52 protein-coding genes and 1 tRNA gene (1 of these 53 only partly in view) are annotated in these 57,671 nt (G+C 34.4%); 35 read left to right on the forward strand and 18 right to left on the reverse strand.

The window, feature by feature from the left end; translation table 11 throughout:
* The first annotated feature begins 82 nt into the window (after positions 1-82).
* Positions 83-340: a SemiSWEET transporter gene (locus VUJ46_RS19900; protein WP_326982419.1), complete on the forward strand. Its 258-nt coding sequence runs from the start codon at positions 83-85 to the stop codon at positions 338-340.
* A 73-nt stretch (positions 341-413) separates the two neighbouring features.
* Here VUJ46_RS19900 and VUJ46_RS19905 read toward each other — a convergent pair whose 3' ends face one another.
* The 3 genes from VUJ46_RS19905 to VUJ46_RS19915 form a co-directional block, all read right to left on the reverse strand.
* Positions 414-857 (reverse strand): META domain-containing protein, encoded by a 444-nt coding sequence (locus VUJ46_RS19905; protein WP_326982420.1) that lies wholly within the window; start codon positions 855-857, stop codon positions 414-416.
* A gap of 24 nt (positions 858-881) precedes the next feature.
* Positions 882-1,277: a hypothetical protein gene (locus VUJ46_RS19910; RefSeq protein ID WP_326982421.1), complete on the reverse strand. Its 396-nt coding sequence runs from the start codon at positions 1,275-1,277 to the stop codon at positions 882-884.
* 316 nt (positions 1,278-1,593) lie between these two features.
* On the reverse strand, positions 1,594-2,463 hold the full coding sequence (locus VUJ46_RS19915; protein ID WP_326982422.1) for a hypothetical protein: 870 nt from the start codon (positions 2,461-2,463) through the stop codon (positions 1,594-1,596).
* A gap of 361 nt (positions 2,464-2,824) precedes the next feature.
* Between VUJ46_RS19915 and VUJ46_RS19920 the strand changes: the two genes are divergently transcribed.
* The 4 genes from VUJ46_RS19920 (at position 2,825) to VUJ46_RS19935 (ending at position 9,170) form a co-directional block, all read left to right on the forward strand.
* On the forward strand, positions 2,825-3,214 hold the full coding sequence (locus tag VUJ46_RS19920; protein ID WP_326982423.1) for a hypothetical protein: 390 nt from the start codon (positions 2,825-2,827) through the stop codon (positions 3,212-3,214).
* A 153-nt stretch (positions 3,215-3,367) separates the two neighbouring features.
* The gene (locus VUJ46_RS19925) at positions 3,368-4,450 is read left to right on the forward strand and encodes an efflux RND transporter periplasmic adaptor subunit (protein ID WP_326985113.1); all 1,083 of its coding nucleotides are present in this window, start codon (positions 3,368-3,370) and stop codon (positions 4,448-4,450) included.
* A gap of 93 nt (positions 4,451-4,543) precedes the next feature.
* The gene (locus tag VUJ46_RS19930; protein ID WP_326982424.1) at positions 4,544-7,738 is read left to right on the forward strand and encodes an efflux RND transporter permease subunit; all 3,195 of its coding nucleotides are present in this window, start codon (positions 4,544-4,546) and stop codon (positions 7,736-7,738) included.
* A complete protein-coding gene (locus tag VUJ46_RS19935) occupies positions 7,725-9,170 on the forward strand; it encodes a TolC family protein (protein WP_326982425.1) in 1,446 nt (481 codons plus the stop codon). Before VUJ46_RS19930 ends, VUJ46_RS19935 begins: the two co-directional genes overlap by 14 nt.
* Positions 9,171-9,297: 127 nt before the next feature.
* On the opposite strand, the gene VUJ46_RS19940 is transcribed toward VUJ46_RS19935, so the two are convergent.
* Both VUJ46_RS19940 and VUJ46_RS19945 read right to left on the reverse strand, forming a co-directional pair.
* Positions 9,298-10,149, reverse strand: a complete 852-nt coding sequence (locus tag VUJ46_RS19940) for a GLPGLI family protein (RefSeq protein ID WP_326982426.1) — start codon at positions 10,147-10,149, stop codon at positions 9,298-9,300.
* Between the two features lie 116 nt (positions 10,150-10,265).
* Positions 10,266-10,499, reverse strand: coding sequence for a hypothetical protein (locus VUJ46_RS19945; RefSeq protein WP_326982427.1), 234 nt, complete (start codon positions 10,497-10,499; stop codon positions 10,266-10,268).
* Between the two features lie 392 nt (positions 10,500-10,891).
* Here VUJ46_RS19945 and VUJ46_RS19950 point away from each other — a divergent pair, with 392 nt between their 5' ends.
* The 3 genes from VUJ46_RS19950 to VUJ46_RS19960 all read left to right on the forward strand — a co-directional run bounded on the left by VUJ46_RS19950 (position 10,892) and on the right by VUJ46_RS19960 (position 15,032).
* Positions 10,892-12,520, forward strand: a complete 1,629-nt coding sequence (locus VUJ46_RS19950) for a helix-turn-helix domain-containing protein (protein ID WP_326982428.1) — start codon at positions 10,892-10,894, stop codon at positions 12,518-12,520.
* Positions 12,521-12,638: 118 nt separating this feature from the next.
* Positions 12,639-14,171 (forward strand): M20/M25/M40 family metallo-hydrolase, encoded by a 1,533-nt coding sequence (locus tag VUJ46_RS19955; protein WP_326982429.1) that lies wholly within the window; start codon positions 12,639-12,641, stop codon positions 14,169-14,171.
* Between the two features lie 156 nt (positions 14,172-14,327).
* Complete coding sequence (locus tag VUJ46_RS19960; RefSeq protein WP_326982430.1) at positions 14,328-15,032, forward strand: hypothetical protein; 705 nt, start codon at positions 14,328-14,330, stop codon at positions 15,030-15,032.
* Between the two features lie 1,671 nt (positions 15,033-16,703).
* Here the strand turns inward: VUJ46_RS19960 and VUJ46_RS19965 are convergent.
* Positions 16,704-17,759, reverse strand: coding sequence for a PKD domain-containing protein (locus VUJ46_RS19965; RefSeq protein ID WP_326982431.1), 1,056 nt, complete (start codon positions 17,757-17,759; stop codon positions 16,704-16,706).
* A 100-nt stretch (positions 17,760-17,859) separates the two neighbouring features.
* Here VUJ46_RS19965 and VUJ46_RS19970 point away from each other — a divergent pair, with 100 nt between their 5' ends.
* From VUJ46_RS19970 to VUJ46_RS20090, 25 genes are all read left to right on the forward strand, one after another.
* Positions 17,860-18,513 carry a C40 family peptidase gene (locus tag VUJ46_RS19970; protein WP_326982432.1) on the forward strand — a complete coding sequence of 218 codons (654 nt, stop codon included), beginning with the start codon at positions 17,860-17,862 and terminating at the stop codon, positions 18,511-18,513.
* A gap of 3 nt (positions 18,514-18,516) precedes the next feature.
* On the forward strand, positions 18,517-19,452 hold the full coding sequence (locus tag VUJ46_RS19975) for a type VI secretion system baseplate subunit TssG (protein WP_326982433.1): 936 nt from the start codon (positions 18,517-18,519) through the stop codon (positions 19,450-19,452).
* Complete coding sequence (locus tag VUJ46_RS19980) at positions 19,449-20,474, forward strand: TssN family type VI secretion system protein (RefSeq protein WP_326982434.1); 1,026 nt, start codon at positions 19,449-19,451, stop codon at positions 20,472-20,474. The genes VUJ46_RS19975 and VUJ46_RS19980 overlap by 4 nt, the downstream gene beginning before the upstream one ends.
* Positions 20,475-20,787: 313 nt before the next feature.
* Positions 20,788-21,948: a type VI secretion system baseplate subunit TssK gene (gene tssK, locus VUJ46_RS19985; protein ID WP_326982435.1), complete on the forward strand. Its 1,161-nt coding sequence runs from the start codon at positions 20,788-20,790 to the stop codon at positions 21,946-21,948.
* Between the two features lie 24 nt (positions 21,949-21,972).
* Complete coding sequence (gene tssO / locus VUJ46_RS19990; protein WP_326982436.1) at positions 21,973-22,485, forward strand: type VI secretion system TssO; 513 nt, start codon at positions 21,973-21,975, stop codon at positions 22,483-22,485.
* 2 nt (positions 22,486-22,487) lie between these two features.
* A complete protein-coding gene (locus VUJ46_RS19995; protein ID WP_326982437.1) occupies positions 22,488-23,087 on the forward strand; it encodes a hypothetical protein in 600 nt (199 codons plus the stop codon).
* Entirely contained in the window at positions 23,065-23,760 is a 696-nt protein-coding gene (locus VUJ46_RS20000; protein WP_326982438.1) for a hypothetical protein, read from the forward strand. Before VUJ46_RS19995 ends, VUJ46_RS20000 begins: the two co-directional genes overlap by 23 nt.
* An 8-nt stretch (positions 23,761-23,768) precedes the next feature.
* Complete coding sequence (locus tag VUJ46_RS20005; protein ID WP_326982439.1) at positions 23,769-24,197, forward strand: GPW/gp25 family protein; 429 nt, start codon at positions 23,769-23,771, stop codon at positions 24,195-24,197.
* A gap of 4 nt (positions 24,198-24,201) precedes the next feature.
* Entirely contained in the window at positions 24,202-26,022 is a 1,821-nt protein-coding gene (locus VUJ46_RS20010) for a type VI secretion system baseplate subunit TssF (RefSeq protein WP_326982440.1), read from the forward strand.
* Between the two features lie 38 nt (positions 26,023-26,060).
* Entirely contained in the window at positions 26,061-26,510 is a 450-nt protein-coding gene (locus tag VUJ46_RS20015) for a hypothetical protein (RefSeq protein ID WP_326982441.1), read from the forward strand.
* A gap of 17 nt (positions 26,511-26,527) precedes the next feature.
* The gene (locus VUJ46_RS20020; protein ID WP_326982442.1) at positions 26,528-27,910 is read left to right on the forward strand and encodes a DUF5458 family protein; all 1,383 of its coding nucleotides are present in this window, start codon (positions 26,528-26,530) and stop codon (positions 27,908-27,910) included.
* 95 nt (positions 27,911-28,005) lie between these two features.
* A complete protein-coding gene (tssD, locus tag VUJ46_RS20025; RefSeq protein WP_326982443.1) occupies positions 28,006-28,392 on the forward strand; it encodes a type VI secretion system tube protein TssD in 387 nt (128 codons plus the stop codon).
* Positions 28,393-28,508: 116 nt separating this feature from the next.
* Positions 28,509-28,895 (forward strand): type VI secretion system tube protein TssD, encoded by a 387-nt coding sequence (gene tssD, locus VUJ46_RS20030; protein WP_326982444.1) that lies wholly within the window; start codon positions 28,509-28,511, stop codon positions 28,893-28,895.
* A 137-nt stretch (positions 28,896-29,032) separates the two neighbouring features.
* Positions 29,033-29,422, forward strand: a complete 390-nt coding sequence (gene tssD, locus VUJ46_RS20035; RefSeq protein WP_326982445.1) for a type VI secretion system tube protein TssD — start codon at positions 29,033-29,035, stop codon at positions 29,420-29,422.
* Between the two features lie 55 nt (positions 29,423-29,477).
* Positions 29,478-31,487 (forward strand): type VI secretion system Vgr family protein, encoded by a 2,010-nt coding sequence (locus VUJ46_RS20040; RefSeq protein WP_326982446.1) that lies wholly within the window; start codon positions 29,478-29,480, stop codon positions 31,485-31,487.
* Positions 31,488-31,496: 9 nt separating this feature from the next.
* The gene (locus VUJ46_RS20045) at positions 31,497-32,600 is read left to right on the forward strand and encodes a hypothetical protein (RefSeq protein ID WP_326982447.1); all 1,104 of its coding nucleotides are present in this window, start codon (positions 31,497-31,499) and stop codon (positions 32,598-32,600) included.
* 731 nt (positions 32,601-33,331) lie between these two features.
* Entirely contained in the window at positions 33,332-34,675 is a 1,344-nt protein-coding gene (locus VUJ46_RS20050) for a hypothetical protein (protein ID WP_326982448.1), read from the forward strand.
* A gap of 17 nt (positions 34,676-34,692) precedes the next feature.
* Positions 34,693-35,328 carry a hypothetical protein gene (locus VUJ46_RS20055; RefSeq protein WP_326982449.1) on the forward strand — a complete coding sequence of 212 codons (636 nt, stop codon included), beginning with the start codon at positions 34,693-34,695 and terminating at the stop codon, positions 35,326-35,328.
* Positions 35,329-35,358: 30 nt separating this feature from the next.
* Positions 35,359-35,991 (forward strand): hypothetical protein, encoded by a 633-nt coding sequence (locus VUJ46_RS20060; RefSeq protein ID WP_326982450.1) that lies wholly within the window; start codon positions 35,359-35,361, stop codon positions 35,989-35,991.
* A gap of 295 nt (positions 35,992-36,286) precedes the next feature.
* Positions 36,287-37,537 carry a hypothetical protein gene (locus VUJ46_RS20065; protein WP_326982451.1) on the forward strand — a complete coding sequence of 417 codons (1,251 nt, stop codon included), beginning with the start codon at positions 36,287-36,289 and terminating at the stop codon, positions 37,535-37,537.
* 1 nt (position 37,538) lies between these two features.
* Positions 37,539-38,135: a hypothetical protein gene (locus tag VUJ46_RS20070; protein ID WP_326982452.1), complete on the forward strand. Its 597-nt coding sequence runs from the start codon at positions 37,539-37,541 to the stop codon at positions 38,133-38,135.
* 76 nt (positions 38,136-38,211) lie between these two features.
* Positions 38,212-38,745, forward strand: coding sequence for a hypothetical protein (locus VUJ46_RS20075; RefSeq protein ID WP_326982453.1), 534 nt, complete (start codon positions 38,212-38,214; stop codon positions 38,743-38,745).
* Positions 38,732-39,364, forward strand: coding sequence for a hypothetical protein (locus tag VUJ46_RS20080; protein ID WP_326982454.1), 633 nt, complete (start codon positions 38,732-38,734; stop codon positions 39,362-39,364). The genes VUJ46_RS20075 and VUJ46_RS20080 overlap by 14 nt, the downstream gene beginning before the upstream one ends.
* Before the next feature lies 1 nt (position 39,365).
* Complete coding sequence (locus VUJ46_RS20085; RefSeq protein WP_326982455.1) at positions 39,366-39,995, forward strand: hypothetical protein; 630 nt, start codon at positions 39,366-39,368, stop codon at positions 39,993-39,995.
* 1 nt (position 39,996) lies between these two features.
* Positions 39,997-40,680, forward strand: coding sequence for a hypothetical protein (locus tag VUJ46_RS20090; RefSeq protein ID WP_326982456.1), 684 nt, complete (start codon positions 39,997-39,999; stop codon positions 40,678-40,680).
* A 1,225-nt stretch (positions 40,681-41,905) separates the two neighbouring features.
* Here the strand turns inward: VUJ46_RS20090 and VUJ46_RS20095 are convergent.
* The 5 genes from VUJ46_RS20095 to VUJ46_RS20115 form a co-directional block, all read right to left on the reverse strand.
* On the reverse strand, positions 41,906-42,160 hold the full coding sequence (locus tag VUJ46_RS20095; RefSeq protein ID WP_326982457.1) for a hypothetical protein: 255 nt from the start codon (positions 42,158-42,160) through the stop codon (positions 41,906-41,908).
* Between the two features lie 23 nt (positions 42,161-42,183).
* Positions 42,184-42,411 (reverse strand): hypothetical protein, encoded by a 228-nt coding sequence (locus VUJ46_RS20100; RefSeq protein WP_326982458.1) that lies wholly within the window; start codon positions 42,409-42,411, stop codon positions 42,184-42,186.
* Positions 42,412-42,635: 224 nt separating this feature from the next.
* A complete protein-coding gene (locus VUJ46_RS20105) occupies positions 42,636-43,343 on the reverse strand; it encodes a hypothetical protein (protein ID WP_326982459.1) in 708 nt (235 codons plus the stop codon).
* Positions 43,344-43,401: 58 nt separating this feature from the next.
* Positions 43,402-45,612 (reverse strand): peptidase domain-containing ABC transporter, encoded by a 2,211-nt coding sequence (locus VUJ46_RS20110; RefSeq protein ID WP_326982460.1) that lies wholly within the window; start codon positions 45,610-45,612, stop codon positions 43,402-43,404.
* The gene (locus VUJ46_RS20115) at positions 45,602-46,924 is read right to left on the reverse strand and encodes a radical SAM/SPASM domain-containing protein (protein ID WP_326982461.1); all 1,323 of its coding nucleotides are present in this window, start codon (positions 46,922-46,924) and stop codon (positions 45,602-45,604) included. Before VUJ46_RS20115 ends, VUJ46_RS20110 begins: the two co-directional genes overlap by 11 nt.
* A 293-nt stretch (positions 46,925-47,217) precedes the next feature.
* On the opposite strand from VUJ46_RS20115, the gene VUJ46_RS20120 reads away from it, so the two are divergent.
* Positions 47,218-48,558, forward strand: coding sequence for an IS5 family transposase (locus VUJ46_RS20120; protein WP_326981209.1), 1,341 nt, complete (start codon positions 47,218-47,220; stop codon positions 48,556-48,558).
* Here the strand turns inward: VUJ46_RS20120 and VUJ46_RS20125 are convergent.
* From VUJ46_RS20125 to VUJ46_RS20145, 5 genes are all read right to left on the reverse strand, one after another.
* Positions 48,517-48,717, reverse strand: a complete 201-nt coding sequence (locus tag VUJ46_RS20125; RefSeq protein WP_326982462.1) for a hypothetical protein — start codon at positions 48,715-48,717, stop codon at positions 48,517-48,519. The two genes, VUJ46_RS20120 and VUJ46_RS20125, sit on opposite strands and share 42 nt — an antisense overlap.
* Positions 48,718-49,041: 324 nt before the next feature.
* The gene (locus VUJ46_RS20130; protein ID WP_326982463.1) at positions 49,042-51,135 is read right to left on the reverse strand and encodes an outer membrane beta-barrel protein; all 2,094 of its coding nucleotides are present in this window, start codon (positions 51,133-51,135) and stop codon (positions 49,042-49,044) included.
* Between the two features lie 526 nt (positions 51,136-51,661).
* The gene (locus VUJ46_RS20135) at positions 51,662-52,456 is read right to left on the reverse strand and encodes a DUF2490 domain-containing protein (RefSeq protein WP_326982464.1); all 795 of its coding nucleotides are present in this window, start codon (positions 52,454-52,456) and stop codon (positions 51,662-51,664) included.
* Between the two features lie 790 nt (positions 52,457-53,246).
* A tRNA-Ser gene (locus tag VUJ46_RS20140) sits at positions 53,247-53,333 on the reverse strand.
* 58 nt (positions 53,334-53,391) lie between these two features.
* Positions 53,392-54,408 carry an asparaginase gene (locus VUJ46_RS20145; protein ID WP_326982465.1) on the reverse strand — a complete coding sequence of 339 codons (1,017 nt, stop codon included), beginning with the start codon at positions 54,406-54,408 and terminating at the stop codon, positions 53,392-53,394.
* Positions 54,409-54,561: 153 nt separating this feature from the next.
* Between VUJ46_RS20145 and VUJ46_RS20150 the strand changes: the two genes are divergently transcribed.
* Entirely contained in the window at positions 54,562-55,239 is a 678-nt protein-coding gene (locus tag VUJ46_RS20150) for a TrmH family RNA methyltransferase (protein WP_326982466.1), read from the forward strand.
* Between the two features lie 217 nt (positions 55,240-55,456).
* Here VUJ46_RS20150 and VUJ46_RS20155 read toward each other — a convergent pair whose 3' ends face one another.
* Entirely contained in the window at positions 55,457-56,905 is a 1,449-nt protein-coding gene (locus VUJ46_RS20155) for an IS1182 family transposase (protein WP_326980898.1), read from the reverse strand.
* A 118-nt stretch (positions 56,906-57,023) separates the two neighbouring features.
* Positions 57,024-57,671 carry the 3' portion of an RsmE family RNA methyltransferase gene (locus VUJ46_RS20160; RefSeq protein WP_326982467.1) on the reverse strand. The gene runs 48 nt beyond the window's last position, so 648 of the gene's 696 nt are visible here — the last part of the coding sequence; its start codon lies off the right edge, out of view; the stop codon is at positions 57,024-57,026.

Genomic DNA, 57,671 nt, shown 5'->3' on the forward strand with positions numbered 1-57,671 from the left:
ATAAAAAGTATGCCGCCATAGCCGCTACTGAACCGAGGAGCTAAAGGACTGATGATGAATTCTACCACAAAAATAAAAGATTATGGATGAGAATATCTTAGGAATTATTGCCGGAATACTTACCTCTGTTGCAATGTTGCCGCAGCTCATTAAGGTTGTTAAAGAAAAAAATGCGGAGGATCTCTCGTGGGTTATGCTCATTGTTCTTATCTCTGGTTTATCTCTTTGGGTTTGGTACGGTTTTTTAAAAGATGAACTTCCTATTATCCTTTCCAACTCTTTTGCGGTGATCTTAAACATAACTTTACTGAGTTGCTGTTTGATGTTCGGGAAAAAGTAAACCTCATTTTAAGAATAAAAAAACGCCTTACCTCGTAAGACGTTTTTAAAGCTATTTTTATAAATCGTATTGTTTATTGGCTTTCAAATTTCGCTAGCGGAGCCATTCGGGCTTTATTCAGACTCAGCGTTTTTCCACTTACTGAATAATTGTCAGCAGCCAGCAAAGCATCTAAAAATGCTCTTTCTGTCGGAAGATCATCGCAGGCAATCATGGTAGACATTCCTTGATTAAATTTAATACGCATCATTTCAGGTTTTATCTCAAAAGTACCGCCCACACCATTGCATCCACCATGCCCTTCGTATCTCATATCTGCTTTGTTCAGTTTGAAAAAAGGTCTGGCCTTAGGATTTTTAAGCACAATAGGTTTTCCGTTGAGCTCTGTGAGTGTCCAGACTTTTTCTGTGATGTCATTATTCACATCAATGGGAGCCTGAGAAGGTTTGCTCATACAGGATGACACAAAAACAATCATCAAAATAAAGGAACTTAAAGAATAACAAAGGTTTTTCATATCTGTTTCGTTTAATTTGTTCTTTTAATAGGAAGCCATTTTTGTGGCAGACTTGTCTTTCCCGTTTTCTTTATAGCTAAAGAGCACCATGTCATAATTTTTCTTCAAAAATGTAATATTTCCCCGAATATTTGAATATTGGTATTCTGCATTGGAAGCAGTATAGTCAGGAAATCCGTCACTTTTTTGTAGGTCATAGGTCTTGCCGTCAAGATGTACAACTGCGGTGTTTTGAGTATGATTGATACTGACTTCAATCTTTTCGCCGTTGTTGTCTGTATAGACATTTTTTACAATGTCATCATGAGTTACAGAATCATTTGTGTCCGTAAGTATTTCTGCTTCTTTCGGTGAATTTTTACACGCTGCGAGGGAGAGTGCGAAAAGCCCTAAAAGGAGGGGTTGTAATAATGTTTTCATAGTGATAAGTGATATGGTGATTCATAAAATATTTGATATTAATGAGTTATAAAAATACAACTTTTTTTATTAATAAATGTTAATTTTATATAAAATAACTGATTACCAGTGTTTTGTATTTTACTCTCTTTCTTTAACGAATTCTGGATTATGAGATGAAAACAGAGGATGTCCTAAAAGTCAGACATCCTTTTTGAGAATTTAATATTTGCATATACCTCCTGTACAGGGCTACGAAAAAAATGGATAAAATTAAAGGCTGCCCAAGCTTTTAGGACAGCCTCTTTAATTGATAGTGTATAGAATGTTTTACTTTTTATGGGGCAGTAATCTGTTCTATGGTAAAGAATGCTTTTGTTGTGTTACATGTTCCCGCAGGACAAGTAGTCACACTTCCTGCGCTCGTTGGAGATGAAGATCCCATCATATAATACAATTTATAAAAAGTTTTGTCGGTAGGGCTATTGGTAGTCCATGAGTAAAGACGCTGTTCTGGCATTCCTGCCGCATACGTTTCGGGATCACCCCAATAGGGATTGGTAGAGCTTGTCTGTATTCTTGCGCCGGTGGTAGCATCAATTAAACTTGAAGATGATGTTGCATTGTCTCCCGCCCAGGCATTTGGCGGTAGCCTCAGCTGGTTCTGTTGATAACCTCCGGCTCCACTCCACAGATAATGCCCATTAGAAATAATTTCTACATTGGAAGCAGTGTTATTCCTAATTTGTAAATTAACTTGTGAAAAAGCCGAATTTGTAGGGATAAAAGTTCGTACGGAAAACTTGCCGTCAGGCGTTGTAATTTGTAAGGCATATCCTGCTCTTCCGTTATCTGTTGTAGCTACCAAAGGTCCCATGACCGCTATGCTTTCTAAATGGGCGAGATTGGTATTCCCTCCGCTAGTTCCGGATGAGGTATTGAATACTCTCCATTCTGTACCGTTCCAGAAATAATATCCTGGATTTAAGGCGGGTCCCGTATTATAAACAAGAAGACCGGTTGCATTGGGATTTCCACTAAGCTGCATCGTTGCAGATGTGAGAGAAATTCTCGGACCTAAAATTCCCTTATTTGGTGAACTCACGTCCAGAATAGACGATGGATCTGGGTTAGCAATATTAATACCCACTTGTGCGTTGGAGAAAGATACAGCTAATAAAAATGCTGCCATGAGTGAATTTTTCATAGTTCTTTAAGTTTTGCATGGTGTTAGGCTTTTTAAAGCTTTAAGTTTTTGGTCTGAATTAAACCTTTCGATCTAATTTTGTTAAAGATATAAAAAAAATAGATGTGAAAGAAGTGTCATGCTATTAAATTAATCTTAATTTAAATTTGAATAATGAAGAAGAATCATGTTAAAATTTTTAATAAATTATATTATTTAACTGGAATATCATAAAATGATGAATATTGAATAATTTACAGTTTTACGGTGTTTTTTTGGGAATTATGTACCGGTAAGCATTTTAGCTAATTTAAAGAAGCGTTAAATTTTGTTAATCCCCTATGATTGTATATCAATCAAAATGTACATTTGTTCCTTCAAAATGAGAACGTATATCACCTATTTTTTGACAGCACTTTTTCTGCTTTTCGTAGTGGAAAGTAAGATCAATGTCAAAACTTTGCGAAATGACTACACCAGTCATACGTCTCACATGCCTAAAAGAACCAATCGTTTAAATCAAACGTGCGAAAAATTGTCTATTCAGCAAATTCAGGATGATGCAGGAAGTGCTTATTCCATTGAATTTAATGAAGAAGACTTTCAGCTTTCAGATACTTTGCAGACCATCATTGCTTTTGCAAGTATTTTCAGTTTGGTTTATATTTTCGGTTTAGAAACAAAAAAACAGTTGAAACCTGCCATATATGGCTTTCTATCACAATTTTCTACTGTTAAAAGATTCATTCTGATTCGTTCTATCAGAATTTAAAAACTCATTTTCCCGTTAGATTTTCTGCTCTTTATGTTGAGCGGGGAATGTTATGCGTTGTGTTTGCCGGTAATCATCACAACGTAAGATCCCTTGTTACCACCTTTCCGATTTAAAAAAATAACGATTTAAATATAAAACTCTAAAATTATGATGAAAAGAGCTGTCTCAAGCATTATGCTAAGCGCCCTCTTATTGGTTGTTAGTTGTAACAACAAGAAAGAAGAAAAAGAAGAAGCAACGATATATCCGGTAACCAACCCTGTGAAAATGGATACGGTTATTGATAAAGAATTTGTAGCTCAGATCCGTTCTGTAAAGAACATCGAAGTTCGTGCACAGGAAAAAGGTTTTTTAGAAAAAATCTATGTGGATGAAGGTCAGTACGTACATCAGGGGCAGACCCTGTTCAGAATTATGCCCCAGCTGTACCAGGCAGAATTATTAAAAGCCAAAGCTGAAGTGGAGCAGGCTACAATTGAATTAAAAAATGCAAGTACCTTAGCCAACAACAATATTGTTTCTAAAAATGAAAGAGCAATGGCAAAGGCTAAACTAGATGCCGCTAACGCAGAAGCGAAACTGGCGCAGATCCATTTATCTTTCACAGATATCAAGGCTCCGTTTTCTGGGATTATCAACAGATTGCCTTTGAGATTAGGAAGCCTTGTGGATGAAGGCGATTTGCTGACTTCACTTTCTGATAATACGAATATGTACACCTATTTCAATGTTTCGGAACCTGAATATATTAATTATCAGACGAATGTCGCTTCACGTGGGAGCCAAAACGTTAATTTAATTATGGCAAATGGAGATGTTTTCCCTCAAAGTGGAGAAATTCAGACCATTACAGGAGAATTTGATAATGAAACGGGAAATATTGCATTCAGAGCAAAATTTCCGAATCCCGATAAACTCCTGAGAAACGGACAGACAGGTAAGATCAGAATGACATTACCGCTTAAAAATGCTTTAATTATTCCTCAAAAAGCGACCTACGAAATTCAGGATCAGAAATATGTTTTTGTAGTGGATAACAAAGGCGTGGTCAAATCTAAAAATATTAAGATCGCCTATGAACTTCCTGATGTGTATGTGGTAGGCTCTGGCTTGGCAACAGGTGATAAGGTTTTACTGGAAGGTGTTCAGAAGGTAAAAGACGATCAAAAGGTTCAGACAAAATTCCAGGATCCTAAGAAAGTTCTTAAATCATTGAAATTAAAAGCAGAGTAGAAATTAATGATCATTGATAAAGGATAAATGATGCCGACGCTTTGTCTATCATCTTTTCGTCTGTTATCTATTTTCTAAAAAATATAAAATTACATGTTTAAGAAATTCATTCGCAGACCTGTTCTGTCTATCGTAATCTCTTTGATTATCGTATTTATGGGTGTTTTGTCTTTGGTAAAACTTCCCGTAACACAGTTCCCGTCCATTTCTCCGCCTAAGGTAAATATTACTGCGGATTATCCTGGTGCCAACAACGAATTGCTGATCAAATCCGTAGTTATTCCGTTGGAAAGAGGATTAAATGGAGTACCGGGAATGAAATATATGACCTCTGATGCCGGAAATGACGGTGAGGCCTCTATTCAGGTTGTTTTCGATTTAGGAACCGATCCTAATGTAGCTGCGGTCAACGTACAAAACCGTGTTTCGTCCGTGGTTAATAAACTTCCGCCCCTGGTGGTCCGTGAAGGGGTGAAAATTACCAGGGAAGAGCCTAATATGTTGATGTACATTAACTTGTATAGCGATGACCCTAAGGCAGACCAGAAATTCCTGTTCAACTATGCGGATATTAATGTAATGTCTGAATTGAGAAGGGTGAGCGGTGTCGGTTTTGCAGACATTCTGGGAACAAGAGAATACGCCATGCGTATCTGGCTGAAACCTGACAGATTAACAGCTTACAGCATTTCAGCAGATGAAGTGATGGAGGCACTTAATGAGCAGAGTTTGGAAGCATCTCCTGGTAAAACGGGAGAAAGTTCAGGAAAACGTTCGCAGTCATTTGAGTATATTTTGAAATATCCCGGACGTTTCAATAATGAAAAGGATTACGGAAATATTATCCTTAAAGCTAAGCCGGACGGGGAATTTATCCGGTTAAAAGATGTGGCTGATATTGAGTTTGGTTCCTCAATGTACGATATTTATTCTACATTAAATGGTAAACCTTCCGCAGCAATTACCGTAAAACAGTCTTATGGCTCCAATGCAAGTGATGTTATCAAAAATGTAAAATCTCTGATGGCTGAATTGCAGAAAACGACCTTCCCGAAAGGAATGCACTATGATATTAGTTATGACGTTTCAAGATTCTTGGATGCTTCGATTGAAAAGGTGATTCATACGCTGTTTGAAGCCTTCATTTTGGTGGCAATTGTTGTATTTCTGTTTCTGGGCGACTGGCGTTCAACGCTGATTCCTGCGATCGCCGTTCCGGTGTCGCTGGTGGGTACTTTCGCTGTTATGTCGGCCTTTGGAATTACATTGAATATGATTTCATTATTCGCCCTCGTCATGGCGATTGGGGTCGTCGTCGATGATGCGATTGTGGTTATTGAGGCCGTTCACGCCAAGATGGAAGAAAAAGGATTATCACCTTTAAAGGCAACTGAAGAAGCCATGCACGAGATCAGTGGAGCGATTATCGCGATTACTTTGGTAATGGCATCGGTATTTATTCCAATTGCATTTATGTCTGGTCCGGTTGGGGTTTTCTACCGTCAGTTCTCCATTACAATGGCTTCAGCAATTATCCTTTCTGGGGTTGTGGCTTTAACATTGACGCCTGCTTTATGTGCTTTAATTCTAAAAAATAATCACGGAAAAGTTAAGAGAAGAACGCCAATTACTATTTTTCTGGATAAATTCAATAATTTATTTACGAAAGGGGCTGGGAAGTATGAAAAAATGCTGAATAAAACAGTGAAGAAGAAAACCGTTACGCTTCCGCTTTTACTTGCTTTCTGTGCGTGTACGTTCTTCCTTAGTAATTCACTTCCTTCAGGGTTTATCCCGGCAGAAGATCAGGGGATGATTTATGCGATTATTCAGACGCCTCCGGGATCTACATTAGAAAGAACAAATCAAATCGCTAAAGAATTGCTGAAAGAATCTGAGGGCATCGACGGGGTGCAGTCTGTATCATCACTTGCGGGATATGAGATCTTGTCGGAAGGTACGGGTTCCAACTCGGGTACCTGTCTTATTAATCTTAAAAGCTGGGAAGACCGTAAAGAATCTGCCGCTGAAATTATTGAAAAGCTTGAAGAAAAAGCGAAGAATATTCCGGGAGCCAATATCGAATTTTTCCAACCCCCGTCTGTTCCCGGTTATGGAGCGGCAGGAGGTTTTGAACTTCGTCTGCTGGATAAGGCGGGAAGTGGAGATTATCATAAAATGGAGCAGGTAAGTAACGATTTTGTGAAAGAACTGAATAAGAGACCTGAACTTGGTTCTGCATTTACCTTTTATTCAGCAAGTTTCCCGCAGTATATGCTAAGAATTGACAACGATCTGGCGGAGCAGAAAGGAGTGACCATCGAAAATGCAATGGATAACCTTTCAACATTAATCGGTTCTAACTACGAAACAAGTTTTATCCGTTTTGACAGACCATATAAGGTAATCGTTCAGGCTGGACCTCAATACCGTGCCTTACCAACAGACCTGTTGAAACTTTTTGTTAAAAATGATAAAGGCGAAATGGTACCCTATTCCGATTTCATGAAGATGGAAAAAGTATATGGCCTATCCGAAATGACGAGACATAATATGTACAATTCTGCTCAGGTAAGCGGTACGCCGGCTCCGGGATATAGTTCAGGACAGGCCATTAAAGCCATTCAGGAGGTTGCCGATAAAACACTTCCGAGAGGTTTTGGGATCGACTGGGCGGGGATCTCTAAAGATGAGGTGAATCGTGGAAATGAGGCGGTCTATATTTTCTTAGTGTGTTTGGGATTTGTGTACTTAATTCTTTCAGCACAGTATGAAAGCTTCATTCTTCCGTTACCGGTAATTCTATCTTTGCCAACGGGGATTTTCGGAGCATTTTTATGTCTGAAACTATTAGGACTGGAAAATAATATCTATGCTCAGGTAGCCATGGTCATGCTGATTGGTCTTTTAGGTAAAAATGCCGTACTGATTGTAGAATTTGCCGTCCAGAAGAAGGCGGAAGAGGGAATTCCGGTAGCTCAGGCTGCGATTGAAGGGGCAGCTATCCGTTTCCGTCCTATTTTGATGACCTCATTTGCATTTATTGCAGGTTTGATTCCTTTGGTGATGGCTACCGGACCGGGAGCAATTGGTAACCGAACGATCGGAACAGCAGCAGCAGGTGGGATGTTAATAGGAACCGTTTTCGGACTGATGATTATTCCCGGATTATATTATATTTTCGGAACGATTGCCGAAAAGTCGAAATTGGCAAGATATGAAGAAGAAAACCCTCTAACAGAACAAACAGAACCTTATCAACACGATGACAAACATGAAGATTTATAATAAACATATAGCAGCCATCGCCTTATCACTTGTTTTAGCAAGTTGTAAGGCGCCAATGGCGACCGTAATAAAAGATGAGGTAAAAGAGAATATACCTCAGAATTTTAATCAGGAAGAACAGCAGGCTGACGCCAATAACAATAGCGGAATGACGCCTTGGCGACAGTTTTTTACCGATCCTGATCTGGTAGCATTAATTGAAACAGCCCTGAAAAATAATCAGGATCTTATGATCACTCTCCAGGAAATTGAAATTGCCAAAAGTGGAGTGGTAGCTAAAAAAGGAAGATTAAGTCCAACTGTTTCTGCAGGTGTAGGAGCGGGAATAAGAAAAGCAGGTCGATACACCAGTGAAGGAGCCGGAGATGCTTCCACAGAAATGGAACCTGGAAAACCTGTTCCTGATAATTTAGGAAACTTTGAGGGGGGGCTGATGACCAACTGGGAAATCGACATCTGGAAAAAACTCAGAAATGAGAAGGATGCGGCTGTGGCTCATTATCTTTCAACAGTCGAGGGCAAGAACTTTGTTCTTTCGAGCTTAATTGCTGAGGTAGCTGATAATTATTATGAATTATTATCGCTCGATAATCAATTAGGTATTATTCAGAAATATATTGAGCTTCAGAAAAAAGCGTTGGAAATATCAAAAATTCAGAAAGAAGCAGCGGCGGCTACGGAATTGGCGGTAAAAAAGTTTGAAGCGGAACTGGCTAAATCAAAAGCTTCAGAATATACCATCCGTCAGCAGATTACGGAAAAGGAAAATCAGATCAATGCGCTGTTGGGAAGATATCCGCAACCGATTGTGAGACCTAAAGAAACCTTTATGTCGACCATTCCGCAAACGGTATATACCGGAATTCCTTCACAACTGTTGTCGAACCGCCCTGATATTAAGCAGGCCGAACTGGAACTTCAGGCCGCAAAACTGGATGTGCAGGCTGCGAGAAAAGAGTTTTATCCTACCCTGGAAATTTCAGCGACTTTAGGCTTAGAAGCCTTTAAACCTTCTTATCTGGTCAAAATGCCGGAATCCATTGCTTATAATCTGGTAGGTGAATTGGCGGGACCTCTGATTAACAAAAGTGCAATTAAAGCTAATTTTCAGACGGCGGATGCCAAACAGATCCAGGCATTGTATGAATATGATAAAACGATTCTGAATGCTTATCTGGATGTGGCTAATTTAATGTCGAAAGTGAAAAACATCGATCAGTATTATCAGTTAAAGTCTGATGAAAATAAAGCATTAGACCAATCAATAGATATTGCCAACCAATTATTCCGAAATTCAAGAGCAGATTATCTGGAAGTATTAATGAACCAGAGAGATGCCCTGGATGCGAAAATGGAATTGGTGGAAGCCAAAGAAAAACAACTGAGTACGGTTGTTGATATTTATAAAAGTTTAGGAGGAGGCTGGAAGTAGAGGAACTTTTAAATCGTTATTTTTTTTAAAACGGGGTTCAGATCATTTGATCTGAACCCTCTTTTTGACATGAAAAGGCTCGCTGAGTTTAGCGTTTTTTTTAGTATTATCATAAAGTGATTGAGTGTTAAAGACAGTTTGAAACCAATTCTATAGGAGTTTTCAAGTATTTAAGAATTTCCCATTCTTTTTTATTGTAGGATTCTTTTACTTCTTTACTGTTGACATCTTTTCCGTTGATGACGTATGTGGTTTGTGTGGTATTTAGATTTTCAAAAATAACGGAAGGCTGCTTATTATATTTTTTCCAGAATATATCCCATTGCTTAGGTGAGATCTTCATGGGCTGATCATAGGAAAAATTTCTTTTTTCAATATTATTTTTCTCCTTTATAATCCCTTTTATTTCAAATTGATAAGTGTTTTCAGAATCGGTTATTCTTAAGATCAATCCGGGAAGACCATGGAACTTATAGGGCCCGTCACTGATCGGGAGGTCGGTGCTGTACCAGGCTATCCATTTTCGGCCTCCGAATTCTGTTCTCGCCATATGTGTTTTATATCCTAAAATTGTGACCGGGGGAGAATCGAGAAGTTCCCAGTTCTGCCTGCAGGAGCCATAGTCTGTTGAGAAAATACTGGTGAAGAATCGCTCTTCTACTATCATCGTATTTTCCGGTCTGTCTTTAATGATCAGTGAACGGAATTTTGCATCCGTATGTCCATCTCCTATTTTCAATCCCATCGCCTTGTTGGAAAAATAATCATTAACCATTTTAGTATGAGCAGAGTCTCTTCTGAAATTTTCGTAGGACTGAAAATAAGAACTTCCGGCTTCATCGATGATTAGAGAACAGTATTCTTTATAGTCTGAAGGGGAGCCCGAATTTTTCCAGCTCATCTCATAGAATATCTTATAGGACTGAGAAAATATCCCGCAGCTGATGAAAAGCATGATAAAAGAATAAGTGGACTTCATTACCATTTTATTAAAATTAAAACAGGGCCCAGATCTGCATACTGAGCCCCTTGACATGAAAATGCTAAATGAGTTTTAGCGGTTATTAGTTGTTTTTATTAAGAAGTATTTAGGTGTTATTTTTTTATTCTCCAGTGGGTACCATTTTTAACGGGAGGATCTTCGTAGTCCTCATTTATCTGTGTATTTATAGCATTCACTACTGTAGAATCCGTATTTTTTGCCAAATCATTGGTGTCTATTTTCTTATATTGTTCCTGAACCGTCATATCAGGGTCATCATCCTGTCTGCAGGATTGCAATGTTCCGATCTGAACAACGATTATTACTAAAGAGATAAGCTTCTTCATATCATTTCTGAATTAAAGGTTATCCCGGCCGGGTGTTAGTTTTTAGAATTCCTGAGTCGAATTTATAAGCTTAAAACAGGTAAAAAAAGGAATAGTGGTCACGATTCTGAAATTAAGACGTCGTAATTCGTGAATTAGGACATGTTTAATATGTTGTAATTCAGTTGTTTAATTATTTTATTGAGAAATAATTAAATATGATTAATAATTCAATATTGTTTGATAACGATTGATGGATTTTGTGTATTTTTGGTTAAAGGTTTTCGCCATTTTAATAAAGGCCAGTGATAAAAAAACTACTTTTAATAACATTCATTGTATTTTTTAAACTTTTTTTTGCTCAAAAGGAAACTTTTAGTGAATATTATAGAATAAGAAAAAATTATGAAAATATGGAAGAAGGAAATTCTAAAGCGTTTCCCTTCATTAAGTTGTATATTCATAAAGCTCAATCTGAAAAAAAATATGACAAGCTGGTACAGGGCTATAAAGACGGAATTTTCTTTTCATCCCTGAATCCTGAAAAATTAAAATATGCCGACAGCATGATCTATGCTGCTAAATTATCACGGAATCCAGATTTAATCAGCGCTGCCTATATCGACAAAGGAGTGATATATTATTATCATTATAAAAAATTTCAACAGGCCCTTAATGAGTATCTTAAGGCGTATGAATATTCAAAAAACAGCGAAAATGAATTTCTGAAATATCAGAATCTCTACCATATAGGGGTTGTTAAAAGTTATCTGGGGCATTATGAAGAGGCTGCCGGGATTTTTAGAGACTGCATAGCCTATTATCGTTCAAAAATCGATTCAAAGCTTCATCCGAACGAAATTTATAATAATAAAAAAGGTTATTTCAACAGTCTGCATCAGCTGGTGGTTTGTTATCGTAATGTAAGCCGTTTAGACACTGCGGACATTATGCTACGGAATGGACTTGGGGAGATTGGTCTTTCTGCGGATTATAGGCAGGAAAAAGGATATTTTCAGCTGAACAAGGGGATTTTAGAGTACAAAAAAAATAAATATAAGGAGGCAGTCGGATATCTAAGCAGTGCTTTGGAATCTCTTCAGGAAAGTGGAGATTTTGCATGGCTTTCTGTAAATTATTTTTATATTGGGAAGAGCTTTTGGGCACTGAATAATCATCAGGAGGCCATTCATAACTTCGAAAAAGTAGATTCAGTTTTTCGGAAAAATCAATTTATACTTCCGGAGCTCAGAGAAAATTATGAGCTATTGATTAATCATTATAAGAAAGAAAAAGACAGGGATCAGCAACTGTACTACACCAGCCAGCTGCTGAAAGCAGACAGCATTATTTCAAAGGATTTTATTTACCTTTCGTCAAAAATTCATAAAGAGTATGACACAAAAACACTTCTTGATGAAAAAAATGATTTGGAGAAAAAAAACTCTTGGGGAGCAGCCCTTATTATTATTTTAATAGCATTGGCGATCGGTCTTATGGTTCTGTTGATCCTGCGACACAAAAAGGAGAAGGATATTCAGCAAAAATACAATATGCTGGAAGAAAAACTTCGAAAGGAACAGCTTTATAGCCATGAAAACCCTATTCCTCAAAAAGAAGATACTGAAGAAAAGAAAAATGCTCTTGATGAAACCATTGTTGAAGAACTGCTTAAAAAGCTGAAGATTTTCGAGGATAAGAAAAAATTTACCCAGCAGGGGCTCACCCTTCATAAACTGTCGGGACAGTTGGGAACCAATTCGAAATATCTTTCTCAAGTTATTAATGACTGTAAAGGAACCAATTTTAATAAATACCTCAGCGAACTGAGAATCAATTATATCACTAAGCTTTTATTTGAGAATAAAGAATATCTTAAATACAATATAGAAACGCTTGCGAAAGAATGCGGTATGGCCTCCCGTCAGAATTTTTCTGACCTTTTTACGGAAATAAACGGCATCCGGCCAACGGATTTTATTAGAAAAAGAAAACAAGAGCTGGATAATGGGAACAGTTTTTCGAAACTGAAGTCTGTTTAGTTTTTTGGTGGTCGAGCAGTACATCCGGTTTTGCAGGATCTGAAGACTTGGATAATATAAAACCAATTTTCTTCTTTATATTTGTTAATAATCAAATGATTACCCAAATCCCGTCATTATGAAAAAGTTTTTATTTATTCTCGTAGGCTTACTTATTATTCTGATCATATTTCTTCTAATCAGAACATTCACCTATCCTTTTAAGAAAATACATACGGAAAATTCTGACGGTTGGAAATTTGTCCGAAATGATGCGGCTGTGAAGAGGCTGGCGGATGGAATTAAAATCCCTACCATTTCCACCGGTGAGTTGGGGGAGTTTGATTATTCCCCTTTTGATCGGTTTAAAGACTATCTCAAAGATACATATCCTCTCGTGTATGAGAATACCGAAGTCGTGGAGATTAATACCTACGGATTGGTGTTCAGGTTAAAAGGTAGTGAGCCTGCACTTCAGCCTATTTTATTTCTTTCGCATATGGATGTGGTGCCTCCCGGTGATGCAGATGTTAAAAATGAGGATCAAAATGTTTTCAGACCCGACGATAAGGCATTGCCAGCCGTTACAAAAGTATCAGAAGACTGGGATTACGCTCCCTTTTCAGGGGCAGTTGCAAAGGGAAGAATATACGGCCGTGGAACGATCGATATGAAAGGAATGTTTTTCTCATTGCTGGAGTCAATGAATAATCTTATTCAGGCAAAGCATAGTCCTAAAAGAGATATTTATCTGGCATTTGGATTTGATGAAGAGGTTGGCGGACAAAAAGGGGCGTTGCCAATTGCCAATTATTTTAAACAAAAAGGATTGATCTTCGATGCTGTTTATGACGAAGGCGGGCTTGTGTTGGAAAAAGGAAGTGTGAAAGGAATCGATGCCGATGTTGCGGTGGTCGGTTGTGCTGAAAAAGGATTTCTGTCTGCAAAGATAACCGTCAAAGGTCTGGGTGGTCACTCGTCCATGCCTCCCATGGAAAGTGCGATAGGTAAAGCTGCTGTGATTATGCAGAGATTGGAAAATCACCAGATGAAGCCTGTCATTACCCCGCTTATCCGTGATTTTTTTGATAATATCGGGGGATCTATGCCTTTTGCTAACAGACTGGCCATTTCCAATAAGTGGCTGTTAAAATCTGTTTTGCTGTCACAGCTTACTAAAAATAACTCCACAAATGCACTGGTAAGAACCACTACGGCACTCACCATGATGAAGGGAAGCGACGGCCCGAATGTGCTTTCCCCCGAGGTTGAATTTTTGGTTAATTTCAGGCTTATTCCCGGAAATACCATTCAGCAGGTCAAGGAACATATTGCCAAAGCATGTGAAGGCTTTGATGTTGAAGTACAGGAAATAGATAACACCCGAGAGGCTTCTCTGGTTTCTCCTTCCGATACCCATTCTTTCCGTATGATGGAAAAAGGAATTCGCGAAATTTACCCTTCCGTCGTCGTTACTCCTTATCTCACTATTGCGGCTACTGATGCTTATAAATACCAGATCGTAAGCAAAAATATTTACCGTTTTATGCCTATCAAGATCAATGACGCCGAAAAACAAAGTATCCACAGTACCAATGAGTATATAAGTATTGAAAATTATATGAAAATGATTCACTATTTTGAGTATATCATGAAAAATTATGATCAATAGCGAATGGTGAATTTCTTCGGGTCAACAGTCGATTCTTACTTGTAATAAAAATGCACTTGCGCAGCAAAATTGACTATTCACCATTTACTTTAATTAAAACACGTCGAGTTTTGACGTTCCCCGTCCTTAGCTTTGCTTTATTAAAACATCAAAGCAATGGAATTACCGTTTTATATCAGTTTCAGAAAATTTGAACAGGAATATTATGACAATCTTGAAAAGTGGTTTGAGCATTATGATAATACCAGTGAAATTGACTATCTGAAAAGTCTGTCTGCATTATACAGGCCTTATCTCTGCTATAGTTTTTCAGAAAATAGCCTTCAGGCAGATGCAGTTATTAAAGTTAAGCACTGTTTTTTCCCCTTTTTCGAAAACTTCGGTATTTCCTTCTGCATTGATTACGAAAATCAAAAACAGGTCAAATCGTTAAAAACCGGACTGAATAATGTTTCAGAATGGAAAACAATTACGATGATGGAATATGCACAATATATCCTGGATAAAATAAATGGTTATTTTCAGAAAAAGGGACTGGATCGATTAAAAGAAAATGTGCTGGACTATATCAATCACTATGACATTATTACGGCCAGGGAGCAGACGGGATATTGTCTGAACTATGAAGAGCATCAAAGAACACTTCCTTTTCTGAAGGCCTTTTTACCGTGTCACGGCTTTACAGTTGATATTTCTTTATACAGAAATTTTTATTTCTCAGTCGTAAGGATAGCGGAGTTTATCGATCAGAAACTGACTGCGGTAAGAGCACCGGAACTGAGCGCTTTAGGGATTTTAAAATCTGAAGCCAAAATGAATATACACATGAAAAATCATAGCTTTCTGACCATTTGTAATTAAAATTAACGTGAACTTGATGAAAAAAGGAGCTCAATGGGCTGGAAGAGAGAAGTTGTAGGCTGTAAGTTTTATTGTCAACAGAACGAAAAAGTAGCTTTTTAAGATCCAACAGATGGGGATTGGTGAATTGTGAATCGTGAATTTCTTCGAGTCAATGGTCAATCTTAACCGTGCATAAAATTCACTATTCATTAAATTTAACAAATTGAAAACAAGGGGGATATCATCGATTTCACGTTAAAATATGAGTAGCGTCGGGTGAAACTTTATATAGGAGTATTCCATGATGTTATAACCCTCAAAAGATTAAATAATTTGAAAGAAATTTCAAAGAGTAAAATGGAATAATACCATTTTCTTTTTGAATTTACCTGAATAAACCCTGAAGGGGTTAAATATTAGTAGCGTCGGGTGAAACCCGATGAACAAGTATTTAATGATGTTATAACCCCGTAGGGGTTGAATAATTTAAAGGAAATTTCAAAGATTAAAATGGAATAAAATACCTTCGAATATATATATTAACATTAGGGAAATGAGAAGCAAGAGGGCAGGTTTTTAAGATTTCAGAACGCTCTTTCCATCGGCTCTCAAATTCATATTGAAAACTGATACACCATTCATCATATATCATTATATTGTCTCATCTGAAAATGGATTTGTTTCTTTATCAGATGATCATCCCGGATACTAAAGCCGGGATGATTTTTTTTATTTTCGCATCTGAGGCTATGAACTGTTCGACTCCCAGAGCTGGGTGAAATCTATTTAAACAAAAATAGGAGGGATCAAGTACAAAAGTTGGGGACCAGGCAAAAGAGTTTAGATAATGTAAGGTAAGATTTTTTGCTCTCGCAGATTTTGCAGATGATGCAGATTCTTTTCCTTACACTTTACATATTGAACACGAAGCCCCGCCAAGTTTTTTGACAACTCCCGTTTTAAGTCTCACCAAACCTTTCTACCTATAAAAGACCGCAAAGGTTAAACAAAGAAAATCAACGATATCATCTGTGGAAAATCTAAAGGCGATCTGTGGGGAATAAAAATATTCGAGTATCCGTGGCGATAATATGCAGCCCTCAATTTTATCTTTGATAAAATCCTTGCGCCTTAAAAACATCAAGTATTAAAAAATATCTTTGCGTCTCTGCGAAAAACCAACAAATAGAGCAGCATCTTTGAAAATCTGCACGATCTGTGGGGAATAAAAATATTTGAGTATCTGTGGCGATAATATGCAGCCCTCAATTTTATCTTTGATAAAATCCTTGCGCCTTAAAAACATAAAGCATTAAAAAATATCTTTGCGGCTTTGCGAAAAACCAACAAATAGAGCAGCATCTTTGAAAATCTGCACGATCTGTGGGGAATAAAAATATTCGAGTATCCGTGGCGATAATATACTGCCCTCAATTTTATCTTTGATAAAATCCTTGCGCCTTAAAAACATCAAGTATTAAAAAAAATCTTTGCGTCTCTGCGAAAAACCAACAGAAACAGCAGCATCTGAAAATCTGCGATCTGTGGGAAATAAAAATATTCGTGCATTCGTGGCAAAAAATACATCTAAACAATTTCTCCCCAAGTTTTGAAACTGATCCAATAGGAGCCTGTTAAAGATATAACTTCATCCACTGGGTTCTTTTCACCTTCAATTTTATCAGCCTTTTACTCTTTTACCCAGATCATGAATTTTTTTACTTTATACTGAACATTGATATTCTGGATACAGTTTTTTCGGTCTTTGGTGATCCTGATTGCTGAGATTTTAATCTTTTTACCAGCAATAGACTGACAGAAGAGATCAAAAGGAATCAGCTTATGATCATTCGCCACCACCGGAATATCAAATTTCCCGCACAGGTAATCTTTGAAATCATCTTTTGTCTTGGCTTCTGCAGCCACCTGATTCAGCAAAAGCTTAAATTGCTCGTTCGAAATTTCAGGTGCCTTTTTTTCAGCAATCACTGAATCTTTTTTAGAAACAGATTTTGGGGAAACAGGAATATACTGCATCATATCTACCAGCGGATCCTTTTCTGCCGTGCCCATAGGAAGTGAAAAATCACTATGTGGTTTTTCAAATTCGTATGATTTAAGGTCTGTTTTTTGCCTTGCGGTGATGGTCTTGGGTGCGACATAAATTGTTTTTACGGCGGTATGTTCCACATCACCATTCACGATGAGGGTTATTTTTTTATCACCCACAGATTTGAATACATAAGAGGGCGTTTTTCCCAGGGCATCGGTTCTTGTTGTTTCTCCAAAGCTCCATTCCCAGGATTCGCCACCTTCCTTTATGGCATTAAATGAGATCCTTTCTCCTACAGTAACCACATTGGGGCCGACAATCGTAGGAAGATAACCTGTCTGCTGACTTACGCTTGAGATGGAGATCATTTTTTCATGCACACAATTGCCATTGATTTTCAATTTTACAAGGTAGTCTCCAGGTTTTTTATAGCTGTGCATGGTTTTTTGTCGTACATCTATAGCTGTGCTGTCTCCAAAATTCCATTGCCAGGATTTAGCACCCGGAGTATTATCATAATATTCAACCACATTATTAATCATATAATCATCTGAATGAACTATGAAATTGGCATTTTCACAATCCACATGACGGGTGAACTGATATAAAAGAAAAAGTATGCTGACCAGTAAAAGGAGTCCCAGGCTTATTAAAACCCTGTAATCTATAAGACTTGAGGTGAATTTTTTCATTTGTGCTTTTTTGTGAGTCTACAAATATAAATAAAATTATTTCAATGAAAAGTGATAGGAATTCATTTTTTTTTATAAATTTGTCACAAACACACCGAGGATGAAATATTTAGAACAGCATATTCCTTTCATAGGATTATTTTTTTTACTTCTCTCTTTTACGCTTTCTTGTAGCAGCAAAAAATATATTTTGGATGTTCCTTATCAGTATGCCGCTGACGAATTAAAAACTGATTTATCTGTTCAGAAAGGGATTGATGAAAAATATTCTATTGTTGATGATAATGAGCAGAATCTAAGCGATGAAGAGTTGAGAATTAAAGAAAAATATTCTATAATTCTGAAAGTTATGCCCAAGGAGATCACCGATTATAATTTTTATGGGTATATCGACAAATGGCTGGGCACCCCTTATCAATCTCAAAAACTTGAGGAAAAATTGGGCGTAGACTGCTCTTACTTTGTTCAGGCTCTGTATAGTGACGTGTTCAAGGTAACCTTTCCCAAAACACCGGACGGCATTTTCCGTTCCAAGTCTATACAGCTTTTTACGGGAAGAACTTTTTTAAAGGAAGGAGATCTCCTGTTCTTCAGGTATGATAAATTTAATCCTATTTCGGATGTAGGTATTTATTTACATAACGATAGGATTCTGGCATGTACGGCCAATGGTTTGAATATCTACAATTTCAATGACGAGTATTTTCAGTTGAGATATGTAGCCGCAGGAAGATTAAAAACTGAAAATAAATAAATCATGCAAACGCTTACAGACCTTGTACATGCGGTAACTTCGTTACATCATGATATCCGTGCAGAAGTGGTGATCAATGATTTGCTGAAAAACGGAGATCTCTCTGAAGCCGAATATGTGGTTTCCAAAGAAGGGCAGTTTTCAAGAGCCTACCGATTTGATATTCTGGATGCTGAGATCACCGATTATGATCTTGATTCCACACAGATCTTGGAAATCTCCCTTTCCAGAGACGGCATTTATGATATGCTTCCGGAAAACCTGATTCATCATATACAAAATGATACTCCGGGTAAAGAAGTGGACACCATGCTGCGGGAGCATAGAAATCAGAAAAAACAGCAAAAGGGAGCACGTACATTCTTTCAGCCTTTCGAAAATGAAATGTTTACTTACGGCACTGCTATCGAGAGATTTGAAAGAGACTTTCTTTCCGATCTGGATGGAGCTCCGGCAGCAGATCTTTTCTATGATTTCTGGGGCATAAGCAGGGATTTTCCCGAGCTTTTAATTTCCAAGTTGATCAGAATTTTACCCTTTGCCTATAAAATTGTAGGAAATATTTCGTTAGCCTGTGAAATTCTTGCCGGACTTTTGGATGAAGAGGTTATGGTATATCATAAAAGCCACAATAAATATGCGGATAAAAACGAAAGTATACTCCTCGGAGAAAGTCAGCTTGGACTTGATTTTATTACCGGTAACAGCTATGATGACTATTCCAGTCACTTTAAAATACAGATAGGCCCCTTGAAAAGCTCCAATTTTGGAGATTATATCCACCAAGGTCAACAGAAAAAATTTCTGGATCTGTATTATGATTACTTTTTTCCTATAGAAGTAGAAATAGAAACTCTAATTCTTCTACCGGAAGAAAAACAAAATTTTGAATTCAGCACGATTGAAAGTTCAGTTTTAGGATACAACACAAGAATATGATGCAATTAAAAAAATATTTTATAAACCTTCTGGAGCCGCAAGTGCTGGCTGCCAGTGTGATTCTTTTGGCGATAATCATTATCCTTACCATGATTTTTTCTCAAAAGACCTCCGAATTTAAACAAAAATATAAGGCGGACTTCTACATTTATTGCTTCTCTTTCGCTTTTGTTTATTCTGTCATTGCTTTTTTAGGCTATAACAAATTGTTTCTGGATAATAATTTATATGAATTTATTTTTTATCAGCTCAGTTCCTTGGTGATGGGAATTATACATTGTGTCATGTATCGCTCTTACTTTCATAAATTCGGAAATGGAAATGCGGGAATGGAGTATCTGTTTGCTGGGCTGATCGTTACCTATACGGTGATTCCGTTTATGCTGATTTATACTTTTTTAAACGGAATCGATTTTATGTTTCTGATGTTAGGACATTACATCGTGTTCTTTATTCCCACCTTTTTAAATGATACCTTCAGAAAAGCGATGGCTATTCCTCCGAAGATTTATAAAACCTGGCAGTTTCCTCATAATTACAAAGACGATACCGATCTGGAAGAGGGTGAATGGAAAAATATGATCGTCATTTCCTATATCATGGACAAAGATAAAAAGGCGACCAGGTACAGTGTATACCGTGCGAAAGGACCTACCCGAATTGATTTTGGAAAACTCTTTTATAATTTCATCATGGATTATAACGAAAAGCATGTAAATGATCAGATCCAGATCGAAGATGAAAACGGGCTTTTTAACTGGGTCTTTTTTCTTCAGCCCAGATGGTATGAAAGTACCAAATATATAGATCCTGAACTTACCCTGTATATGAACGGAATTGAAGAAAACAGTGTGATCTTCTGCATGAGAACAGAACAGGTGATGGGGGCTGATAAAAATCTTCAGAACAGAGAAACCGACTATGAATATACAGAAGAAAAAAACAAGAAAAATTCTAAAAAAAGTCAGGAAAAGAAAGATGATGATAAGCAAACCGTAGCCGAATATTATATCCGTGAATAGGATCTATAAAACCTGCCCCATCACTCGCGGTAAGGTAAGTCTGAAAGACATGGCGAAGCTTTTTGAGCTGGATCCCGCAGAGCTGAGGTGGTTTCATAATCGGTTCTGTCCGGAGGCGGATCTTATAGATCCCGATATATAGGCTCATGTGGAGGTTATTTATATTCCTGTTCCGGGTACAGAAACAGCATATTATAAAAATAAAAAAAGAAAGAAACCATTGTATCGAAATGCATAATTTTTTGAAATATTAAATAGGAAATAAACAATATGCTGTGAGAAACGGCCAATAATAAAAAAATACATACAAAAAATGATAGAAAAACTAAATCATTTCCCGGTCAATTGGATAGACGGGATGAAAATCAACAAAAATCACTTCATCGATGTTCAGAATTTTGTGAATGATTCGATGAGAGATTCGGTGGGAGTACATACCTCCATGATCAATTACGGATTGCTTCCGGTGGAAGATTCTATTAAAATGAATCTTATTATTGATAATCATAAATTGTTAAGAATCAGGGTGGACGAGTGCCATGCCATTACGCCCAGCGGAGCAAGAATCGATATCGGACAGGGAACTTCCGAGGCCATTCATTTGTCGATTCCTTATCCTGAGGCAACGTATGAAATTAAAAACAATGAAAGCACGGCGTTATTGGCATGTCTTTCAGTCAATCATTTTAAAAGAACCCCTTATGGAGAGCCTGATCCGGAAGAAAATCCGCCACGTTATCCGTTTACCCAGCCTGAGTACACGCTTCATCTTATTTCTGAAAACGAAATAAAAAATACACTGGGATTTGGGATCAATCATTTAACAATTGGTAAGATCCTCGTGAATGCCGGAGAATCCAGAATTGATGAAAGTTATATTCCTCCGTGCGTAAGTGTTTCAAGTCATAAAAAACTGCATGAGATCTACATGGCGATCGACAGTTTTTATGGAAATATGGAGTTGTATGCCGTTCAGATCGAGCAGAAAATCCATTTGAAAAAACAGACCAATTCCCTCGCTGTGATGATGCAGTATCTGGCAGATAAAACCCTGAATTATTTAGGAACGGAGATCAACCGATTCCGTTGGATGTCTCCTCATGTTCCTCCCGCACAAATGCTTCTTTCGGTGGTGGGAATGGCAAGGGTACTGAAAAATTTTATCGATGCCAGATCGGGAGCCGGAAAAGAGGAGCTGTTGAACTATTTTGCCGATTGGTGCAATCTAAGCCAGGGAAATTTTGAAGCCGTTTTTACCGAACTCATCAACGCAGATTATAATCATAATGAGATCGACCTCAATGTGGCGAGGGTTAAAAGATTTATGAAAACATTAGAAGAGCTCTTCTCCATACTGAACCGTCTGGATTATATCGGTAAAAAACGTGATGGAAGCATCTTTGTATCTGAAAATACAGATGACCGGGATGCGGTGATTCATGCAAAAAGAAGCAGGACTTTTTTGGCAGATTAATACAATAAAAACACAGATGCGAATATGGAAGTACTTAATAAAGGTGAAAGAACAAGAGCCTTTTCATTTTTCATTTTATTCTTTTTAATAACAGTTATTGTGCTGATAACGGCGGTTTTTTTTAACGCTTATTTTCCTTTTAAAGAAAACAGCCTCTTAAAGATCGAAAATGCAAAAATGAAAAAAGAGATGGAAACGCAGGATAAATTTTCTTTTCAGCTCGAAAAGGTAAAATCTGCAGTAGATTCTATCGGGATTCCCGGACAGAACGACTTTTTCAATGAAAAACTGGGATTGTCTATCCTGGCGGATATGTATAAGCAATTGCCAAAAGATACTTTAAAAAATAAAGTCATGTACAATAATACGATCATGACCTTTAAAGATCTTATCGATGCAAAGAAAGAAATAAAACAACTTTCAGTAAATCATGCGACAATGGACAGTTTAAGCAAAATAAACGTAGCCTTGAAAGCAGAATATGATAAGATGAAGACGGATCTTCAGGTTTGCCGACAACTCTATCAGTCCCAATAATCATGAGAAAAATACCATTTTTTTTCAGCTTTTTATTCCTTGGCTTCTCTATGTTGGAAGCCCAGGAGCAGAAGTCGGAGGAAAACAATGAAAATTTGGCAAATTTTGACTGTGGAATTGTTCAGACCAAACAGAAGCTGGACCGGCAGTATTTTGCAAGTACCCCATCGATCGTACTCAGGGTCAACAATTCGGAATATGTGTATGCAACATTACAGTTCGGAAAAAGAGAAGATAAAATCTTTATGTATATCAGGATTGCCGATACCAATGTATGTATCGAAAAAGATAAGGTGCTTGATCTCTATTTTAAATCCGGCGAGGTGATATCCTACAAAAATGATTTTGCTCTAAACTGTGAAGGGTATTTTGCCAAACAGCTCAGTAAAAAAGATTATATGAAGCTGCAGGAAAACGAAATTTCACTCGTCAGGATTTATGCCTACGGAAAAAACTATGAGCTGTATGTAAGTGAAGCCCAGAATTACGATATCGATAATCAGCTGAATTGCCTGGCAGCTTATCATGTGAAAAAAACAGATGAAGTAAAAATAAAAAAACAACAAAAACAGGAAAAAAATGAGCCCGCTTCCGGAACTTAATCTTGGTCTGGGAATGACAAAAGACCCACATTCAGCTGCCGCAAAGGGAGATGGAGAAATTATTGTACGTACGAATTCGGGACTGAGTAAGCATACCATTTCTATGGTTATTTCTGATCAGGAATTGGGAAAAATAAGCCTTAAAATCGGAGAAAGAGAAATTGAAATTCCAACCTATAAATTAACGGTTACCGACGACAAAACTCATGAAACAGAAGCCTATCAGGTTACCCGAGACACATTAAGTTTCACCAAAATAAAGATCAAAAGAAACATTCTTTCTTTTTTAGGGTTTAAAAAGTTTGACAAAACATCTTATCTATACGAAAATATCCCTTTTGAGCCTGTCAGGGAAAAAATGGAGAAGTTTGATATTTCGAGACACCGGAAATTGTCACAGGAAGAGTTGACCTATCATTTAAAAAATGAAGAAATGAATATCCTGCTTTATGCCGGCAATATCAATGATTTTAAAAAACCGGAGGGGACAGACCAATATTTTATTGTGGTTGATCAGCATGAAGGTAAAAGCTTTATAGGAGATATTTTGTACCGCGAGAAATTTTTAAAACTTACGCCTAAGGTGGAATTACAGATTATCCGGCGTAAAGAGGTTCCAAAGAATTTTGAATATGATGAAAAAGGGAATATCAAAAGAACAATTTATTTATAATCGATCAGATGAAAGGAATTTATTATAAAATCCCTATAGATTTTGAAGGGATCATTCATAAAAAGGAGGCGGATAAGATCTCCATCGACAATTCGATCGGACAGCAGATTTTTCTGTTGGCAACCACTGCTTTGGGAGAATGTAAGTTTGATGAAACTTTCGGTACCGAAATCTGGGAATTGGATTTTGATTTATTGAAAAGTGACAATCAACTCAAGGAATATATTGTCGACGCCTTAAAAAAAGGAATCGAAATGCATGAAAAAAGACTGCTTCTGGAAGATGTGGAGGTCTTTATCAACGATTTTGACCTGGGTGTTGCAGGAAGAAAAAGAATGAAGAAAAAAGTGATGCTTTCCATTAAAGGACAGGTGTTGGAAACCAACAGATTCTTTCTTTTTCACAATGCATTTTTTGTAGGACCTCTTTCATATTAACAGCATGAATCAAGAAAGAATAAAAGACAGAATACTGCGGAGAGCAGCACGAATGTGGGGATACAATGAACTGGAGGCAGAAACTTCCTTCGATCCCATTGTTGGCTTACTGCTTTCAGCAACAGCTTCAGAGCTTGAAAAACTGGGATTCGAGTTGGAAAGTTCTCGATCCAGAGTGATTGAACGTATTTTGGAGATCATGTTTCCGGAGGAGGTCTCCGGTGTGCTTCCTTCGAGGTCATTACTTCAGGTATTTCCTTTGGAAAATGGTGAAAAAATATCACTTTACAATCATTTTAAAACACCCAAGAGAATTCATGATGTATTCAATCCTACAGTGGTAAGCAGTAAAGAAATTTACTTTTGTCCAACCATTGAAGTAGAATTAACCACTGCCAAAGTGGAATATATGGCTTTTGGAAATGTCTTAAACCGCATTGAAAGTTTCTTTTTCAGTGATACCATTTCCAAAAGTGAGAAACATCTGCCTTCAGGGCAAATGTGGATAGGCATCAGATGTCCCAAAAAAATAGATCCTGAAAACCTGATGTTCTATATAGACATCAATAACAATTATCAGAAAGAACTGTTTTTTTATTATTTAAAACAGGCAAAAATATATTTTGGAGATCAGGAACTTTTTTGTAGTGAAGGGTATAATGTTGATTGGGATGAGGTAAACCTTGAAAATATCATGACGAAGAATTATTCGGCAATAGGGCATATTTACAAAGAGGTGAACCAGTATTTTTCAGGAAATTATTTTACGTTGAAAGGAAAGATCAGGCATAACGGAAAACCTGAACAGGAGGAACTTTTTACCCAATATTTTGTGAATCATCATCTTTCGAATGAGGAAGAAATGATTTGGCTGAAATTTGTATTCTCAGAAGCAGTCGTCGCTGAGGTTTTCGAGAACGTAAGCATCACCCTGAACTGTATTCCCGTCATCAATACCAATAATCATAAAGTTCACAAAAGAGTAAAAGGAAGACTGAACATTATCCCGATGGAGTCGGAAGATCATTTTCTGGATCTCGACTATGTGCGTGATGATAATGGGAAACGGTTTGATCTAAAAAACTATTCGGCAGAAAAGGCGGGGACTACCGCTTTGATGAGAAGGGGAGGCGTCGCAAGATTTGATCAGAGAGGAGCCTCCGAGCTGTTGCAGTATCTGCTGGAATTAATTAAAGATGAAACGGCTGCTTTTTCAATAATTGGAGGAGATTTGGCTACGGTTACCCTAAAACAGATTAATCAGAATGTGGCGGCACTGCATCAGCTGTCGAAAGAAAAGAAGTTTTCTCAGGCCAATAATCCGTATCTGATCATTGAGTCGGATAGCCAGGATAAAGATATCCCCTGCTATATTTCGTATTGGCTCACCACAGGCGAAGAAGGTAATGATATTAAACCGGCTACGGTGCTTACTGTGGAAGATCTGGGAAATGCAGTCCTGGATAAGACGGCGGTCATGATTAAGGCGTCCACAGGAGGAAGAAAGAGCCTTTCTGCCCAGGAAAAGATTTTAGAATACAGAAATTCTCTGCTTACAAGAGGAAGAATTGTTACCGTCGCAGATATTCGGGTCTTTGGAATGAGTCATTTTAAAAGTACCGTTAAAGAGATTCAGGTGCAGAAGGGTACTAAAAAGGAAATCTCGTTGAAGGGAGGCTTTAGCAGAACCATCGATGTTTTTCTCATAAGAAATCAGGAAAAAGAGCTTAAAGAGTCGGAATGGGAGTTTTTAAGGGAGAGTTTCCTTTTAAAGCTGCAAAAAGCATCAGCCAATATATATCCGTATAGAATTTTCGAAAAGTGACACGTCACTATATTATTAATTTTATTAAATAAAACACTATGTTAACAAACAAAGGAATTGGTGGAAATGAAGTTCCATTAAACACCAGTGAGGCGATATTCGAGATCCCTCAGAACAGAACGCTTTTAGCACAGAAGCTCACAGCGCATGATCCCGTAAAACCTGAACTGGTGGAAGGGCTGAATACCATAGACCGCGTTTTCGAACACTTTAAACCTGAAGTAAAGGTAGACTTTGAAGATGCCAACGGGTCTGTGAAAATGGAGAATCTGAGATTTAAAAACCTCGGAGATTTCGGAACGAAAGGCATTACAGGGCAAAGCCACTTTTTACTAGGGCTCGAAACAGAAAAAGATCAGTATCAGAAAATTGTCAAGCAGCTGAAAACAAATAAAATCTTAAAAGCGGCTCTGGAAGATCCGGAGGCCAAAAAAGCACTGTATGACACCCTGCAAAATCTGATTAAAGAATTAGAAGAAAATAAATAACAAAAAGACAAAATAATATGAATAATAATAACAAGCAGCCTCAGGCTGCACCACAAGCCACCGAAAACCCAGTGTTGGAGCATAAAAAACAAGTTCAGCTAGGAATTGAGGATTTAATTGAAAAATTGGCTCGTTACGGAGGTTTCGATCTTCTCGAGACGTCTATTGAAAATATTCAAAATATAAACCCGGATAGGCGAGCCAGAAGAAAAATTTTCTTAACTGAAAAAAATAAACAAAAAGAAAGACAAACATTGAAAAAGACGCTCGAAATATGGGCAGATGTCATCAACAAAAGTCATTCATTATCGGATATGGTTACAGACTGTGAGACCCAGAGAAAATCTGCAGAAGATCTCTTGGCAAAAAATCTTTCCAGAGCGGTGGAGATCACCAAGGAGCTGGAAGGAAATTACCGGACGGCAGCTTTATTTTATAAAAATACCGAAACCGAAAAGGTAAAAAACATTACGGTAGTCAACTCGACTTTAGAACAATTGAAAGACCTTGATAATACCCGTTTCATCGATACCATTCACGCTGAATTGGCGGATAACTATGACCGGTTGGATTTAAAGAATAATTACGGAATTCTAGTGATTCCGGGATATTTAGGCTCCAATAAAGTCGTTGAAAAATGGGCAAAAATGGCTCATGAAAATAAAGTTATGCTGATCACCGATTTCGAACATCTTGATGAACCGGATGATGTGATGGAAATGTTTGATCAGGCCTATCTTACAGGAGGTGAGGTATACCGGTCAAACGTGCTGATGACCTGCAACTGGCTGGTGGGAAGAGGTCGGTTTGAAGAAATCGACGAATTGGAAGATCTGTTTATCCCACCTTCAGCCGCCTTGGCAGGAAAGATCTATAAAACACTGATGTCTCAGGTAACGGCCGGTAAAAAGTTCGGGGGAATCAATGAAGTGGAAGGGGTACGATTTGATCTTAAAAAGAGTGAAATTGCGAACCTTGAAAACCTCGGACTGATTCCGATGGTCAATGAATATGGTAAGGTAATGGCATTTTCCGGAAAAACATTGTTTAACGGAGATAACCTTGGGCTTCAGACCTATTCGGTGGTGAGGGTCTTCGACTTTGTCACAAAAGTTTTAATGGATTTCCTGAACCGAAGAGCTTTTGAAAACTTTACCGCGGTGACCAGAAAAGAGATCATGAACCAGATCGTCCGATTTCTGGACAGCATTACCGGTCCCGGAAAGCTAATCGAGAACTTTGAAATCCGAAGATTTGAGCAGGATCCTGTTCAGAAAGATAAAATTCATCTGGATATTCATATGAAACCTTATTTCCCTGCCAAAAACTTCCTGATCAAAATGGATGGACACAAAGGAACAGACGGCAACGAATGGGAAACGGAATACGAACAGAAATAGTCTGCTTATGATAATGAAAAAACACTGAAAGAAGTGCGTACGGCATATTCCATTATTGGTAATATTCATTTTTTTAAACCTTAAAACATTTAATTATGTCATTTAAAGCAAAATTCAAAGTTGCAGGCAAAGAGCGCAACATCATCGCTGTAGATTTCGGAATGCTACAGGAAACAGATCCAACAGGAAGACCTTCTTCTGTCGTAAGAGGAGGGAAAATTCACTTAACTGTTGAAGGAACGGGAGAAACCGATCTTTTTGAATGGATGACCAACTCATTTGAGAGAAAAGACGGAAGTGTTGTATTTTTAAAAAGAGACAGTGAAGCCACGCTGAAAGAAATGAAATTCAAAGAAGCTTATATTGTGAAATATAAGGAAGATTTCGATTCTTCAAGCCAGAATCCTCTCACGGAAACATTTGTACTTTCTGCCAAGGAAATCGAGTTGGGAAGTGCAAAACATAGTAATGAGTGGGTATAGCCCATTCATAAGTCTAAGGGTCTTTTCTATAGTATTCATAACATAAATCCGGGAAGGGCTTGAAGACCTTTTTAAAATACAAGAAAGAAAATTAACTCAACTAAAAAGTAACCATTATGTCATTTAAAGCAAAATTAAAAGTAGCAGGAAAAGAATATAATATCTTAAATATCAGCTACGGTCTGTTTCAGGAAACAGATACAACAGGAAGACCGTCTACTGTCACCAGAGGCGGGAAAATAGATGTTATCGTTGAAGGTACCGGAGCAACCGACCTTTTCGAATGGATGACCAATTCTTTTGAAAGAAAAGACGGAAGCGTAGTATTCGTAAAAAGAGATAACGATGCCACCTTGAAAGAGCTGAAATTCACAGAGGCATACCTGGTGAAGCATAAAGAAAATTTTGATGCTACAGGAGAAAACCCTCTGACTGAGGCTTTCACTATTTCAGCCAGAAAAATCGAACTGGGATCCGGAGCCTACGAAAACGAATGGGTATAAAGTTTTCATACAACGGAAGCAGATAAAGTAATCGTCTGTTTCCTTTTTAATGGGTAATAGACAATATCCGGCTAAAAAACGGCAATATTGTTTATTGCTCATTATCTACCATTTATTAACTTCTAAAAACACAAAATATGTCCTTTTTATCCAAATTAGAATTAGACGGCAAGGTTTACAATATTATCGAATGTAAATATAGCTTTAAACAACCTACTGATGGCACAGGAAAGCCACAAGGCATTCCCCAGGGCGGAGAAATTTTTCTTAAAATTGAAAGCACGGGAAGCCCCGAATTGTTAGGCTGGATGCTTGATCACGGGCAGACAAAGAGCGGAAAGATCATCTTTTACCGAAGAGATGCCATGAGCAAGCTTCAGGAATTGGTCTTTGAAAAAGCGTATTGTATTGATTTTGCTGAAACTTTTCATGCCCATAATACAGATCCTTTACAAATTGAGATGCGTCTCATTGCCAAAAGGTTTGATGTGAATGGAGCCAGCCACGAAAAGTCATGGAGAGGGTAACAGGTTCTCCCGATGCATCTTTTTATTTATTATTAATCTGAAAAAACACCAAAGTATGGAAGACAATCCCAACAATCCCAACGAGGATTACGAAAACGACGGCAATTTCGAAAATAACGGTTCTCAGGAAACCGGCAAAAACGAGAATGACGATGAAAGATATTACAATTCGGATTTCGGAAGGCTGAACCATCCTGACGATATGAAGAAATATTTTTCCTTCAAGACATTTCAGGATTTTCTGGATGATAAAAAAAATCCCGTGGTCTACTGCCTGCTGAGCATGGACGGAAAACCTTTTCTGGAAAAATCTTCTTATTCTGTGAATCTGGATCAGGTGACCAATGGTCACGACCGTTTTACCATTACGGTCCCCGACGACGCGCTGGACAGCTTTTCGGGATATCTGATGGAAAATTCTAAAAATATTCTGGGAAAAACGGTGACCATCCTTCTCCACCGCTACGGAAAGACACGCCAGGTATTTGTGGGAATCATCTGCAATGTAAGAAACAGAAAGGAAAACGGTTACGGAAGCCTTTATATTACAGGGTATTCTCCTACCATTCTGCTGGAAAGCGGTAAAAACTGCCGGAGTTTTGAAAGAAAAACGCTGGAGCAGATCGTAAAGGAAGTGACCTCGGAGCATCCACAGGAAACCCGGGTGCTTGTGGAGTTTCCCAATACAGATTATATTCTTCCCTATACGGTACAGTATAAAGAATCGGATTATGAGTTTCTCCAGAGAATGGCCACGCGCTTCGGGGAATATTTTTATTACAACGGGCAGCAGCTGGTGTTGGGAAATAAAGTTGAGGCGATGATTAAGGTGGAGGAAAACATCGACCTTATCGATGCCGAATTTGAGATGACTATCAAACCCCAGCATTTTGGGTATTCGGCGTATGATGTCCAGGCGGGTGAACAGATCGGTTATCTTTCCCATACCGCCCAGCGTCAGTATAAAGACAACCATTTTCAGGCGGTGGCAATCAATGCCTCGAATGAGGTGTATACGAAACCATCGGGTATGTTCTACAACCACACGGGAATATCGGACAGCACCTCGCGGGAGCTGAAGGAATCGGTGCGCCGGGAGCGCGAAAACCGTGAAAATCTGGTCATGGTAAGAGGTCGGAGCAGGGATCCGAGGCTGAAGATCGCAGGACGTGCCCAGCTGGTGGACATCAATAACAACCCTATGGAAACCTACCGGATCATCGAAATTAAACATTACCACGACGGCAATGAATACTACAACGAGTTTGTGGGCATTCCGGATTTGTATAATGCACCATATCAGGACTCGGAAGCCGTTCCTTTGGGAGAAGAACAGATGGCAAGAGTGATCGAAAATAATGACCCGATGGGATTCGGAAGAGTGCGCGTACAGTTTTCGTGGCAGGAGAGGAAGGGAGATAAATCGCCGTGGATAAGGGTAGTTCAGCCGCATTCTGGAAGTGGAAAAGGTTTTCATTTTATCCCTGAAATTGGCGAAGAAGTGATGATTGGTTTTGAGTCTCAAAATGCAGAAAAGCCTTTTGTGGTGGGGACGCATTATAATGGAAGTGAAACGAGCTCGTATCATACGAGCGGGAATGATAAAAAAGTAATTCACACGCGTTCAGGAACGAAAATTATCCTGAATGATGGTGAAGGAAGTGTTTTTATTGAAGACCCGAGCGGCAATACCTATCTGATGGACGGGCAGGGAAATATTGAGGTGAGTGCACCGAAGAATATGACTTTTACGGCTGGGAAAAATATGAATCTCAATGTGGGAGAAAATATGAATACAAATGTGGGAATGAACTCTTCGGAAACGGTGGGAATGAATAAAACCGTTGGCATAGGAATGATGAGCATGATGAGCATCGGAACGGATTTTATTACCAATGTGATGGGGAAAATGGTGGAATATATTACGGGGAATATTGAGTCCCATACAGAAGAAGAGAGAAATATACATTCGAAAAGCATGGGAGTAATTTCTGAGAGCACAATACAAGTCAACGCTTCCGAAAAAATGCTTCGCTTTAGTGGTGAAAAGTCAAATGATGCTTAATTCTAAATTATGAGTAAAGTAACATATTGCGAAGGAAAAATTATTCTTACCAGTAAACAAAATACATTATTTCATGCTTTTAATGGAAATTTACAATTTACTGCAGGAGAAAATAACCACTGGGAGGGTAAGCAAGGGAATGAGATTGGGAACTATGAAAAAATAGCATTACCAAATAAAAGCCAAATAATCAAATTATATCATGAAAATATTGTTATTGTAGCCTCTGAGGTGCATGATAAAAAATCTGTAAATAAATTAATGTTTATGGCTCAAGCAATTAGGCGAATTAGAATATCAAGTGTACAAACTGTTATGTATTTTACACATGGTTATTCCTCCAATATGATATTTGAGTTTGAAAAATCTCTTAGGAATTATAAAAAAAACATTAAAATTATTGCTATTACAAATATTTCAGAACTAATTAATTATATAAATTTAGGATACACAAAAAATACCCAAGGAGATTATAGAACGAAGCCTGATGAAAACGATAGTTTATATAAAGTTAATAATGTGTATATATATTCGCATGGAATGCCTAGTAGAATCACTTTTATGCTTGATTGGGATCTATATAAAAAGAATAATAATATAAAAAGCTCAGAGGATGCAAAAAATAATGAACTAAATTTAAGCAATTATATATTGCTAAACCCAAATAGCTTTTCAAAAGAAGCTGCAATTTGGTCTTTCGCCTGTAGAACAGGACTAAGTGTAGATAATGACTCTGAAATAGAAAGATTTACATGGGGTGAGAAAGAAAGTTTAGCACAAAAGTTAGCAGATAGATTAAATTGTAAGACTCATGCCTTTCTTAAAAGAAGTAATTATGAAAACACTTGGGGAAGCAAGGCAGATAGAATAGATTTAAAAATTGCTGATAATTTGGAAAAAATAAATATTGATACAAAAAAAGAAGATAAATTCAGAGAGTATAAAAAGCATGAATTTCAAATAGATGGAAAATATCCATGGCAACCTCAAGGTGCTTATAATGATGTGAAAGCTGGTGATTTTCCACTTGGCCCACCAAATTGTATGTGTATTTTTCAAAAAAATAAAGCTGTTATTATTCCATGTGAAACAATAGCTTTTCCAAAAGGTTAATATATGAAAGGGAAAATATTACTATTAGGTTATTTCTTATTAGGCTTAATTAGTTATTTAGGTTATATAGTTATATATAATTCAAAATTTGATTTAGGCTTATTTTGTGATTCTAGTACAGAATGCTTCTCTCTTACAAAAATGATTATTTTTTTCAATTGGACATTTGCTTTATTTTTAATTTTAATTTTCAATTTCATAATAAAGAACAAATATCATAATGCAAATATTTTATTTGTTGGACTAATTTTCAACATTATTAAATTAGGTTATGGTTCGTCCGTTCCATTTTTATTTGTTTTCAATTTTTTTCTTTTGTTAATACCTTTTCAAATTTTGAGTAATGAAAAGGTTAAATCATTGCTAATATTTAATATAATACTATTATTATGTATTTATTTATTTGAGCTTTCACATATTTCAGAGCTTTTTTACTACAATCAGAATTATTCTTCGATTGAAAATGTATTTTATATTTTCATCTCAATGATTTTTGCATTTAATATTATATTTTCTATTACAAAACATAATAAAAGTTTTAAACTTTAAGAAGGTTTCTTTTCTATTATTACGATTTAAAAGAGATATTTTATACCTGAAATTGACGAAAAAATGATGATTAGTTTACATTTAAAAAAAGGAGTAACAGTAAATAGTAATGGTAAGATTATTAAACAGGCTCAACAAGAAGTAAAAATTAATAGTGGTGAAAATTCTAAAATGCATTAATCATGAGTAAAATTACATTCATTGGAGGTGAGTTTATAGAGAGAATAGAAGGAGATTATAGAATACTATCTGATTCAGATATTGAATACAACTGTAATCTTTTTGAAGCGGAGGGAATTAAAAAAGGATTAAGTTATAATAATCCTGAAGATATAGATTTTGGAAATGCTTTTATACCTATTGTTTTAATTGTTTCCAGCGGAAGAGATTATGAATTTAAAGATAAGGATGGCTATTGGAGATTAGATGTTAGAATTGATAACGAAAAGAGATCTCCACAAATGCAAAGAGTAAGACTAATCTCTACCAAAGCAAAAGTTAAATTAAAATTTGAAGTACGAAAAGGGAATAAAACGGCAGATGATGATACAGGGATAATAGTCGCGGATATTTATAATACTTCAAATCAAAAAATAGAATCAAAAAAGATAAAGACATCTTATGGAAATGAATTTGAAATAGAAATAGAAAGTTTTAAAGTAAGCTTGATTAAGTTTTATGCTGACGATGATGATTTATATTTCGATGGTGGAGTAGCTCATGTTTTCTGTGGAGGAATAAGGATTGGGGATTGTCAGGACGAATTAAAAAAAGAAGATGTAAAATCCATTGCCGATTTATCCTTAGAAGATAAGGCTAAGTTTATGGCTGTAGTACTTATGGAATCTGCAAATGGAAAGAAAGATTTATGGGACATAGCTTATATTTATTTGAATCTTGTAGGAAAGCAAGGAGTAGAAAAAGGATTAAGTAAATCTAGTGCCTATAGCCAAAAGCAATTTGGGTATAAAGCTCATTTGTATAATTTAGGATTTGGAAAAGAATACAGAGGAACTCTATGTACCGAAAATAATAAGATGAAAAACAGAACAATAGAAGAACAAGCGCAAATATTTAGTACATTCAAACAGATCGAAGGCTTTAAAGAGTTCTGTAAAAATAATATTTTCGTTTCTAATCCGAAATCTTTTTATAAAGATTGGGAAGGACAAGGGTATTATGGTGATATGAATATTAGAATGCATGATGATCGTAAAGTTTGGGCAATGGCTTCGCAATATTTCCATTTACAAAAGGAATGTAAAGTGAAAGACAGATTAATTATTGGCCTATTTGATAGTTCTGCAATAGATAATAATAAAGATCCATTTAATGAAAAAATAAGAGATTCTACAACATACATTTATCATACTCAAAAAATAGTAGATTATTTTAATAGGAATTTAAATAAGTTACCAAAATATAAAAAAGGAGATTTTTTGAGTTCAAAGACGGTATGGAAAATAGTTGAAGATTCGCCAACTAATGAAATTCCGCCTATATATTTATTAGAATCTAGAAAGTAATTAAAGATATGAAATATATGTTGATTGTTTTTGTTATGATGTTAACATTTGCATGTGACAAAAAAACAGATAATAAGCCAAAGAAGATTGTGAATGAGTTATTTAAGTTTTCATTGTGTTATTTCGATACACATGGTGAGTATCATGATGAGGATTTTGCTCAAAATGACTCTATTTTTTATCAGTCAGGTCGAGGTTTTTTCTATAAAAAAGGAACAAGATATCCCGTTAGCAATAAATTAACTTTTGAGGAGGTGATTAAAAAATATAATTTAAAAAAACTAGATACTAAAGTTTTTACTGATGGTTCCAATTATAAAACTCAATTTACTTACGAGGACTGCTTAACAAATAAAATAGTTAAAAGTGATTCTGGGCAAGTTACCACTATAAAATCAAAAGATGGAGTGATTTTTCAATACATTAATATTCTGAATCAACCTATTATTTTACAAATCAAATCTAATGTAAATAAATATAAAATTCCAATTGAGTTAGAGATGCAAACTACTGAACAGATTTTTAGAAAAGGGTTTGGATATTCTCATGCTATGCTTTATGATATAGATAGGGATGGAAAAGATGAACTTCTTATCGTTTATAATTCAGAATGTGTGAATATAATCGCATATAAAATTAATGATGGAATTTGAATGTTTTATAAAAAAGTAAAAATAATTTTAATGATATTTGTATCATTTACATTGATTAGTTGTAGCAAATCATATTCTAAACGAGATAATAAACTTCAGGAACAATCTGATTTAAAAAGCTTTTTAAAACGCCATCAAGGTTCTCCGATAGATTCTTTTCGATTTAACATTACAAAGGATAACATTCCTGATTATCTTTTATTTGATGAATCTGATTATAATAGCCCAATTTTTTTCTTTGATGGAAAAACTGAAAAAAGTATTGCAAATGAAAAGGAAATAACTACACGGTTTTTTGATTTTGATACAATATATGTGGACGATAAGAAAAAGCAGAATGCCTTACTTGTTGGAGATGGAAGTGGTGGAAATGGAGGAGAGTACCGTTATTCCCAAATATTAAAATTCGATTCTGCCACAAATTCGATGAAAGTAATTTTTGAATATCCAAGATTTATACGAAATAATAATAAAATAGAAGAGGTGAATTATATAAAAATCTCTAAATCAAGAGAAAATTATGTAGATACTATTTCTATTTTCAAAGGTGATTTGTTACAGAATGAAGGAGATGAAAATTTAAATATTCGTCCACTAAGCAAACATCCATTAAAAGTATTTATTTACAACCCTTATCAAGGAAATTTTAAACAAATTAAATAACATAATATTCCATGTAAATTATGGACAAGCAGACAATAATTAACGGAAAAGGAGTTATTCAATCTTCTGAAAATCATGAATTTCATTCTAAAAAAGAAATTCGACATAATTCTGGTGAAAACTCAATAAATTATTAAGTATGAGTAAAATTACATATATTGGAGGTGACCTCATCGAAGAAATCGGAGGTTCTTATAAAATATTTGCCAAAGAAGGCTATGAAATAATTTCCTGAAAACAGATTGTTTTTAATGCGAAAGAGGGTATATTTTATGGGGAGCCCGAGTTTCCCCCTTTGTTTTCCCAACCCATTAAAATTATTGTCCAGTTCAGACCGTATAAAGATTGGAAAGGCGAATTTGGATTTGACTGGTTTCGATTGGCAGATACCATGCTTTTTCATGATGTTGCTTTCACAAGAATTGTCGCTTATCAGTATAGTGATTACGAATTCACTAAAATTGTAGATAATTCGAAACCGGATAGTCTTAATATGCATAGCGGGCAATTCAAACCTGATGAAAAAATGCTCAATCAGCTGAAGCAGGTTTATCAGCCTTATACCATCCCTTGGAAAACAACGAAAAATCCTAAAACCGGAAAGCCCATGGCTGAAGAATATTTTATTCCCTGGATGAGTATTTTGAAAGATAAGGAAGTTAATATAACATTTATTGCAGAGATTAAGGAAGAAGCAGATTACTTAGAATTTCCTTCCTCAGATTACTTTATCTTTACTCCAAACAGAATAGATATTAAGGGTAAAAAAAGCGTGGCATTAAATGAAGAAAATATTACCATAAAATGCGTAAAAGAATTTGAAAATGATCAAACCATTGAATTAAAAGCTTTTAAAAAAGATGCGAAAGGAGAAACTTTAGAAGCCATAGCAGGAAAAATAAATGTGTGGGCCAATGATATTTCTAAACAGAAAGAAAAAGATGTGGTTTTTATAAAAATTACAACAAGATTATCTGCAAATTCTCCTAGAGTAACACCAAATATTGATGATGAAAAAGAAAGGATAAATTATTATTTAGAACAAGCCTATATAAAGCTATCAGATGTTTCTGATATTGTAGAACTCGATTTGGCTAATGACTATAAAAGTTTAAAAGATTTTTCTACAAATGGTGAAATTGATAGAGGTAAAATATCTCATGGATTAAATTTGGAAATTTATTTAAAGACGAAATTAAAAGCACAGTATGGTGATAAGTATAATCATCATTTTAAGCTATTTTATTTTGGAGAAAAAGGCTATGGAGGAAGGGCGCAAAATCTAGGTGGTTACTCTGCGGATGATGCTGATTTTGTAGTGGTATTTAATGGAGCCGACCAACAGACTGCTACTCATGAGCTTTTGCATTCTATGGGATTAGCGCATACTTTTACCAATAAATATACAGATCCTAAAGCATTATTTACTTATATGTATCAAATGACTGATAATTTAATGGACTATGCGGAATATGAATCTAAAAATAAACGTCGTTCACTTTATTACTGGCAATGGAAAATAGTCAATAATTCAATACTAAAATAATATGAAAAAAATAGTGATATTTATTTGGTTAAGTATATTTATACAATGTCAAACACAAAATATAAAAAATACTATAATTGATAGCAGATTTGAAGTGTTTGATAGAAATTTAGATAAAAGTCGGGTTGATAAAATTGATGGTTTAACTCATATTATTTATACAGGAGGCGAAACCGGTTATAGTGAAGTCGGTTATAATACAAATCATTATTTTATGTATGTGAAAAATTTTTATTCTTCAAAAAATATAGAAAATAAAGGATGGGCTTTTAATCAAGGAGCTCCTGTAGGAATTTGGTATTACTTTGATGAGAAGGGAAAATTGATAAAAGAAGAAAATAAAGATGAAGGTTACTCTTTTACTCCCGAAGATATTATAAAATATTGTAAAAAAAATAACATTGAACTTTCTAAAGGTTATCACGAAAGAGACGGCTATCAAACAAGTGTTTATAAAAATGAGTTAGATGGTAAAAAAGTTTGGCTAATCTCTTATCTCGCTTCTTTAAATAAACAGGAAAAAGAAGTAAAACTTACCTTGGACGGGCAAACGGGAAAGGTAATTAAGAGAGAAGAATTTCCTTACGATAGCTATTAATATGAAAAAGCTATTGATATTTATTTGGTTGAGCATATTTATGCAATGCCATACACAAAATCTCAAAAAACAAAACTTGCTGAATTTAGATTGTAGTTTTGAAAGATTTGATCAAAAAATGGATGATGAATCTAGAATTGATGTTATAAATCAGAAAGAGCATATTATCTACACTTCTGCTAATGTGGGTTTTGGAGAAGCTCGTTACGAGACGGATAGTTATTTTATGTCCATTAAAAACTTTAATCCGTCACGAAATATAGAAAATAAAGGCTGGGCATTTATTCAAGGTTCACCTATAGGTGTTTGGTGCTTTTTTGATGAAGTAGGAACATTAGTAAAAAAAGAAAATATGGATGAGGGGTACGCTTTTACCCCCGAAGATATCATAAAATATTGTAAAAAAAACAACATCGAACTTTCTAAAGGTTATCATGAAAGAGACGGCTATCAAACCAGTGTCTATAAAAATGAAGTAGATGGAAAAAAAGTATGGCTGATATCTTATATCAATTCTTTAAATAAACAAGATAAAGAAATCAAGCTGACCTTGGATGGGCAGACGGGAAAGGTGGTTAAGAGAGAAGAATTTCCTTATGATAATTATTAATATGAAGAAGATATTGATATGTATCTGCTTAAGCATATTTATGCAATGTCATACACAAAAGATAGATAATTTATTACCAAGAGTTGATGAAAAATTTGAAAAGTTTGATATTGAAAGTTTTAATAAAAACTCTGTCAGAGGTTACGTATTAATTCAAAAAGAAAATACCATATCAATACAAGAAATTCAATCTTTTGGTTTTATTGAAAGACAATATAATGCTAATTCCATTTTCAAGAAAAATATATTTTTTTATAAGAATGGTTATATTAAAAAAAAAGGAATATTATTCAGTGAGGGATCACAAATTGGAATTTGGTATTATTTTGATGAATCAGGAAAATTGATAAAAGAAGAAGATACCGATTCCGGATATTTATTTAAGCCAGAAGATATTATAAAATACTGTAAAAAAAATAACATTGAGCTTTCTAAAGGATATCACGAAAGAGACGGCTATCAAACCAGTATCTATAAAAATGAAGTAGATGGAAAAAAAGTATGGCTGATCTCTTATATCAATTCTTTAAATAAACAAGATAAAGAAATCAAGCTGACCTTGGATGGGCAGACGGGAAAGGTGGTTAAGAGAGAAGAATTTCCTTATGATAATTATTAATATGAAGAAGATATTGATATGTATCTGGGTAAGCATATTTATGCAATGTAAGACTCAGAAAAGAGATACATTAAGAATTCCTACAGTTAATAATTCTTTTGAAAAATTTGATATTAAAACTCTAGAAAAGAAAAATAGAATTGATACATTTTTTCTTTCATATAATAGTGACAGTACAATTGTAAGACAGTTACAAGATCAAAGCTATGGATTTATTGATAGGGTATTTTATCAGAATACATATTTTACTTTGATAAAAAAATATTATCACAATAAAAATGTAAAAGAAAAAGGAAATGTGTTTAATGAAGGTTCACCAATTGGGACTTGGTATTATTTTGATGAGGAAGGAAAATTAATAAAAGAAGAAAATACAGATGAAGGTTACGCTTTTACACCCGAAGATATCATAAAATATTGTAAGCAAAATGGAATTAAACTTTCTAAAGGCTATCACGAAAGTGACGGCTATCAAACCAGTGTCTATAAAAATGAAGTAGATGGAAAAAAAGTATGGCTGATATCTTATATCAATTCTTTAAATAAACAAGATAAAGAAATCAAGCTGACCTTGGATGGGCAGACGGGAAAAGAGATTAAGAGAGAAGAATTTTCATATGATCATTATTAATATGAAGAAGCTATTGATATTTATTTGGTTGAGCATATTTATGCAATGCCATACACAAAATCTCAAAAAACAAAACTTGCTGAATTTAGATTGTAGTTTTGAAAGATTTGATCAAAAAATGGATGATGAATCTAGAATTGATGTTATAAATCAGAAAGAGCATATTATCTACACTTCTGCTAATGTGGGTTTTGGAGAAGCTCGTTACGAGACGGATAGTTATTTTATGTCCATTAAAAACTTTAATCCGTCACGAAATATAGAAAATAAAGGCTGGGTGCAAAAATCAAATTCTTCAATTTTAATTTATATTTTAAAATTATGGATATTAACAAGTTTGTTTTCATCTGTTGTTTTTAAGTTAATAGAGATACCAAGCGTAGGGATTTTAAACTTTTGGAATAGATTAGTAGCATACTTAATTTACGGACTGGTACTTGGTCTGGCAAATTCTCTTCCTGCATTTATAGTATTAGGACTAATTGTCAGATTTTGGACAAATAATAAATTAAAATTAATTATTACCTCGATTATATTATCTTTTGTTTCTTTTTATTCTTTTCATTGGCCTTTTGAAATAGATCAACCTAAAATGTTTTTATTCCCTACTGTATATGCTATTGTAACATCTTGTTTAATCTTAATTATGAATATTAAAAAAGTATTACTAAATGAAAATAACTAAACTTATTTAAATCTATAGAAATAGAGATAATTAGACAGGTCGGGGGTTGGGGAGGCGCAATTGCTGGTGCTAAAATTGAAGGAACAGTAGGAGCTGCTGTTGGAATAGAAACAGGTCCTGGTGCTATTGTAACTGGTGCTGTTGGTGCGATAATATTTAGGACAGCAGGTTATTTTGGAGCAGATTGGATTGCTGATCATATCGACGAAAATTAAAAAATATGTTTAATTTATTTATTAGAAAATGGTGGTGTCATTTTTACTTGCCAAGTGAAATGTATTATCCTGTGAAGGATAATACTACTGAAGTATGTAGTAACTTTTAAAAAAATTAGTTTATATTTCAATTGCATTTAAACATCAAGAAGAAATTGATAAGTATAAATCTTATATTTCTATATTTAATGAATTTTTTCCTCCATGGGTGATTTTTTCTAATATGTTTCAAGGAGCTACAAGATGTAATCAAGGGGTTGAAGAAGATTATAGAGTAAATACATGGCTTCCTTTTTGGAAAAAATTAGATTTTAAGCAGAAACAAGAATATTTATCAAAATTTAGTTGCCCTGTCGAATGGAGGGAATGGCTTTCGGAAAATTCATTATAAGTATTTTATGAATTTTTATATAAAGAGTAAAAACGGAGAGAATGGTTATTTGCTTAATAATTTGATTATTAATATTTTGTGGTGTAGGTGGATTGTGTGGTAAATTGAATGTTTTTAAAATATTCATTAGGTTATTTGTTACTTTTAATATATTAAGATTGTGAGTAAATTTTGGAAAAGTAATCTATATGTAAATATTATCTTAGTAATCCTATATTCTATATTTCTATTTTGGGATATACAAATAAAGAAAGGTAATTCAAATTTAGGAGAAAGCATATTATATCTTCTACTGTTAAGTGTTATTTTATTTCTACTTCAAATTTTTTCTTTTTTTATAAGATTGATAAAAAAAGGAGATAATAAATATGCTTTGGTAATTATTTTAGGGATGTTGGGGTTTGTAAGTATCCAATTTATAGTGTTAATTTTATTATTTAGTACAATTTAATAGAATCACAACTTTGCATTATATTCATACCATACTTGTAAAAGATTTATTTGAATTTTTTAATATTAAACTAAATTAAAAGTTATAAAGCCACTCGAACGAATGGCTTTTTATTAGTTTAGTAAAATGATGTCAAAAATTTTTTTGAATTTGACATTTTCTATTTAATTAAAACAAACAGACCGTATTTGGTCCTACTGGAGTATCTGGGGGATACTGCCCACATCGCTTATGACAATTTGTTCCATTACAATTGTTAGTTTGTCCGTCAGAAATAGTATCTTCAATTCCAATTGATATTGATTGGCTGAAGCCACCAACTAATCTATCAATGGATGCGTCTTTGTCTATTTTTGCAGAAGCAATTATATGTTTCAAACGATCAATATTTAAGCGTGAATTTTTATCATTAAAATTTTTCATGTTTTTTTATTTTTAAATTTTAGTTATTTACCACATGCTCCTCTGCAGTTAAGATTTTGATGTATGCTACAATTTGTTGCACAATTGCCACCTTGGCAGTTGTTTGTAGTTCCATCATCAAGATCAATTCCTGTAGTGGGATTAGTAATTGTGTTGGAGAATCCACCCAATAATTGTTTCCCTTGCGATTCTGAAATTTTTTCAAAACCAGTTAAAACCATAATGGTTTTACTTTTAATAATTTTTTTCATAAGCAATTAATTTTTAAACTTGTTAATTATAAATTAGTATTTTCAATAATAAAATATATCTCTTATTTATGAATGAATATTTAATTATTCTAACTTAGTCTTATTATAGTAACAAAAGCAAAGTTCTATTTATAAGTTAAATCACAAAATAATGCTACTTAATAGAAAGCTAGCTCAGAATTATAATTTTTAATCGAAAATTTTGAAATAAAGTAATTACAAAATTATTTTTTGTAGGTTACAATTTTTATCTCACCATTTTCCGTATGAAGAATATCTTTAATTTCATGTCTTTTTAAGTGAGAATTTATGTTTTCAGCAGGGATTTTTTTTGATGAGTTAATGTTGATTAAGCTTTTAGGAGATTCTAATTTCAACCATCCTGTATTACTTATTAAATAGTATGATTCATCAATTTCAAAAAAACTGTTTTGATTTCCTTTCTTAAAACTATTAATTGTATTATTAAACTTTAATTTTTCTATAACACTTTTAAAATTATTAGAAACAGACTTAAATGAGATATCATTACTTAAATAGAACTGTGAAAAAGAATCTTCTGAAGATTCGCGACTTTTCTTAATACCAAAATAATAGTTAACATTAATCTCTTCTTTTTTAGTATCTGCCCAATTTTCTGATTGAGTAAATAGTAGGTATCCTTTTTTTTCTATCCTAATTTTGAACTTTATCCCATTATTTGATCTGTTATACTGGAGTTTACCCGAAAAATAACCATTTGTATCTGTTGTTGCAATAAGACCTCCTTGTTCATTATAAACCTTGGCACTCTCTATAGGGAGTAAAGTTTTTGAATCAAAAATAATTCCTCCAATGTTTATTATCATATCTTTAGTAGGACATTTAGTATACCCTTCAGAAATAAATAGAATTCCAATGAGGAAAATAAAAATTTTCACAAAATTTTTCATACTATAATCATTTAATAATTAGACAAGAATATTAGCACTTTTTTAATTAGAAAGTAATTCAACTTCCTAATTCTAATTGATTTTTGACTAAAGAAAAATACTTTTCTCTTATAGCAATTAACTCTTCGTGAGAGCCATTTTCCGTTATTTCGCCTTTTTCCATAACAATTATTTGATCTGCATTTTTTACTGTACTCAAACGATGGGCTACAACCACTACCGTTCTTCCAATAAAAAAATCCCTTAAATTATTTAAAATTTCTTTTTCTGTGTTTGCGTCTAATGAGCTGGTAGCTTCATCAAAAAATAAAAATTCAGGATTTTTATAAACAGCCCTAGCTATCAATATTCGTTGGCTTTGTCCCCCGCTTAATTGCATCCCAATATTACCAATTTTCGTCTCCGAACCGAGAGGTAAAGATTCTATAAAATTATTTAAGCAAGCAACTTTTATTGCGCTTTCAAATCTTTCTACATCTATGGAATCATTCTCACACAAAGTAATATTGTATTTAATTGTTCCGGAAAAAACATGCCCATTCTGAAGTACTACACCACACTTATTTCTCCAATTATCTGGGTTTAATTCTGCAAAATTGCTTTCTCCAAGAAATAAATTTCCAGAATTTGGAAAATAATATTTCATTAATAGCTTCATTAATGTTGTCTTACCACTTCCACTAGTTCCTACAATTGCAGTAATTTTATTTTTAGGTATTGTAAAAGATAAATTATTAATAACAAATGGATTAAAGCTTCCTGGATATTTAAAAGAAACTCTGTCTAAAGTTATATCTTCTACATATGTAATGCTTTTAGATTTTTCAAGATAAGTTTCATTACTTACTGTGAATACATCTTCAATTCTGTTTTGAGATATTAAGGTATCTTGGCCATCTTTTATATTGTTAATCAAATTAATAATAGGTCCACTCAATTGTCCTATAATAAAGGAAATACTTAATAAAGTTCCTACTGTCATTTGAGAATTTATTATAAAATATGCGCAAATTGCAATTATAGTAAGTTCTTTAAATTTTAAAAGAAAATTAGCCCCAGATAACTGATAAGTATTTAAATATAAAGATTTTAATTCTAATTCATTTAAACTTCGTTGTAATTTTAAAATCTTTGATATAATTGTATTTTGAGCTTGATTTACCTTTATTTCGGGCATATTCATTATAAATTCATACAAACTATTATTATTGTCTGATTGCTTTATAAATAAAGAATATTCTAAAGCTGCTCTTCTTTGTAGAAAAAAAGAAATCCAGATAACAGATAAAGAACTCAGTAAAACAAAGATTAAAAATATTATTTTGTTTAAATACAATAAAATGCTACTAAAAACTATTAAATTTAAAATATTAATAAAAAAACTAATTCCTTTCCATGTAAAAAATGTCTGTAACTTTGATAAATCACCTAATCTAAGTAATGTATCTGTATTAAGTCTTGTGTCGAAATAACTTACAGGAAGTTTTATAAGTTTGTTAAGAAATTTTTCTTTTAAAGCTATAGATAAGTTAAAGTTTAATTTTGTTAAAATAAAATCACTTATAAATTGTGATACAAAATTCCCCAAAAATAATAGAAATTGTGCAAGCAAAAGAATAATAACTAAATTAAGCGATTTGGCTAATATTCCGTCATCAATAATTTTTTTAAAAATAATAGGTATAAGCCAATTAGTACTAAGCCCTATAATTAATAATAGAAGAGAAAAAATATATTTGTATCTATATTCCTTAAGAAAATTAAGTAAATGATTTATAACAGTATTATTTTTAAAATTATTCTTTTTACTCTCTTTAAAAGAGTTATTTCCAATAATTTTTTCAAAATCGTCCGTAGGTTGAAAAATTAGACAAACACCCTTTGTCTCATTTCCTAACCATTCTTTTATTATTAAATCTTCTTCAATTTTAATCTTTCCATAGCCAGGGTCTGCAATATAATAATATTTCTTACCCTTCTTAGTTAAAATATTATATAATACGACATAGTGATCTTGCTTCCAAAACAAAATTGCAGGTAAAGGTATTTCTTCAAGTTGATTCAGGGTAAGTTTTAACCCATTTGATTCAAAACCTACTTTTTCGCCACCATCTAGAATATCTTTTACCGAAACCCCCATTCTTGTTATTCCGCAAAGCTCTTTTAATTTCTTTACTGGAATATTAACTCCATAGTAATTTAGAACCATTGACAAACAAGCAGGCCCACAATCATTACTTTCAAGTTGATTGACAAATTTAAACTTCATCTAAAACTAAAGCTTCAACTACTTCTTTAATCTTAGATACGACCACTTCATCTTTCAATTGATCATCACCATAGTATACACAGTATTCTGTTTGCTTTTCTTCTGCTTCCATAGCATGTTGTGAACAGCCGCCATTACAAATAGGGAGCAATCTACATGATAGACATGGCTTGTTTTTAAATTTCACATCCATCCTTCTTTCAAGATAATTATCTTCCCAAATCAAATCCCCATTTTCATCAATATATCCCGCTCGTTTAGCTGTAGTGAAATCTCTTGCGGTACATTTAAATAAGTCCCCATTATAATTAATAACAGCACTATTTCTTTTATCTGCATAACAAGAATTTCTAACGTTATCAGGTGTCATATGTTTGACCTGAATTCCATTTTCTTTAATCCTATCTGTATTTTCTTCTACGATTTCATTTATACCGTCGTTTTGTGAATCTTGCCAAACTCTATGAAAATCCATTAATAAATATCTTTTCTTAATGTCCGATGGAATATCTTCAAATTCTTCTGCTATTTTATATGTATCAGCAATATTTTCTGATGTGTAGTTTACTCTGAGTCTTACAAAAAATAAATTATTTATAAGGCGTTTTATATTTTTTACTATTTCGTGGTAAGAACCTTTTTTTGCATTTACAAATCTTACCTCGTCATGTTTTTCTTTATAACCGTCTAGTGTAATCTGAAATGAAGGAGTGATTTTGTGCGAATTGAAAAAATCAATAAAATAATCATCTATCAGATATCCGTTTGTTGTAAAGCTAACAGAATAATCTACAGAATTTTTAACGCATTCTTCCTGAAGTTTTTGTATAACAGGAACTACATCTTTTTTAAAATAAAGCAAGGGCTCTCCTCCAAAAAAAGCTAATTGAAAATAACTCATTGCAGGTTTTAATGTTGTTTTTTCAATAAATTTTCCAACTTTTTCAATCATACTCTGAGAAAACTTTGATGTTTTAACATGCGTTTCATAACAATACCAACATTTGAAGTTACAATTCATTGTAGGATTAATTGTAAGTAAAAAGTTAGATTGGTTTTCATCAACAGCTTTAGCAATTTTTTTCACTTTTTCAACTTCATCAATTTCGCGAGATATGATGAAATCTTCTGCTACTAAATAATTATAAAAAGTTGGATGAATTTCTTCCAAATCTTCTATGTTTTCATTTTTTGAAGCTTCAAGTAAATCTTTTAATATAGGATCTATTATTAAAAATTTTTGACTGAAAGAATTATATAGATAATATCTTTCATCTATGTATACAATGGAATTAAATTGGCTATACTTCATAATCTAGTGTAAAAGACCCTTATAAATATAAGGGTCAAAGTTTGTTAAATATAACGATTTGTGTACAAGTTATATATGACTAATTTAAGAGTTATCTTCCGCAACCTTGAACACAATTTAGATTTTGTCCTTGACCACATCCGTCTCTACAATTACCACCTGAACAGTTATTTAGTCATTCCTTAAAAACCAAGTAATATTTTGATTATCAGTTTTTATGCACTTATATTTCGTAAAAAATCGTTGTAAAAAATTGCAATAAATTGTATTTTTAGGATATAAAAAGTGGCAAAATGTTAGGCAAAATAAGAGAGGATTTACAGCAGAATTTATTCAAGACCAGGCTTACGGAGCTTATTAATATGGAGCATCCGGTGGTAAAATTAGCTGGGGAGATTTCCTGGGATAAAATGGAGTCAGAGTTTGAGAAATTATTTTCAGAAAACGGAAGACCTTCTATTGCTATCCGTAAAATAGCAGGAATGCTTTTGCTCAAGGAAATGTTTAAAGAAAGTGATGAAAGTGTAATAGAGAGATGGATTGAGAATGCGTATTGGCAATATTTTACCGGAGAAACCTTTTTCCAGACAGAGCAGCCTTTCGATCCGAGCAATTTTGTACACTTCAGAAAAAGAATTGGAGATAAGGGTTTGGAATTTCTTTTGGGACAAAGCGTTTCTCTCCATCCCAAAGCCAAAACAGAAGATGAAGTTCAGGTAGATACGACGGTTCAGGAGAAGAACATTACCTTTCCTACCGATGCCAAATTAGCAAAAAAAGTAATCGACAATTGTAGAAAAATAGCAGAAAAAGAGAGCGTTGTACAAAGACAAAGCTACAGAAGAGTGAGCAAACAATTATTGCGGGACGCTTTTTTTGGACATCATCCCAGAAGACAGAAGAAGGCAAAAATGGCGAGGAAAAAGCTCAGGACGATTGGTAAAAGAGTTCTTCGGGAATTGGAAAGAAAACTTCCTAAAGATGTTTTGAAAGGCTACGAAGACGTTTTTAAAATTTACCTTAAAGCACTCACCCAAGAACGTACCACGAAAGATAAAATTTACAGTCTTCACGAGCCACAAGTTGCGTGTATTGCGAAAGGAAAATCGGGAAAAGCATACGAGTTTGGGACAAAAGTAGCAGTAGTAAGAGGTCGGAAAACAGGGATCATCAGCTCGGTAAAGAGATTTTCTGGCAATCCTCACGATAGTAAAACTCTTGAAGAATCATTGGCACAGAGTGAGAGGGTAAGAAAATCCGTTGGCGGAACAAGACCTACGAAAGCCACTACAGACAGAGGATTTAAAGGAATCAAAGAAGTGGAAGGAACAGCAATTTTGCTTCCCGCAAAAAAAGAAAAAACAAAATATGGGCAACAAGTAGCCAGATTAAGATTCCGGGCAAGAGCAGCCATAGAACCTTGTATCTCTCATTTAAAAAGAAACCACTCCTTAGGATTAAACTTCCTGAAAGGAGTGGCTGGAGATATTAATAATGCATTATTAGCAGGGATTGGATACAATTTGAAGATGAGATTGAATCAAATCAAACAACAAATTCTTCTTTGGCTCGAACTTGTTCTCCGAATCTTTTTAGGCAAATATAATTTTCAAAGTCAAAAAACAGCTTTTTAAGGAGCGACTATTTATAGTACCTGTACCATCATCAAGTCCTGTGGTAGGACCTAAAATAGTATTGGAAAATCCTCCTAATAATTTTTTTTCTTGTGATTCCGAAATTTTTTCAAAACCAGTTAAAACCACAGTGGTTTTACTTTTGATGACTTTTTTCATAAGTAATTTAAAAAATGTTAAATAATAATTTTTGTAATAATAATGTTAACATTATAGAATAATAACTAAACTATAAGTGATTTATATTTATCAAAAATAAATATTTTAACATCACGTTTCTTCATTCACATAAATCTATAAACGTTCTAAATTATTCAATTTTTGTTGATTTATTTTTTTACATAAATCCATATGATTGTGAGATTCGTACAACTTATATGTTATTTTTTTTTGAAATAAATGTATTTGAATTATAATAATTAAAAAAGCAGATAAATTATCTGCTGTTAACACAATGTTTCAAATTTTACAAGTTATCTTTAACTAAAAAGTTGCTGCAGGAGCAGTGTCATTGTTCAATTTTCTGTTGACTTCATTCTTTTTCCCTTTAGCAAAATCATAGCTTAGGCCAATAATAAACATATTCTTATTATTGTAAATATTCGTGGTACTAATATAATTAACTAAACTTTCATTTAGTGTTTTTGTTTTGTATCTTGAAGGTATGCCCAACCAATACATTCCAGTAGTGAATGTCCAGTCCTTTAATCTATAATTAATAAAAATATGATTTTGATTTTCATTAGTATTTAAAAAAGTTCCGCTTAATGTATAAATTGGAATATTGAACATATAACTCAAACTCAAGTTTTTGTATTCTGAAGAAATAGTAAAATTGTTACCAAAATAATTGTTTTTAAGAAGAACTCCTGAATTTGTTTTTACACGTTGCATAGTAGGATAAATATTAGCCTTAATAACCAGTAATCTGCTTCCAAATGGTTTTAATGATCCTGTTAATTGTATGCCTGTACGGGAGCTAAATATTGCATTTTCGTAAGTTAATGCATATTGAGTATTGTTATTGTATAAAACGTACATACTATTAATAGCATTGTCTAAATAGTTATAGAAAAGATTTGCGTTAAAATCAAAATACTTATTATTATAAGAATAGTTTAAATTATTATTCCATGCTTTTTGTATAGTAAGGTAAGGATTCCCTGTAGAAATAATATTTGGTACAACCTGGTTGATATTTGGACTTAACGATGCACTTCCCGGACTGTATGGAGTAAAACTACTGGTCAATCGTAGGCTCTGATTTTTTTTCAATTCATAACCTAAAATAATTTTTGGAGTAATCGTCCAGTCATTATCAGTTGTTGCTGCTGTTTTATTATTAATATTGGTTAAACCTAAACCTACACGATACATTAGCTTCTTACTTTTTCCAGCAAATTCAGAGTATAAGTATTGAGTTAAGTAATTAACGGAAAAATCAAAACTTCCTGCAAGATTCTCTAAGGTATTATCTACATTATTATTATCAATCCTATATCCAGTACTTAATTTTCCTGCCTTGAATTCATGAGAGTACGCAATCTCTCCTACAATACTATTTTGTTTTGCCTTTAAGTTCATATCATTGTCAAAAACGACGTTATCAGAACTTATTATCCATTCTTTTCCGACCTCAAAACTTTCGCTACTGTAAGAAGATCCCACAACATTGAAACTGATTTCATCTTTCTTGCTCAGTTTTTTCGAAAAGTATAAATCTAGTTTTGGAGGATTATAATTTTCCCCACTGTACTGCGAAGTACCATGAAGTTCTGAATTATTATTTGTAGTAAAAATACTTTGACCATTTCCTTTAGAGAAATAATTATAAATATTCATGGAAAATTTTGCCTGAAAAACATAATTATCCATTAATGAATTAGTATATCTTAATGTAACATCTTGATAAGTATATCCGAAATGATCAGTTTTATTTTCATTGGTATTATAATGAGAATTTTGTAGGGTGTAATCATAAACTCTGTTTGTATGACGATTGTCATAGTCTCTGAAGTTAATACTATATTCAAGTCCGAAATTATTTCTTCCATTTGTATAATTTGCATAGGCCTGACCATTTAAAAATCCGGTTGTTAAAGCACTACTTATTGAAGTTCCTGCTGCAAAACCTATTTCTGGATTTCTTGTGATGATGTTAACCACAGTATCTGCTCTTGTAGCCCATCGAGTAGGAGGATTATCGTAATATTCAACTTTAATTACATTTTCTGGTCTGATTCCTCTTGCCTGTAATTCCGTAGCTTCAATTCCATTAATTAAAAGTAAAAACTTGCCACCTTTGATACTGGAAATACTATTAGAAATAGGATCAAACTGAAGTTCAGGTAATGTTTGTAGTAAATCATTAGCATATCTAGCTTTTTTCAAAGCTTCTTCATCAAAACTATAAATAGATTTGTCTATGAATTGTTTTTTTCGCTGTGTTTTTAACAAGATTTCTTGGATATCTTTTGTATTTTTAATTGAATCCTGAATCTTTAATATGTTATTTTCTTGTGCAAAAGCTAAGCCGCCTACAACTAATAGGACTATATTTACCTGTTTTTTCATCATTAATTTAGTGAAAATTTAATATTGACAAATGTAAAACAAGAGTTTGTTTCTTCAAAATAAATATCACTTTAATTTGAATAAACATACTTATAAAGAAAAACTAGTAGAATGGTAATTATTTATTTTTTTGAGAATAGATAATTATATAGTAATATCTCATTCTCTATTTCAGCTAATTGAAATTTAGGAGAAAGCATATTATATCTTCTACTGTTAAGTGTTATTTTATTTTGTAATTTTTATCGAGCCATTTGTGGATTAGATCGAAACTATGACAAAAAAGGAAAAATTATAAAAGAAACAGATTGGGATAAACCGTACAAGTTCTCTATCGATGATATGGTAAAAAAATTTAGAAAAGAATATGACATCGATATTTTAATCCGAAAAAATGTATTTTGGTTTTCTAGGTTTCTTAGGACAGAATTAGGCAAATGTTAAGATATTTTTTTCTATTGTGGAAATATAATAATTATGATGAATACGTAATTAGACAGTAAAGCAACACGAAGGAAAAATTCCCACTCTATTTTTTAGAAGGAATATTCCACACCAGATCAGCAGCCAGATAATGAACTCCGCCGTGGTGAATACTTCTGCTGTCACGGATCAGGTCATCCATATACCCGATATCTATAGTAAATGGAGAACGCGGGATTGTAAACATATAATAAGCGGCAATTCGCATTTCTTTATACCCAAAGTGGGTCCATTCATGATCCGGTTGATGAAGGCGACTTACGGAAAATAGCTCTTCAACACTTAAAGATATTTTTTGATTGCTCTTTTCTGATAAATTGTAGGTCAACTGACTTTTAATACGTGTTCGTAATTGAAAATCTTCTTCTGCTTGATTGAAATCAGCATCAAAAAATTTTCTGAATTCCTGACGAATTGTGTTTTTAAATTTTAATTTTTCATTCAAATCAAAAGTATACGCATATCGTCCATAAAGTCTCAATTCCTGTTCAATTCCTTCTTTTTTGTAGGGAGCATCACTTTCATATTCCGGCTGTCGACGATAGCTTATTGCATAGCTATATTGCTGATGAGGAGCAAAAGAATGGTAGACTTCATGATTCACTACCCAAATGGCCTGTTTAGAAAATAAATTATCATTATCAGGGTTACTTTTACGTCCTAATCCAACATAACTCATTGAATATTTTTTGCCCAAAGAATCCAAAGGGTATTTTACTCCAAAAGCCGACCAAAAAGCTGTTTTGGCATCTCCCAGGCCTGGTGGGCTGAGCTGTGCCCGTACGAAACTGTGTAAGAATAAAAATACAACAAATGCCCCTATATTAAATGTCTTTTTCATTTTTGTAAATCTAAATACTTTGTTAATTAATAGCTTGCGTAAATGTTTTTAATGGTGTTTAAAAACAGGACAAAGTAAAAAAGAGATTTAGGAATCTTTTAGGAATAGAGATTTATGGATTGTTTTTTTTGTCACGAATGCACGGATATTTTTATTTCCCACGGATCGCACAGATTTTCACAGGTGATATCGTTGATTTTCTTCGTTTAACCTTTGCGGTCTTTTATCAATAGAAAGGTTTGGTGAGAATTAAAACAGTTAGCTGTAAAAACACTTAATATACTTGGTGTTTCAACATTCTCGGAAACTCAATGTGTGTCATTTGCAAAATCTGCGGGAGCAAAAAATTTCATCTTACATTATCTAAACTCTTTTCCCTAGTCCCCAACTTTTGGGATCAGTTTCAAAACTTGGGGAGAAATTGTTTAGATGTATTTTTTGCCACGAATGCACCTATATTTTTATTTCCCACAGATATACGGATTCTCACAGATGATGCTGCTGATATTTTTTTGTTTAATCTCAGTGATCTCTGATAAGTAGGATGGCCTGGTAAGCCTGCCAACGATTAGCAGTTGTCAAAAACCTTGGAGAACATAGTGTTTAATATGTAAAGTGTAAGGAAAAAATCTGCATCATTTGCAAAATCTGCGAGAGTAACAAAAAACGTTCTGATGAGTTAAACTTTTTGCTTAGTCCCCAACTTTTGTACTTGATCCGTTTTGTATTTGATTCAGTTAAATGTAAAAAAATAAAAAAGTCTTACAAAAAAATGTAAGACTTTGATTTGCAGAGAGGAAGGGATTCGAACCCTCGATACAGTTACCCGTATACTACCTTTCCAGGGTAGCTCCTTCAACCACTCGGACACCTCTCTTTATATTTGAGATTGCAAAAATAGAGTATTTTCTTGAATCTGCAAATAATTCGTTAAATTACTTTGAAATTTCTCCACAAAGGCTTCTTGCGAAGTTATCGGCGAAGCTTCCGCGGTAATTCGGGTTGTCGATTAAGTGCATGGCTTTGGTGATGGCACTTTCCGCAGTAATATCTTTTCCGCTGATGGCACCGATTCTGGAGAATATATTGCTGTTTTCGTATTTCCCAAACGAAATACCTCCTGAAATACACTGGCTTACCACCACGATCTCAGTTCCGTTATTTCTTATTTGCTGAAGCGTTTCCACTGTTTTCTCACTGCTGAAAATCGTTCCGGAACCGAAAACCTGGAGGATAAGAACTTTCATCGTAGGAATTTCTTTAAAGTGATTCAGATTCATGCCCGGAAAAATTCTCCAGAAAATAATATCTTCAGAAATATGATCGTCTACATGAAATTCAATTCTCGGATCACAACGATGCAAATTATCTTTAATAATATTTAAATGAACTCCCGATTGCCCAAGAATAGGGTAGTTGGGGCTTGAATAAGCGTCAAAATACTCCGCAGAATACTTCAATGTACGGTTTCCTCTCAATAATTTATATTCAAAATAAATGGCCACTTCCTGAATAACCGCATCATTTTGCTCGTATAAACTGGCATAGTAAAGACTGGTGAGAAGATTTTCCTTTGCGTCCGTTCTTAAATCTCCAATGGGAAGTTGTGAACCGGTTAAAATAACTGGCTTTGTCAAACCTTTCAGCATAAAACTTAATGCAGACGCGGTATATGACATGGTATCTGTTCCGTGAAGAATTAAAAATCCGTCATATTGATGGTAATTTTTATGAATGTAATGAGCAATGATTTTCCATTCCTCGGGGCCCATGTCTGAAGAATCCAGCGGTTTTTCAAAAGGATGAACGAAAACTTCACACTCCATAAGCTTCATTTCGGGCATTTTCTCAAAAATATTTCCAAAATCAAAGGCGCGAAGGCTTCCGGTTTCATAATCTTTTTCCATACCAATGGTTCCACCAGTATAAATAAGCAGGACTTTACGTTTCATTTTTTACTTTTATTAAAGAATTTGAATTTCTTTCAGGTTCAGAATTTCAAAATTACGTTAATTTGCAAAGATTTGAAAATGAATGAAACGCCAATGACAAAATTTAAGTCATGATTGCAGCTTTTCCATTCTATTATTGAAAAAAATAACTAAATGCAGAAAGATTTAGAACAGACGTTTGAGTATTTAAAACAGTTTTTAACAGAGGAAAGATTAACGAAAATAGAGCATTTTTCTCAGGAAAGTTCAGATTTTGTGCTTCCGGTGGTAGAAGATGTGTATCAGTTCAGAAATGCGGCGGCCATTGTACGTTCTGTAGAAGCTTGCGGATTTCATAAGGTGGTGGCTTTGCAGGAAGAATATAGTTTTGAACCCAACCTTCGTGTTACAAAAGGTGCCGATACCTGGGTTGAGGTAGAAAAGCTTCCCCGAAATATGGAATCTTTTCAGAAAATAAAAGACAGAGGATACAAAATTGTTGCTGTTTCGCTGGAAAATAATGCGAAAATGTTGCCTGAATATGAAATTACAGAACCTATTGCCTTGGTTTTTGGAACCGAAATGGAAGGGGTTTCTAAAGAAATTCTTGAGTTTGCAGATGAGACATTAGCGATTCCGATGTATGGTTTTACAAGAAGTTTTAATGTTTCTGTGGCGGCTTCCATTTGTATGTACGAACTGAAGCAAAAGCTGATAAAATCTGATATTGATTATAAGTTGAATGAAGAAAAATTATTGAGAATGAAAATTCTTTGGGCAGTTAATTCGATGAGAAGTGGCCAGCAGATTTTTGAAAAATATTTGAGAGAAAATAATATTGATTGGAAATAATGAAAAAGGAGACTGTTATTGAGGAGGGCACTGAAAAACCCCGTTCATATAGAATTACCAATTGATTTGGAGTTAGAATTAAGAGTTTATTACGAAAATTAAACCTTCGTAATAAGCTTTTTTTCTTTTTTTCAGTATCAAATTTTTGAGGTTTAACGGGATTGATATTGCGCCACGCCTGCGATGTTTATAAAAGACGGAGTATAGATCGATTTCTCTATATTAATTTCAGGATTCTCTTCAAATTGACAGTGAAAATAGCCATTGCACCCTGCATTTGCATATTTTCAATACCATTTGCAATCGCCCTGTCGTAGCCGTGTACGTTTTTAAGCTCGCTGTTTTTGGCTTCGATTTTATAGCGGTGTTTCGATTTTTCTTTGTAATAATCGCTTTCCTGAAAAATCATTTGCTCCTTATGTAAGTCTGATTTTATGGAAACCGAATAAGTTTTAGATTTTGCTCCTTCTTTATAACATCCTTCTTTTAATGGGCAAACCTTGCATTTTTCAATATCAAAATAATAGGTATCCACTTGATTTCCGCCTACGTGTTTCTTCCCGCCACGAGCTTTGCGAATCGCCAAATGCCCTGCAGGACACACAAAACGGTCGGCATCTTTATTGTAATCAAAACGGTCTTCATCTTTTCGAAAACCCTGGGTGATGGAAGGATTAAGTCTGGCTACTATTTTAATATTTTGTTCGCCCGCAATTTTCAGATTTTCTTTTCCGCTGTAAGCAGCGTCACCAATGATGGCATCTACCTCCATCCCGTTGTCCTGGCTCATCTGCAGTAATTTTGGCAGTTCCGGGCCGTCGCCTTTTTCTCCCGAAGTTACCACGGCCGCCGTAATAATCCGCTCTTCGCTCATCGCCAAGTGCGTTTTGTATCCGAAAAAAGAACTGTCAGCCGATTTGTGACCCGTTTTAGCGTCGGCATCTTTTGAAAAAACCATCTGCTCCCCGGTGTCTCTCACTGTTTCCTTCAAAAGATTCAGCTTCTCCTTTACAGCAGGAATCTCCCTGATAGAAGCTTCGTTTTCAATGCGTTTTTCGAGTTCTCTGCAATAATCCAATTCTTTGTTTAAATCATTTTCAATATTTTTTGAGGGCATTTTAGTTTTAAATTCTTCATCAAACTGATAAACGGTCTTGCGAAGCAGTTTTGAGCGCTCCCGCAATACTTCTATCGTTGAAAAAGGATTGCTCATCGACAAGGTGTGAGTGGCATCTACAATGATGGATCTGGATTTGATGATGCCTTTTTCAATCGCAATACTCACGGTTTTACCAATGAGCAAGCTTAAAAGATCACTATCTTTCAAACGCAGTTTTCTGAATTTTGTAAGGGAACTGGGATTGATTACATCTTCTTCCGGAGTCATATCCAAGAAATATTTAAAGGACATATCATACCGGGAACGCTCTACCACATCTACATCAGAAACTGTATAAATACTTTTTAAAAGCAGGTATTTAAACATCCGTACCGGACTTTCAGCATTGCGACCATTGTTTAAGCAGTATTTGCTCAAAAGCTCATCATAGATGAAAGAAAAATCAATCAGCTCATTAATTTTTCTAAGAAGGTTTTCCTTCGGTACAATTAAATCATACAAACCGGAATAGGCACTCAACGGAAGTTTTTCTTGCTGTATTAACATTTGCTTTGCTATTGAAATTTACATTGAAGATAAAAAAATAAGCAAAACTTTTAAAGTTTTGCTTATTTTTTTTAATGAAGTTTACTTTTTCAGTGCCCTCTTATTGAGTCTCCTTTTTTTATATTAAATTGTAATAATTCCAAGCTGCTACAAAGATGCCTGCCGTTTCCGTTCGCAATCTTTGGTTTCCTAATGAAACTGCTTTCACATTATTTTCAGCCAAAAACAAAATTTCTTTTTCCGAAAAATCTCCTTCAGGACCAATAAAGAACGTTACATTTTCCAATGCTGGAATTTCTTTCAAATCAATTCTTTCTAAATTCTCATGACAGTGCGCCACAAAAGTTGTTTCTGAATCTATATTCTTCAGAAAATCCTGAATTTTAATAATATCATTAATAACAGGAAAATGAAATCTCAAACTTTGTTTTGAAGCGGCAACAGCTTGCTTTCTCAGTTTATCGATGTTGATATTTTTACGTTCTGTTTTTTCGGTTTGTAAAATGGTGATCTCAGAAATTCCCATTTCCACGGCTTTTTCTACAAAAAACTCAATACGGTCAATATTTTTCGTTGGAGCAATCGCAATATGAAGCTTTGAACTGAAATTTGGTAAATCTGTCTTTATTTCTGAAACTTCAATATTCGCCTTTTTTCCTTCAATCATTAATGTTCCGGAAGCCAGATTTCCTTTTCCGTCCGTTAAATGAATTTCCTCTCCATTTTTCATTCGAAGAACTTTTACAATGTGTTGCTGCTCTTCATC

The organism is Chryseobacterium sp. MYb264 (assembly GCF_035974275.1).
GTDB lineage: Bacteria > Bacteroidota > Bacteroidia > Flavobacteriales > Weeksellaceae > Chryseobacterium.

What these genes read in the sequence shown, in the direction of transcription:
- VUJ46_RS19900 (WP_326982419.1), top strand. Translation starts at nt 83, where the DNA reads ATGGATGAGAATATCTTAGGAATTATTGCCGGAATACTTACCTCTGTT.
- VUJ46_RS19905 (WP_326982420.1), bottom strand. Translation starts at nt 857, where the DNA reads ATGAAAAACCTTTGTTATTCTTTAAGTTCCTTTATTTTGATGATTGTT.
- VUJ46_RS19910 (WP_326982421.1), bottom strand. Translation starts at nt 1,277, where the DNA reads ATGAAAACATTATTACAACCCCTCCTTTTAGGGCTTTTCGCACTCTCC.
- VUJ46_RS19915 (WP_326982422.1), bottom strand. Translation starts at nt 2,463, where the DNA reads ATGAAAAATTCACTCATGGCAGCATTTTTATTAGCTGTATCTTTCTCC.
- VUJ46_RS19920 (WP_326982423.1), top strand. Translation starts at nt 2,825, where the DNA reads ATGAGAACGTATATCACCTATTTTTTGACAGCACTTTTTCTGCTTTTC.
- VUJ46_RS19925 (WP_326985113.1), top strand. Translation starts at nt 3,368, where the DNA reads ATGAAAAGAGCTGTCTCAAGCATTATGCTAAGCGCCCTCTTATTGGTT.
- VUJ46_RS19930 (WP_326982424.1), top strand. Translation starts at nt 4,544, where the DNA reads ATGTTTAAGAAATTCATTCGCAGACCTGTTCTGTCTATCGTAATCTCT.
- VUJ46_RS19935 (WP_326982425.1), top strand. Translation starts at nt 7,725, where the DNA reads ATGAAGATTTATAATAAACATATAGCAGCCATCGCCTTATCACTTGTT.
- VUJ46_RS19940 (WP_326982426.1), bottom strand. Translation starts at nt 10,149, where the DNA reads ATGAAGTCCACTTATTCTTTTATCATGCTTTTCATCAGCTGCGGGATA.
- VUJ46_RS19945 (WP_326982427.1), bottom strand. Translation starts at nt 10,499, where the DNA reads ATGAAGAAGCTTATCTCTTTAGTAATAATCGTTGTTCAGATCGGAACA.
- VUJ46_RS19950 (WP_326982428.1), top strand. Translation starts at nt 10,892, where the DNA reads ATGGAAGAAGGAAATTCTAAAGCGTTTCCCTTCATTAAGTTGTATATT.
- VUJ46_RS19955 (WP_326982429.1), top strand. Translation starts at nt 12,639, where the DNA reads ATGAAAAAGTTTTTATTTATTCTCGTAGGCTTACTTATTATTCTGATC.
- VUJ46_RS19960 (WP_326982430.1), top strand. Translation starts at nt 14,328, where the DNA reads ATGGAATTACCGTTTTATATCAGTTTCAGAAAATTTGAACAGGAATAT.
- VUJ46_RS19965 (WP_326982431.1), bottom strand. Translation starts at nt 17,759, where the DNA reads ATGAAAAAATTCACCTCAAGTCTTATAGATTACAGGGTTTTAATAAGC.
- VUJ46_RS19970 (WP_326982432.1), top strand. Translation starts at nt 17,860, where the DNA reads ATGAAATATTTAGAACAGCATATTCCTTTCATAGGATTATTTTTTTTA.
- VUJ46_RS19975 (WP_326982433.1), top strand. Translation starts at nt 18,517, where the DNA reads ATGCAAACGCTTACAGACCTTGTACATGCGGTAACTTCGTTACATCAT.
- VUJ46_RS19980 (WP_326982434.1), top strand. Translation starts at nt 19,449, where the DNA reads ATGATGCAATTAAAAAAATATTTTATAAACCTTCTGGAGCCGCAAGTG.
- tssK (WP_326982435.1), top strand. Translation starts at nt 20,788, where the DNA reads ATGATAGAAAAACTAAATCATTTCCCGGTCAATTGGATAGACGGGATG.
- tssO (WP_326982436.1), top strand. Translation starts at nt 21,973, where the DNA reads ATGGAAGTACTTAATAAAGGTGAAAGAACAAGAGCCTTTTCATTTTTC.
- VUJ46_RS19995 (WP_326982437.1), top strand. Translation starts at nt 22,488, where the DNA reads ATGAGAAAAATACCATTTTTTTTCAGCTTTTTATTCCTTGGCTTCTCT.
- VUJ46_RS20000 (WP_326982438.1), top strand. Translation starts at nt 23,065, where the DNA reads ATGAGCCCGCTTCCGGAACTTAATCTTGGTCTGGGAATGACAAAAGAC.
- VUJ46_RS20005 (WP_326982439.1), top strand. Translation starts at nt 23,769, where the DNA reads ATGAAAGGAATTTATTATAAAATCCCTATAGATTTTGAAGGGATCATT.
- VUJ46_RS20010 (WP_326982440.1), top strand. Translation starts at nt 24,202, where the DNA reads ATGAATCAAGAAAGAATAAAAGACAGAATACTGCGGAGAGCAGCACGA.
- VUJ46_RS20015 (WP_326982441.1), top strand. Translation starts at nt 26,061, where the DNA reads ATGTTAACAAACAAAGGAATTGGTGGAAATGAAGTTCCATTAAACACC.
- VUJ46_RS20020 (WP_326982442.1), top strand. Translation starts at nt 26,528, where the DNA reads ATGAATAATAATAACAAGCAGCCTCAGGCTGCACCACAAGCCACCGAA.
- tssD (WP_326982443.1), top strand. Translation starts at nt 28,006, where the DNA reads ATGTCATTTAAAGCAAAATTCAAAGTTGCAGGCAAAGAGCGCAACATC.
- tssD (WP_326982444.1), top strand. Translation starts at nt 28,509, where the DNA reads ATGTCATTTAAAGCAAAATTAAAAGTAGCAGGAAAAGAATATAATATC.
- tssD (WP_326982445.1), top strand. Translation starts at nt 29,033, where the DNA reads ATGTCCTTTTTATCCAAATTAGAATTAGACGGCAAGGTTTACAATATT.
- VUJ46_RS20040 (WP_326982446.1), top strand. Translation starts at nt 29,478, where the DNA reads ATGGAAGACAATCCCAACAATCCCAACGAGGATTACGAAAACGACGGC.
- VUJ46_RS20045 (WP_326982447.1), top strand. Translation starts at nt 31,497, where the DNA reads ATGAGTAAAGTAACATATTGCGAAGGAAAAATTATTCTTACCAGTAAA.
- VUJ46_RS20050 (WP_326982448.1), top strand. Translation starts at nt 33,332, where the DNA reads ATGAGTAAAATTACATTCATTGGAGGTGAGTTTATAGAGAGAATAGAA.
- VUJ46_RS20055 (WP_326982449.1), top strand. Translation starts at nt 34,693, where the DNA reads ATGTTGATTGTTTTTGTTATGATGTTAACATTTGCATGTGACAAAAAA.
- VUJ46_RS20060 (WP_326982450.1), top strand. Translation starts at nt 35,359, where the DNA reads ATGATATTTGTATCATTTACATTGATTAGTTGTAGCAAATCATATTCT.
- VUJ46_RS20070 (WP_326982452.1), top strand. Translation starts at nt 37,539, where the DNA reads ATGAAAAAAATAGTGATATTTATTTGGTTAAGTATATTTATACAATGT.
- VUJ46_RS20080 (WP_326982454.1), top strand. Translation starts at nt 38,732, where the DNA reads ATGATAATTATTAATATGAAGAAGATATTGATATGTATCTGCTTAAGC.
- VUJ46_RS20085 (WP_326982455.1), top strand. Translation starts at nt 39,366, where the DNA reads ATGAAGAAGATATTGATATGTATCTGGGTAAGCATATTTATGCAATGT.
- VUJ46_RS20090 (WP_326982456.1), top strand. Translation starts at nt 39,997, where the DNA reads ATGAAGAAGCTATTGATATTTATTTGGTTGAGCATATTTATGCAATGC.
- VUJ46_RS20095 (WP_326982457.1), bottom strand. Translation starts at nt 42,160, where the DNA reads ATGAAAAATTTTAATGATAAAAATTCACGCTTAAATATTGATCGTTTG.
- VUJ46_RS20100 (WP_326982458.1), bottom strand. Translation starts at nt 42,411, where the DNA reads ATGAAAAAAATTATTAAAAGTAAAACCATTATGGTTTTAACTGGTTTT.
- VUJ46_RS20105 (WP_326982459.1), bottom strand. Translation starts at nt 43,343, where the DNA reads ATGAAAAATTTTGTGAAAATTTTTATTTTCCTCATTGGAATTCTATTT.
- VUJ46_RS20110 (WP_326982460.1), bottom strand. Translation starts at nt 45,612, where the DNA reads ATGAAGTTTAAATTTGTCAATCAACTTGAAAGTAATGATTGTGGGCCT.
- VUJ46_RS20115 (WP_326982461.1), bottom strand. Translation starts at nt 46,924, where the DNA reads ATGAAGTATAGCCAATTTAATTCCATTGTATACATAGATGAAAGATAT.
- VUJ46_RS20120 (WP_326981209.1), top strand. Translation starts at nt 47,218, where the DNA reads ATGTTAGGCAAAATAAGAGAGGATTTACAGCAGAATTTATTCAAGACC.
- VUJ46_RS20125 (WP_326982462.1), bottom strand. Translation starts at nt 48,717, where the DNA reads ATGAAAAAAGTCATCAAAAGTAAAACCACTGTGGTTTTAACTGGTTTT.
- VUJ46_RS20130 (WP_326982463.1), bottom strand. Translation starts at nt 51,135, where the DNA reads ATGATGAAAAAACAGGTAAATATAGTCCTATTAGTTGTAGGCGGCTTA.
- VUJ46_RS20135 (WP_326982464.1), bottom strand. Translation starts at nt 52,456, where the DNA reads ATGAAAAAGACATTTAATATAGGGGCATTTGTTGTATTTTTATTCTTA.
- VUJ46_RS20145 (WP_326982465.1), bottom strand. Translation starts at nt 54,408, where the DNA reads ATGAAACGTAAAGTCCTGCTTATTTATACTGGTGGAACCATTGGTATG.
- VUJ46_RS20150 (WP_326982466.1), top strand. Translation starts at nt 54,562, where the DNA reads ATGCAGAAAGATTTAGAACAGACGTTTGAGTATTTAAAACAGTTTTTA.
- VUJ46_RS20155 (WP_326980898.1), bottom strand. Translation starts at nt 56,905, where the DNA reads ATGTTAATACAGCAAGAAAAACTTCCGTTGAGTGCCTATTCCGGTTTG.